Annotated in this window: 51 protein-coding genes and 1 pseudogene (2 of these 52 only partly in view); 18 read left to right on the top strand and 34 right to left on the bottom strand. The window is 42.7% G+C overall.

All coding sequences use genetic code 11. The annotated features are described in order from the left end of the window. The 10 genes from secDF to LKO28_RS01900 form a co-directional block, all read right to left on the bottom strand. A protein-coding gene (secDF, locus tag LKO28_RS01945; RefSeq protein WP_227692853.1) for a protein translocase subunit SecDF crosses the window boundary here: on the bottom strand, window positions 1–2,569 show its 5' portion. The gene continues 425 nt to the left of window position 1, outside the view; 2,569 of the gene's 2,994 nt are visible here — the first part of the coding sequence; it begins with the start codon at window positions 2,567–2,569; its stop codon lies beyond the left edge, outside the window. Between the two features lie 191 nt (window positions 2,570–2,760). After that, on the bottom strand, window positions 2,761–3,528 hold the full coding sequence (locus LKO28_RS01940) for an SDR family NAD(P)-dependent oxidoreductase (protein WP_227692852.1): 768 nt from the start codon (window positions 3,526–3,528) through the stop codon (window positions 2,761–2,763). Between the two features lie 7 nt (window positions 3,529–3,535). Continuing rightward, window positions 3,536–4,606, bottom strand: coding sequence for a mandelate racemase/muconate lactonizing enzyme family protein (locus LKO28_RS01935; RefSeq protein ID WP_227692851.1), 1,071 nt, complete (start codon window positions 4,604–4,606; stop codon window positions 3,536–3,538). A gap of 411 nt (window positions 4,607–5,017) precedes the next feature. Further along, the gene (locus LKO28_RS01930; protein ID WP_227692850.1) at window positions 5,018–8,116 is read right to left on the bottom strand and encodes an efflux RND transporter permease subunit; all 3,099 of its coding nucleotides are present in this window, start codon (window positions 8,114–8,116) and stop codon (window positions 5,018–5,020) included. A gap of 10 nt (window positions 8,117–8,126) precedes the next feature. Continuing rightward, entirely contained in the window at window positions 8,127–9,218 is a 1,092-nt protein-coding gene (locus LKO28_RS01925; RefSeq protein WP_227692849.1) for an efflux RND transporter periplasmic adaptor subunit, read from the bottom strand. A gap of 13 nt (window positions 9,219–9,231) precedes the next feature. Continuing rightward, window positions 9,232–10,503 (bottom strand): TolC family protein, encoded by a 1,272-nt coding sequence (locus tag LKO28_RS01920; protein WP_227692848.1) that lies wholly within the window; start codon window positions 10,501–10,503, stop codon window positions 9,232–9,234. A gap of 115 nt (window positions 10,504–10,618) precedes the next feature. After that, the gene (locus tag LKO28_RS01915; RefSeq protein ID WP_227692847.1) at window positions 10,619–11,977 is read right to left on the bottom strand and encodes a sensor histidine kinase; all 1,359 of its coding nucleotides are present in this window, start codon (window positions 11,975–11,977) and stop codon (window positions 10,619–10,621) included. After that, complete coding sequence (locus tag LKO28_RS01910) at window positions 11,974–12,657, bottom strand: response regulator transcription factor (protein ID WP_227692846.1); 684 nt, start codon at window positions 12,655–12,657, stop codon at window positions 11,974–11,976. Before LKO28_RS01910 ends, LKO28_RS01915 begins: the two co-directional genes overlap by 4 nt. A gap of 252 nt (window positions 12,658–12,909) precedes the next feature. Further along, window positions 12,910–13,107 (bottom strand): hypothetical protein, encoded by a 198-nt coding sequence (locus LKO28_RS01905; RefSeq protein ID WP_227692845.1) that lies wholly within the window; start codon window positions 13,105–13,107, stop codon window positions 12,910–12,912. A gap of 192 nt (window positions 13,108–13,299) precedes the next feature. Continuing rightward, the gene (locus LKO28_RS01900; protein ID WP_227692844.1) at window positions 13,300–13,725 is read right to left on the bottom strand and encodes a nuclear transport factor 2 family protein; all 426 of its coding nucleotides are present in this window, start codon (window positions 13,723–13,725) and stop codon (window positions 13,300–13,302) included. Between the two features lie 310 nt (window positions 13,726–14,035). On the opposite strand from LKO28_RS01900, the gene LKO28_RS01895 reads away from it, so the two are divergent. After that, on the top strand, window positions 14,036–14,458 hold the full coding sequence (locus LKO28_RS01895; RefSeq protein ID WP_227692843.1) for a secondary thiamine-phosphate synthase enzyme YjbQ: 423 nt from the start codon (window positions 14,036–14,038) through the stop codon (window positions 14,456–14,458). Between the two features lie 69 nt (window positions 14,459–14,527). Here the strand turns inward: LKO28_RS01895 and LKO28_RS01890 are convergent, their stop codons facing one another. Both LKO28_RS01890 and LKO28_RS01885 read right to left on the bottom strand, forming a co-directional pair. After that, entirely contained in the window at window positions 14,528–15,028 is a 501-nt protein-coding gene (locus LKO28_RS01890) for a DinB family protein (RefSeq protein ID WP_227692842.1), read from the bottom strand. Between the two features lie 140 nt (window positions 15,029–15,168). Next, window positions 15,169–16,038 (bottom strand): transglutaminase-like domain-containing protein, encoded by an 870-nt coding sequence (locus LKO28_RS01885; protein WP_227692841.1) that lies wholly within the window; start codon window positions 16,036–16,038, stop codon window positions 15,169–15,171. Between the two features lie 1,310 nt (window positions 16,039–17,348). Between LKO28_RS01885 and LKO28_RS15555 the strand changes: the two genes are divergently transcribed. Further along, window positions 17,349–17,576: a helix-turn-helix domain-containing protein gene (locus LKO28_RS15555; protein ID WP_227692840.1), complete on the top strand. Its 228-nt coding sequence runs from the start codon at window positions 17,349–17,351 to the stop codon at window positions 17,574–17,576. Between the two features lie 1,007 nt (window positions 17,577–18,583). On the opposite strand, the gene LKO28_RS01870 is transcribed toward LKO28_RS15555, so the two are convergent. Both LKO28_RS01870 and LKO28_RS01865 read right to left on the bottom strand, forming a co-directional pair. Further along, entirely contained in the window at window positions 18,584–19,066 is a 483-nt protein-coding gene (locus LKO28_RS01870) for a very short patch repair endonuclease (protein ID WP_227692838.1), read from the bottom strand. 80 nt (window positions 19,067–19,146) lie between these two features. Continuing rightward, window positions 19,147–19,497 carry a hypothetical protein gene (locus tag LKO28_RS01865; RefSeq protein WP_227692837.1) on the bottom strand — a complete coding sequence of 117 codons (351 nt, stop codon included), beginning with the start codon at window positions 19,495–19,497 and terminating at the stop codon, window positions 19,147–19,149. Between the two features lie 214 nt (window positions 19,498–19,711). Here LKO28_RS01865 and LKO28_RS01860 point away from each other — a divergent pair, with 214 nt between their 5' ends. Next, entirely contained in the window at window positions 19,712–20,800 is a 1,089-nt protein-coding gene (locus LKO28_RS01860) for a DNA cytosine methyltransferase (protein WP_227692836.1), read from the top strand. A 7-nt stretch (window positions 20,801–20,807) separates the two neighbouring features. Beyond that, window positions 20,808–21,773, top strand: a complete 966-nt coding sequence (locus LKO28_RS01855) for a HaeIII family restriction endonuclease (protein ID WP_227692835.1) — start codon at window positions 20,808–20,810, stop codon at window positions 21,771–21,773. A gap of 233 nt (window positions 21,774–22,006) precedes the next feature. Here the strand turns inward: LKO28_RS01855 and LKO28_RS01850 are convergent, their stop codons facing one another. The 7 genes and pseudogenes from LKO28_RS01850 to LKO28_RS01820 all read right to left on the bottom strand — a co-directional run bounded on the left by LKO28_RS01850 (window position 22,007) and on the right by LKO28_RS01820 (window position 26,974). Then, window positions 22,007–22,717 carry an MAE_28990/MAE_18760 family HEPN-like nuclease gene (locus LKO28_RS01850; RefSeq protein WP_227692834.1) on the bottom strand — a complete coding sequence of 237 codons (711 nt, stop codon included), beginning with the start codon at window positions 22,715–22,717 and terminating at the stop codon, window positions 22,007–22,009. Next, window positions 22,707–23,813: a DUF262 domain-containing protein gene (locus tag LKO28_RS01845; protein ID WP_227692833.1), complete on the bottom strand. Its 1,107-nt coding sequence runs from the start codon at window positions 23,811–23,813 to the stop codon at window positions 22,707–22,709. Before LKO28_RS01845 ends, LKO28_RS01850 begins: the two co-directional genes overlap by 11 nt. After that, complete coding sequence (locus LKO28_RS01840; RefSeq protein ID WP_227692832.1) at window positions 23,810–24,865, bottom strand: DNA cytosine methyltransferase; 1,056 nt, start codon at window positions 24,863–24,865, stop codon at window positions 23,810–23,812. The genes LKO28_RS01845 and LKO28_RS01840 overlap by 4 nt, the downstream gene beginning before the upstream one ends. 445 nt (window positions 24,866–25,310) lie before the next feature. After that, a pseudogene (locus LKO28_RS01835) lies at window positions 25,311–25,454 on the bottom strand (ATP-binding protein); the annotation flags it as partial. A gap of 21 nt (window positions 25,455–25,475) precedes the next feature. Then, a complete protein-coding gene (locus LKO28_RS01830) occupies window positions 25,476–26,069 on the bottom strand; it encodes an ORF6N domain-containing protein (protein WP_227692831.1) in 594 nt (197 codons plus the stop codon). Window positions 26,070–26,119: 50 nt separating this feature from the next. After that, window positions 26,120–26,605 (bottom strand): hypothetical protein, encoded by a 486-nt coding sequence (locus LKO28_RS01825; RefSeq protein WP_227692830.1) that lies wholly within the window; start codon window positions 26,603–26,605, stop codon window positions 26,120–26,122. A 219-nt stretch (window positions 26,606–26,824) separates the two neighbouring features. After that, the gene (locus LKO28_RS01820) at window positions 26,825–26,974 is read right to left on the bottom strand and encodes a hypothetical protein (RefSeq protein ID WP_227692829.1); all 150 of its coding nucleotides are present in this window, start codon (window positions 26,972–26,974) and stop codon (window positions 26,825–26,827) included. A 685-nt stretch (window positions 26,975–27,659) separates the two neighbouring features. Between LKO28_RS01820 and LKO28_RS01815 the strand changes: the two genes are divergently transcribed. From LKO28_RS01815 to LKO28_RS01805, 3 genes are read left to right on the top strand one after another with little or no spacing between them, the layout of a single operon-like run. Beyond that, the gene (locus LKO28_RS01815; protein ID WP_227692828.1) at window positions 27,660–28,418 is read left to right on the top strand and encodes a TlpA family protein disulfide reductase; all 759 of its coding nucleotides are present in this window, start codon (window positions 27,660–27,662) and stop codon (window positions 28,416–28,418) included. A 4-nt stretch (window positions 28,419–28,422) separates the two neighbouring features. After that, window positions 28,423–31,662, top strand: coding sequence for a SusC/RagA family TonB-linked outer membrane protein (locus LKO28_RS01810; RefSeq protein ID WP_227692827.1), 3,240 nt, complete (start codon window positions 28,423–28,425; stop codon window positions 31,660–31,662). Window positions 31,663–31,678: 16 nt separating this feature from the next. Next, entirely contained in the window at window positions 31,679–33,052 is a 1,374-nt protein-coding gene (locus tag LKO28_RS01805) for a RagB/SusD family nutrient uptake outer membrane protein (protein WP_317206594.1), read from the top strand. Between the two features lie 100 nt (window positions 33,053–33,152). On the opposite strand, the gene LKO28_RS01800 is transcribed toward LKO28_RS01805, so the two are convergent. Beyond that, window positions 33,153–33,557: a hypothetical protein gene (locus tag LKO28_RS01800; protein ID WP_227692826.1), complete on the bottom strand. Its 405-nt coding sequence runs from the start codon at window positions 33,555–33,557 to the stop codon at window positions 33,153–33,155. A 310-nt stretch (window positions 33,558–33,867) separates the two neighbouring features. Next, a complete protein-coding gene (locus tag LKO28_RS01795) occupies window positions 33,868–34,260 on the bottom strand; it encodes a hypothetical protein (RefSeq protein ID WP_227692825.1) in 393 nt (130 codons plus the stop codon). Between the two features lie 291 nt (window positions 34,261–34,551). On the opposite strand from LKO28_RS01795, the gene LKO28_RS01790 reads away from it, so the two are divergent. From LKO28_RS01790 to LKO28_RS01770, 5 genes are all read left to right on the top strand, one after another. Next, window positions 34,552–35,475, top strand: a complete 924-nt coding sequence (locus LKO28_RS01790) for a hypothetical protein (RefSeq protein ID WP_227692824.1) — start codon at window positions 34,552–34,554, stop codon at window positions 35,473–35,475. 104 nt (window positions 35,476–35,579) lie between these two features. Further along, window positions 35,580–35,882: a hypothetical protein gene (locus LKO28_RS01785; RefSeq protein ID WP_227692823.1), complete on the top strand. Its 303-nt coding sequence runs from the start codon at window positions 35,580–35,582 to the stop codon at window positions 35,880–35,882. Window positions 35,883–36,351: 469 nt separating this feature from the next. Then, on the top strand, window positions 36,352–36,975 hold the full coding sequence (locus tag LKO28_RS01780; RefSeq protein ID WP_227692822.1) for a fibronectin type III domain-containing protein: 624 nt from the start codon (window positions 36,352–36,354) through the stop codon (window positions 36,973–36,975). A gap of 1 nt (window position 36,976) precedes the next feature. Beyond that, window positions 36,977–37,387: a DUF5675 family protein gene (locus LKO28_RS01775; RefSeq protein WP_227692821.1), complete on the top strand. Its 411-nt coding sequence runs from the start codon at window positions 36,977–36,979 to the stop codon at window positions 37,385–37,387. 462 nt (window positions 37,388–37,849) lie between these two features. Further along, window positions 37,850–38,128: a hypothetical protein gene (locus LKO28_RS01770; protein ID WP_227692820.1), complete on the top strand. Its 279-nt coding sequence runs from the start codon at window positions 37,850–37,852 to the stop codon at window positions 38,126–38,128. Window positions 38,129–38,167: 39 nt separating this feature from the next. On the opposite strand, the gene LKO28_RS01765 is transcribed toward LKO28_RS01770, so the two are convergent. From LKO28_RS01765 to sbnA, 3 genes are read right to left on the bottom strand one after another with little or no spacing between them, the layout of a single operon-like run. Further along, a complete protein-coding gene (locus LKO28_RS01765; protein WP_227692819.1) occupies window positions 38,168–39,544 on the bottom strand; it encodes an alanine racemase in 1,377 nt (458 codons plus the stop codon). Between the two features lie 11 nt (window positions 39,545–39,555). Further along, window positions 39,556–41,301 (bottom strand): FAD/NAD(P)-binding protein, encoded by a 1,746-nt coding sequence (locus LKO28_RS01760; protein ID WP_227692818.1) that lies wholly within the window; start codon window positions 41,299–41,301, stop codon window positions 39,556–39,558. Continuing rightward, window positions 41,298–42,278 carry a 2,3-diaminopropionate biosynthesis protein SbnA gene (sbnA, locus tag LKO28_RS01755; protein WP_227692817.1) on the bottom strand — a complete coding sequence of 327 codons (981 nt, stop codon included), beginning with the start codon at window positions 42,276–42,278 and terminating at the stop codon, window positions 41,298–41,300. The genes LKO28_RS01760 and sbnA overlap by 4 nt, the downstream gene beginning before the upstream one ends. A 207-nt stretch (window positions 42,279–42,485) precedes the next feature. Between sbnA and LKO28_RS01750 the strand changes: the two genes are divergently transcribed. Together LKO28_RS01750 and LKO28_RS01745 are read left to right on the top strand one after the other, a co-directional pair. Continuing rightward, entirely contained in the window at window positions 42,486–42,716 is a 231-nt protein-coding gene (locus tag LKO28_RS01750) for a hypothetical protein (RefSeq protein ID WP_227692816.1), read from the top strand. 108 nt (window positions 42,717–42,824) lie between these two features. Next, on the top strand, window positions 42,825–43,616 hold the full coding sequence (locus LKO28_RS01745; protein WP_227692815.1) for a hypothetical protein: 792 nt from the start codon (window positions 42,825–42,827) through the stop codon (window positions 43,614–43,616). On the opposite strand, the gene LKO28_RS01740 is transcribed toward LKO28_RS01745, so the two are convergent. After that, window positions 43,613–44,449 (bottom strand): hypothetical protein, encoded by an 837-nt coding sequence (locus LKO28_RS01740; protein ID WP_227692814.1) that lies wholly within the window; start codon window positions 44,447–44,449, stop codon window positions 43,613–43,615. The two genes, LKO28_RS01745 and LKO28_RS01740, sit on opposite strands and share 4 nt — an antisense overlap. Before the next feature lie 186 nt (window positions 44,450–44,635). Continuing rightward, window positions 44,636–45,763: a metallophosphoesterase family protein gene (locus tag LKO28_RS01735; RefSeq protein ID WP_227692813.1), complete on the bottom strand. Its 1,128-nt coding sequence runs from the start codon at window positions 45,761–45,763 to the stop codon at window positions 44,636–44,638. A 204-nt stretch (window positions 45,764–45,967) separates the two neighbouring features. On the opposite strand from LKO28_RS01735, the gene LKO28_RS01730 reads away from it, so the two are divergent. After that, window positions 45,968–47,092 carry a lipid II:glycine glycyltransferase FemX gene (locus tag LKO28_RS01730; RefSeq protein WP_227692812.1) on the top strand — a complete coding sequence of 375 codons (1,125 nt, stop codon included), beginning with the start codon at window positions 45,968–45,970 and terminating at the stop codon, window positions 47,090–47,092. A 482-nt stretch (window positions 47,093–47,574) separates the two neighbouring features. Here the strand turns inward: LKO28_RS01730 and LKO28_RS01725 are convergent, their stop codons facing one another. After that, window positions 47,575–49,488: an ABC-F family ATP-binding cassette domain-containing protein gene (locus LKO28_RS01725; protein WP_227692811.1), complete on the bottom strand. Its 1,914-nt coding sequence runs from the start codon at window positions 49,486–49,488 to the stop codon at window positions 47,575–47,577. 50 nt (window positions 49,489–49,538) lie between these two features. Here LKO28_RS01725 and LKO28_RS01720 point away from each other — a divergent pair, with 50 nt between their 5' ends. Beyond that, window positions 49,539–50,564: a quinone-dependent dihydroorotate dehydrogenase gene (locus LKO28_RS01720; RefSeq protein WP_227693535.1), complete on the top strand. Its 1,026-nt coding sequence runs from the start codon at window positions 49,539–49,541 to the stop codon at window positions 50,562–50,564. 68 nt (window positions 50,565–50,632) lie between these two features. Here LKO28_RS01720 and LKO28_RS01715 read toward each other — a convergent pair whose 3' ends face one another. The 3 genes from LKO28_RS01715 to LKO28_RS01705 form a co-directional block, all read right to left on the bottom strand. After that, window positions 50,633–50,935, bottom strand: a complete 303-nt coding sequence (locus LKO28_RS01715) for an LPXTG cell wall anchor domain-containing protein (protein ID WP_227692810.1) — start codon at window positions 50,933–50,935, stop codon at window positions 50,633–50,635. A gap of 16 nt (window positions 50,936–50,951) precedes the next feature. Further along, window positions 50,952–52,502 (bottom strand): OmpP1/FadL family transporter, encoded by a 1,551-nt coding sequence (locus tag LKO28_RS01710; RefSeq protein ID WP_227692809.1) that lies wholly within the window; start codon window positions 52,500–52,502, stop codon window positions 50,952–50,954. A gap of 73 nt (window positions 52,503–52,575) precedes the next feature. Beyond that, window positions 52,576–53,673 carry a hypothetical protein gene (locus LKO28_RS01705; RefSeq protein WP_227692808.1) on the bottom strand — a complete coding sequence of 366 codons (1,098 nt, stop codon included), beginning with the start codon at window positions 53,671–53,673 and terminating at the stop codon, window positions 52,576–52,578. Window positions 53,674–53,853: 180 nt separating this feature from the next. On the opposite strand from LKO28_RS01705, the gene proS reads away from it, so the two are divergent. After that, on the top strand, window positions 53,854–55,326 hold the full coding sequence (gene proS / locus LKO28_RS01700) for a proline--tRNA ligase (protein WP_227692807.1): 1,473 nt from the start codon (window positions 53,854–53,856) through the stop codon (window positions 55,324–55,326). A gap of 32 nt (window positions 55,327–55,358) precedes the next feature. After that, complete coding sequence (locus LKO28_RS01695; RefSeq protein WP_227692806.1) at window positions 55,359–56,270, top strand: NAD(P)-dependent oxidoreductase; 912 nt, start codon at window positions 55,359–55,361, stop codon at window positions 56,268–56,270. Here the strand turns inward: LKO28_RS01695 and LKO28_RS01690 are convergent. Continuing rightward, window positions 56,257–57,060: an aspartate dehydrogenase domain-containing protein gene (locus tag LKO28_RS01690; protein WP_227692805.1), complete on the bottom strand. Its 804-nt coding sequence runs from the start codon at window positions 57,058–57,060 to the stop codon at window positions 56,257–56,259. The genes LKO28_RS01695 and LKO28_RS01690 overlap by 14 nt on opposite strands. A 57-nt stretch (window positions 57,061–57,117) precedes the next feature. Further along, window positions 57,118–57,671 carry the 3' portion of an LLM class flavin-dependent oxidoreductase gene (locus LKO28_RS01685; RefSeq protein WP_227692804.1) on the bottom strand. The gene runs 445 nt beyond the window's last position, so only the last 554 of its 999 coding nucleotides appear in the window; its start codon lies beyond the right edge, outside the window — the gene reads right to left on this strand; the stop codon is at window positions 57,118–57,120.

Raw genomic sequence — 57,671 nt, 5'->3', positions numbered from 1 at the left:
CCAATAGGATGATCGCATCGTGAATCGTGGAGATCGCTGCACCGACAGAGTATTGCCATTTTTGGAAACGTACCAAAATATAACCCGCGATAATTAATACCGAGAATATACTCGACCATATCGCGCGGTCTTTAATGTCCGTAGCGATACTTGGCCCAACCTTCTGTGAAGAAAGGATTTCGTAACTATTGCCCTGCACTTTAGAAAGACCCTCATTCAATTTACCCAATACTTCTGCATCCGCCTCATCGCTGGTTTCTGCTACGTGGTATGTTGTCGTCACGCGAACTTGGTTTTCACTACCGAAGGTTTTTACCTCTGTAGTTAAGCCAAATACCTCATCTAGGTTCGCCCGTACTTCTTCCAAATTAACGGCTTGTTCATAAGCAACCGTATAGGTTCGTCCGCCACTGAAATCCACACCCAAGGTGAAACCTTTCGTGAATATTGCAACTAGTGCAATCACCGAAGCAATCACCGAAATGCCGTAAAATACCTTACGTTTTTTGATAAATTGGAAATTCGCGTTTTTCAAGGTGTTTGCAGACCAGGGGAAGGATACGGATACCTTCCAGTCTTTCGATAACATGTATTCGAAGATCAAACGCGAGATAAAAATAGACGTAAACAACGAAGTAATAATACCGATCATCAACGTGGTAGCGAAGCCTAAGATTGGACCACTACCGAAGAAGAACAATACGAGACCTACCAAGAACGTCGTGATCTGGGAGTCTAAGATTGAAGGCATGGCATTTTTATAACCGTCCGCAATTGCTTGACGGATGGATTTACCTAGGCCTAATTCTTCCCGGATACGTTCATATATCAGTACGTTGGCATCCACCGCTGTTCCCATCGTTAACACGATACCTGCAATACCCGGTAAGGTGAGCACCGCATTTAGGGAAGCTAGAATACCCATCAAGAAGAATACGTTGAATAATACCGCGATGTTCGCCGCGATACCTGCACGGTTATAGTAAGCTACCATGAAAATCATCACCACGATCAGGGCAATAACGGACGAGTCCACACCCGCATCGATAGCAGCCTGTCCTAAAGACGGACCTACAATAGCTTCTTCCACGATTTTAGCTGTCGTTGGAAGACGACCTGCTTTTAATACGTTCGCTAAGTCTTTTGTATCTTCAATGGTGAAGTTACCGGAGATAGAAGAGTTTCCGTTCGGAATTTCCTCGTTTACACCAGGTGCAGAGTATACAACACCGTCCAATACGATCGCAATCGCCGAATTGTTATTCTGTGCTGCCTGCGCCGTAATTTTACGCCACTGACGGGCACCTTCGGTGTTCATGGACATCGATACTACCGGATGGTTGTGTTCATTGAAATCATCTCGTGCATCCGTAATGACATCACCCGTTAAAACGGCGCCATTTTCCGGACCAGATGTTTTGATGGCATATAAAGAAAGGAAGCTAGGGCTTCTTTGTTCTGGTTTAACTGCCCATAAGAACTTCAAATTTCCGGGGATATTCGCTTGTACTTCTGGACGATTTAAGTAATCGTTTACGCGAGCTGTATCTTTCAAGTTCGCAATACCCACCATCGCACCAGGGCTCAAATTTGGTTGTCCGTTTTGGTCGATATAGGTAGCCGGATTCAAGATTGAAAATAAAGGGTTGCTCGCTGCAAGTTCTGCAGAAACAGCTGCCGTATCGGTACTATCTTTCGTTGCTGCTCCTAAATTAGCGAGAAGATTTTCGTCGCTAGCTGAGCTATCTTGTGCAGTAGAATCATTAGTTACCGCTTGTGCTGGTGTTTCAGAACGTAAGGAACTCGCTAAGATGTTGTTGATGTTTTCCAACAACGGATACACCTGAAAGTTATCGTGTGTATCGTAGAACTCTAATTTGGCTGATCCTTGCAGGAGGTTACGTACACGTTGTTCGTCGTTAACCCCCGGAAGTTCGATTAATATACGGTTAGTACCTTGTTGAATTTGGATATTCGGCGAAGCCACACCAAACTTGTCAATACGCGTACGCAATACTTTGAACGAGTTCTCAATCGCGTTATCCGCCTCTTTGTTTAAGAAGCTGCGAACTTCGCTATCAGAGCTTGTTCCTTTAATAAGCGCTGCGTTATCGCTTGTAGCGAAGAAAGTAGCTAAAGGTGTTCCCGCTCCGGTCGCTTTATATTCGTCAACAAATAGTTCAACAACACCTCTGTTTACCGATTTACTCTTTTGAACCGCAGATTCGAGTGCTTTGTTAAAATTCTCATCCGTCGGATTATTGGCTAGATTGCTAATGAGCTCGTCCAAGGAGATCTCCATGGTTACGTTCATTCCGCCTTTAAGATCCAGACCTAAAGCCAGTTCATGTGCTTTAGCTTCCCTATAGGTGAACTTAGCCAGTCCTAAATTGTAAACTTCCTCACCCGCTATGGAATCCAGATAAGCCTTTTCTTTGGCCATATCGCCTTTGGCATATTCCGCTGCGTCTCGTTCTACTTTTCGTGTAACAAATGTGAATGATAGGGAATAGAGGCATGCTATTGACACCACTACTACCAAAAATTTAATCAGCCCTTTACTCTGCATTTCTGTCTTCGTGTATTTGTTTGTAGTTTATATAATCTTGTTTGCGATTTAGCTTAATAATACTTAACCAAGATTCGCAAAGGTATAAAAATTTTGTAGAAAGAAAATAAAATTGTACACTTATACAAACAAAATTTATAATTGCGTTGTTTCAGTAATTATGCGCCTTCGCGACCATTAAAATGTTTTTCTCAAAATCCGAAAGCCAATGCACCACCATCCACGCTAAAGTCTTGTCCGGTAATATAAGTTGCGGCAGGTGACGCCAAAAAACAAATCATAGCCGCTAGCTCTTCCGGTCGGCCGAATCGGTGGAGCGGCATCCTATTTAATATCTTTGATTTTCGATCTTCGTCCATAACCTGCTGGCTCATCAGTGACGGGAACCACCCCGGGGAAACCGAATTAACCAAGATATTATCCGCACTCCATTCGACCGCTAATCCGCGAGTAATGCCTAAAACGGCCGATTTCGAGGAGGAATAAGGGACGACCTCACTAAAACCTAAATAAGAAGCCATCGAAGAAATATTAATTATACGGCCTACATGTAGCGACGATTTCAAATAAGGGTAAGCAGCCTGCGAACATTTGAACACGGCATCCACATTTACGTCGTGAATTTCTCGCCATATTTGCTCCGTCATATCTTCAGCCCGGATACGTTGCGTTATGCCCGCATTATTGACTAAGATATCAATTCCGCCTGCTTCACCGATTTCCTTAAACTTTTGACGAACGTCTGCAGAAGACGAAACGTCCAACTTTTCGAAAAAAAGATTATCCGGAAGCGGGGCATCAGGAATTACCTTAGGTTCACCCGATCTACTTAATGCAAATACGGTAGCACCGCAATTTGCCAATGCGATTGCTTGATGCAGCCCTAGTCCGCTAGAAGCTCCTGTAACAATCGCCGTAAGCCCTTTCAGCGAATACATCTTCGCAATAAAATTTTCCATAGCTATCTTATAATTCCGTTAAACCACTGTCTTTGAAAGAAAATCCCCACCCTGGACGATCGTGAGGCAGTGCCATGCCGTTTTCAATTTGGAGGGGAAAGTCGATGAGTGGATCAATCCAGTCAAACGATTCAGCTCCTTTACCATTACTAATGGTACACAATAGGGGAACGTCGTAATCCTTATAATAATGCGGTAAAACCGGGATATGATTGCTTTTTGCGACCGCCGCACTATCGCGCCATGCCTCTACACCGCCCAAACGTAAAATATCCGGCTGCCATATATCAATTGCATTCAATTTGATCAGCTCGCGCAGGGGCGACGTACTGTATTCGCGTTCACCCATAGCAATTGATATACCTGACTGATTACGCAGCAATTGATAACCTTGGAAATCTTGATGATCTATAGGTTCTTCAAACCAATATATATTTAATTGCTGTGCTGCCCTTGCCAATGCTAGCGCCTCGGGAACCTTCATACCTTGATTGGCGTCCATCATGATTCCGATCTCATCGCCGACAGCTTCTCTTACCAGGCGTAGACGTTCGAAATCTTCCCGCCAATCAGGTTTTCCAACCTTGATCTTGACTGCTTGAAAACCACGACGCTTGTAGGAAGTTACCTCCTCAATAAGTTCATCAATATTATAAGAACTCCAGCCGCCACTGCCGTAAATAGGTATGGGACGAGCAACACCTCCCAGAACTTTCCAAATAGGTTGATTTAAGGATTTACTCCAGGCGTCCCACATCGCAATATTGAAAGCAGCCTGCGCCCACCGGTTAATGCCTTCTATTCCAAAATATTCGTTTTCGTGATTGATTCGCTCAAAACTCTGAACCGTATTATGTATAGCTTCACCTTGCAACATCTCGCCGACGTCTCTCAACGCGCCAATAATTGCTCGCGGACTATATTGGAAACTCAATAGATAAGATTCCCCTACAATCCCTGAGTCAGTTTCAATGCGCAGCACCAGAAATGAAATCTCGGTAAGTTGGTGAGTCGCATCGGAGATAGGCTTAGCTAACTGTGCTGCCGCTTTAAATATAGTGTACTTATTAATTCTCATTTTTTAACCATTCAGTTAATTAGCTTTATTTACTTGGCATTCCGCCCTAGCCACGAATGTATGTCAATTTCTGACAAGAAGTATCCTGTAGCATCCTGCTTAAAATACCGAAGAAAAAATCCTGAGGCGGGGAACCTCAGGATTTTGCTAACTAACCAATTATAAACCTAAATTATGAAAAGTATTAAACTATAATCAACCTCTGTGCCCCGCTTTTTGGATAGGTTGTTTTTAACAAGATTTTAACAGTTTTGCACCTTTTGTAGCCTTATTTCCCTATAAACCGACATTTTCTTGACAATTCTAGCTGCAAACTGTTCTTACCCGGCTGTCAATATTGCAGCTGTGCGACAATAGAGCAGGATAAGTGTGTTTTTGACAGGAATGGCCACCGTTATGGGTTGGTCTCTTTTATTCGGAAGGTTTGGTGGGTTTGTTCCGATACGCCAGATAAAACACCTGGGGTAATACTGTAAGCGATAAAATCATACAGACCAACAATCCACCTACAATCATAATGGCGAGTGGTTTCTGAATTTCTGAACCCATTCCCGAGGAAAGTGAGGCCGGGAGCAATCCCAATGAGCCCATCAGGGCAATCATTACAATGGGACGAATTCGATCAAATACCCCTTTTGAAACCGCTTCTTTGACGTCCATTTTTCGCAAATTGTCTTTCATTACTGCAATCAAGATGATACTGTTTATGGTATTCACGCCAAAAAGAATGATAAATCCGATTCCAGCGGAAATTCCGAAAACGGTTCCTGTCAGCCAAAGCGAAATAAAACCTCCGATAAAGGCAAACGGAATGGTGCTTGCTGCGATCATCGTATCCTTAACCGTCCCGAAATTGAAATACAGAAGGAATAAAATCAGTAACAGAACCGCCGGTACGATGACAGCCAGCTGCGCCGTTGCCCTCTCCTTACTTTCGAACTCACCCGCCCAAACCACTTTATTTTCTTTGGGAATATTAACTTTTTCCGCAACTTTGGCCTTTGCTTCCGCAATAGTACTACCCAAATCTCTGCCCTCAATACTAAATCCAACTGCAATATATCTACTACTTCCTTCCCGATAGATAAATGTGGGCCCCGTAATGTAGCCGATGGTCGCTATCTCACTTAGTGGAATTTTTGTTCCCGATCCGGTCGGGATTAAGATATCGCCGATTTTTTCTTCGTCATCTCGGTACTCCGGAGCGAAGCGAATACGCACATCAAACATTTGATCCTCTTCATAGAAGGTGGTAGCAGCTCTTCCGCCGATAGCCATTTCTACAACCGCTTGGGCATTTGCTATATCTACTCCGTAACGTGCCATTTTATGGTCGTGAAGCTGAATGCGAAGTTCTGGAAGTCCAATGTTTCGATATACATTCAAATCCTCGATCCCTGCTACATCTCCGATAGCGTCTGCAACCTGGTCGGCATACTCCTCAAGCTTGAACAGATCATTTCCGAAAATTTTCACAACCAAAGAACTCTTGACGCCTGCTACATACTCCTCCACATTGTCCTGAATAGGTTGGCTGAATCCGAAAACAATACCGGGATAGGACTGTAATTCATTTCTCATTTCTTCGATAAGCTCGTCTTTTGAAAGTTTGCTTTCCCATTCCTTGTCAGGGTAGAGCTGGATGTGAAACTCAATATTGAAAAAGCCTGTCGGGTCAGTTCCGTCATTGGGTCTGCCGACTTGATTTAAAACAAATTTCACTTCTTCAAAGCTTCTTATTTTGTCTTTCATTTCTTTTGCCAAACGGGTAGACTCCCGTAGGCTGACACTGTTTGGAAGGGTTGCTCTTACATATAAAGCCCCTTCGTTGAGTTTAGGAATAAACTCTGTACCATAACTTATAAAACGGACTCCGCAAATGGCGATCAGCGCCACGAAAGCTAAAATCGTCAGCTTTTTTCTGCGCTCCGTCCACAAAAACAATCTGTACATCGCGTTTTTGAAAAACCGCGATATGAAATTTTCCCTTTCAACGATGTTCTTACGAAGCAAAAACCTACACATTACAGGAACATAGGTAATACTCAGAATAAGCGAACCTAAAAGCGCATAGCCTAACGTAAATGCTAATGGCGAAAACATTTTGCCTTCTACTTTCTGAAAGGAAAAAATCGGAATAAGCGCAACGATCAAAATAATCTGTGCAAAAACAATATATCCCGCTACACTTCCCGCACTTTTTTTGATCAGCCCCGATTTAGACATTTTATTGAATGCCGGCATACCGACTTGGTGTGCCTTTTTCTCCATAGCGACAAAGACCGTTTCCACGATAACGAGCGTGCCCTCCAGCAGCAATCCGAAGTCAATCGCGCCCATTGAAATCAAATTAGCCGGTAAGCCCTGGATACGCAACATCATAATAGCGAAAAGAAACGAAAGCGGAATCACCGACGCCACAATCACCGTAGTTCGCCAATTATACAGAAAAATAAAAACGATAACCGAAACCAGGAAAATCCCCTCTACAATATTTTTAGCCACGGTATTTACGGTGGCCTCTACCAATTCGGTACGGTCAATAAAAGGTTCTATTTTTACATCTTTCGGTAGAATCGTATTGTTGAGCTCCTCGATTTTGCTTTTCAACCCCGGGATTACCTCGTCCGGATTTTCACCACGAAGCATCACCACCACACCCTGTACCAAATCATCTTCGTCCTGAAGACCAACCTGTCCCAATCTCGGTTTGGCTGAAATTTCGACCTGTGCTACGTGTTTTACCAAAATTGGCGTATTGCCACGGACTTCAATCAAAATGTTTTCGATATCAGCCACACTTTCCAGAAGCCCTACACCGCGAACCACATAAGCCTGCGAACCTCTTTCGATGACATCGCCACCTACGTTGATATTACTTTTAGCAACGGCTTCATACACATCCAGCGGGGACAGATCGTAATTGGCCAGATCAACCGGATTGATTTTGAGTTCATAAATTTTTTCTTCCCCTCCAAAGCTCACGATATCCGCTACGCCCGGAACAGCGACCAACTCTCGTTCGATTACCCAATCCTGGATCGCGGTTATTTCTTTGATCGGTCTGCTGCTACGAATTACGTAACGAAAAATCTCGCCTGTAGCGCCATAGGGTGGCTCAATGTTCGCTTCCGCGCCATCCGGCAGATCGATTCCCTGTAAGCGATTTGAAGCATACTGCTGGGCGTAAAAATCATCGACATCATCGTCAAAAATCACCGTAACCACCGACAATCCAAACAGAGAAATTGACCGTACATCTGTCTTTTTCGGGATCGTATTCATCTGTTTCATGATCGGAAGCGTCACAAATTTCTCCATCTCCTCCGCACTTCTTCCCGACCATTGTGTGATAATTCGGGCTCTGGTATTGGTTACATCAGGAAAGGCCTCAATAGGCGTATGCTTCAAACTGATAATACCCACTACCGCCAATAATCCCGTAAGGAAAAAAACGATAACCGGATTTTTCAGTGAAAAAGCAACTATATTTTGAATAAACTTTTGCATTTCGAATTAATTAGATGATTTGGTTATGGATCGCTTCAAAAATCAGTAGCGGATTTTTCGTAATGATATTTTCGCCTTCGTCCAATCCGCTTTCGATATAGGTTATTCCGCTCCCTTTTGTCGATAAGGTGACTTCACGCGCTTCAATATGGCAGTCATCTTTATAAACCAAGACGTAATTTTTCTCGTGGAAAAAAACCAAACTGGAAGTCGGAACAGCTATTTCCTGTTTATCCATTTTCTTAAGCGCAAAAACATCCGCCATCATGCCGACCTTTAATTTAAGATCCTTGTTATTCAACACGATTCGGGCTTTTAGTACTTTTGAGTTTTCGTCCAAAACCTGCGAGATCACCTCAATTTTTCCTTTGAAAATTTCGTCTGGATAGGAAGTTGTTTTGATTTCAACGTCCATCCCTTCATTTATGTGGGCAATATCCGCCGAATAGATATTTGCCATAGCCCACACGTTGTCCAGATTCGAAATCGAAAAAAGCGGTTCTCCCGCATTGGTTACGGTTGTTCCTGAACTGATATTCTTAGCGGTGATGATTCCCGTAGCAGGGGCTTTTATCTGAAATACGTTTTTGGTACTACTCGCACTATATAGGCTTAAATTATTTTCTACTTTTTGCTTCTCGGATTCCAGAATGCGAAGGTTATTCTCGGCATCAATTAAATCCCGGTTCGACGAGATTCGATCCGCGAACATTTGCTCGTTAGCACGTAAGTCCACTTTTGCAACCTCGATCTGTGCTTCGAGCGAACGTAATTCCGCCTGAAGTGCGCTCAAAGCGGTACTCTGCATCTCCGCTAAAAGCTGTCCTTCGGTGACAGCATCTCCCAAAGAAAAATACGTATTCGAAATAACGCCATCTACTAGGCTCACAAAATGCACCAGCTTATCGGGATTGGATGCGATATGCCCTGTTAAATGGATTCGCTCCGTGACCGCTTGCTTTTCGGTCTTCTTAATTTCGATAATGCTACTGGTTTTCTCATCCAAACAGAATTTTTCTTTCGGGACGGTCTTAAACTCTTCTTTATTTTTACAGCCGCCTAGAAGTAAAACGAACAAGACGGGTACAAGGTGTTTTTTCATCTTTTATGATTGATTAAAGGTCTTTTCCTAACGAATAATTGAGTTCTTCTGCTTTCTGACGGACGTCCTTTCGGGCTTCGAGGATGATTTTCTTGTTATTCCGGTAAGCATCCATAAAATCGAAATACGCTAACATACTCACATTTCGGTCCGTGAAATTCTTAGTGTAATTTTCCAAAAGCATGTCCAAGTCGCCTTCAAAACTCTCTTCGATCTCATGCAGAAAGTCGATAGCCTGTTGCAGCGATTGGTAAGCGACAAAAATCTCATTTTCGATCATCAGCGCAGTTTGCTCTTTCTGAACCTTGGCGTTTTCAATGCTGATCTGCGCTTTCTTTATACGCCCTTTATTCCGGTTAAATAACGGCAAATCAAAGGAAACGCTAACCCCGACGAAATCAAGCATGGTGCTTCCGTTACGGTCGTAATTCACGCCAAAATTTAAATCGGGTACACGCTGTGCTTTTTCGTAGGCCAATAGTTTATTGGAATAATCTTCTTCTAACAAAGCCAGTTTATAATCGGGACGATTCTCTTTGGCACGTTCGGCGATCTGTTCCAGGATAACCGATCGATAAAGTTTGGGCTCTTTAACAAACCTGTCATCCGTGATTTCTATACGAACCGAGGGATTAACACGGAGCAATAATTTGAGTTCTTTTTGGATTTCGTTGGATTGGCGAGAAAGATCCAAAATTTCTTTGCTGATTTCGAGTTCCTGTGCCTTTATACGAATATATTCCGCTTTTGAAATATGGCCATTATTCACTTGATTTTGATAAGCATTGGTCAGTACCGCGATGCTTTCCATCAGGTTTTGATGAACTTTTACAGACTGCTGAACATATTGCAAATCAGTGAGCTGGTTACGAAGCTCGAGTTTCAAACCCCGCAATAAATCTTCAAAATATTGCTCTGCTTTAGAAACATCAACCTGTTCTAATGCGATAAGTTTGCTGCGTTTTCCTGCCGTTTGGATTAATTGACTGAGTTCAAAAGCGATTTGCTGATTTCGTCCAAAATTGCCCACAAATGGGGGCGAGGGTTCTACCGTCGAATTCTTCCAAAGGTTTAGTTCACCTATCGAGAATTCCGGATTAGGCCACATTTTAGCCTGAATGACTTCTGCCTGCTGGCTTTCGATGTTGAGCTTTTCGGAAATTAATAGAAGATTATTCTGCAAAAATAAGGCCTCTGCCTCTTGCCGAGACAGGTGGAGTGTCTGTTGAGCATGTACCTGTAATCCGGCGTTTATGCAAACATATAATAAGATAAGTCGTTTCATTTTGCAACAATTAATGTCACAAAAGTGGCCTTATTGACCTTAAAAAAGGCTTAAAGGATATAAAATTTGGCTTAAGGTTAGAAATAAAGAATTCAGAGACCTCCGAATGCGCTAATCACCAATTGACTTCAAACACATTTTCAGATTTCCCTCTCGAATAATAATGAATCTTCGCGTCGTGGATGGCGAAAATCCTTTTAGCAAGCACTAACCCAAGGCCAAAACCTTGTTGTGTCTGCGCATTATTTCCCCTAAAAAAATGCGTGAAAATAAACTGCTGTTCATCGTCTTTGAGGACTTTCCCCGAATTTGAAACAATAAGGGTAAGCACATCGGAAGAACCATCAAAAGTTACATTCGCTTTCTGATTATCGGAATAGTGAACCGCATTTAGCAGCAAGTTCAGCAATGCTTGTTTGATCAGCGGTTCGTTTGCTTGCCTATTTAAGATATCCTCATTGAAGTGGTCGGGGGTGAAATATACCTCAAAATTAAACGCGGGATAAAGCGTATTGATTTCAGCAATGCAGTTAAACATAATTTCATCAATTCTGACGTTAGCCTTGGTAATTTGCTGTCCTGCCTCGATCTTAGAAGTTTGAAGCAAGACGTCAATGATATGTCCGAGTGATTTAGCTTTTTGCGTCTGTCCCGGAAGATCGGATTTTATCCGCTCCAGATCGTTTTGCTGTTCAATTTTCTCGAGTTCCGAAACCAATACCGCAATCGGGGTTTTCAGCTCGTGAGAAATATGCTGGATGCTATATTTTTGAAACCTAAAAGCATCCTGGGTACGTTTTAAAAGTTCATTAAATTTTTCCGACAGGTTTTTTAGCTCGGTAGTCGTGGTCTGAAGTTCAACGGATTCGTTTTCTTCCTCGCTCAAATCGTAATCTTCCATCTTTTTCGTCAGCTCCGAAATTGGTTTGGCAATAATATTGGCAAGATAGAATGAAATCAACAGAACAATCAATACGATGGCCAGAAAAATCCCGACCAGCACGTTTTGGAGAAAATCCCTTTTGGAATACCCAAAATAGTCATACGCTTTACTGATTCCGTAGTATCCCTTACCATTATTTTCGACATATACGCCAATCAGATCATAACCATCTTCTTTGGTTTCCATCCAAGCATTTGAAACCGATAAATTGTTTAAGATAAGGGCTGATTTCTCGATCTCCAGACTATCAATACTCGAGAAAATAAGCTTCTTATTGTTGTCATAAATAAGCATTTTTTCATCATAGAAGTCGTGAATATCCTGTTTGTCCAGCAGCAATGAAAGCTCCGCACTTATTTTTCCAAATTCTTCTATAAGCCCAATCGTATGTTTCGTTTTGGAAAATTGCTGCTGTTGAAACTCTTCTTCACGGTGTGCTGAAAACAAAATAAAAACAATCACGAGCGATAGGGCAGATACCGTTATGACCGTACTCGAAAAATAGATGAGTATTTTGTTTCTGATTTTCATTCTGTCTCCAAATAGTACCCGTAACCGATTTTTGTTTTGATGGAGTTTTTGCCAAACGGCTTGTCAATTTTATTACGCAGAAAATTCACATAAACCTCGATCGTATTGGTGTTCACATTAAGCGAAGTTCCCCAAATTTCCTTGATCAATTCATTTTTGGAAATGATTTCGCCTTTGTGCTTACAGAGTTTGACTAAAATTTGATATTCCCTTGGCGTAAGCTGTATTTCCTGATTTTGTCTCTTAACCTTTTTTTGAGCCGTATTAATAAGAATATCCGAAGCGATAATCGTATCGTTCGTATTATTTTCGGACTTGCTTTGGCTTCTTTTCAGCAGCGAATTGATTCGCATAATGAGCTCTTTCATAAAAAATGGTTTGGTCAGGTAGTCGTCAGCACCACTATCAAAACCTTTGATTTTGTCTTCCAGCTCATCAAAAGCGGTCAGCATCAGTACAGGGGTTTGCGTATTATATCCCCTAAATTCCTTACAGAGATCGTAGCCGTTTTTCTTTGGTAAATTAATATCCATCACTACACAATCGAAAGATTCTCTCTTTAAGAACCTTTCCGCCAAAAAGCCGTCAAAGGTACTTTCGACTACAAAATTTTCAGCTTCCAAGGCCTCACAAATATTTTTATTGAGTGTAGTTTCGTCTTCGATTACCAAAATTCTCATATAACAAAGATAAGTGAAATTATATATAGACCGTACCCAATGTGGCTAGATCCAACAGCGAGCGTAGCACGAGTCTTTATCTAGCAACAACAAAAAATCCTGAAGCGGGGAGCTTCAGGATTTTTAACTAACTAACCAATTATAAACCTAATTATGAAGTACAAATATAACGACAATGACGTGTATTTCGTTTCTTGTAAGTGTATATTTAACACATATTAACGAATGAATGATTTTCCGTAGCCAAAGCTACTACTGTAGCGAGATTTTATGAAGTGTTTTTACGATATGGCGTTTTTGATACCAGTCGTTGTACACCAGTTCGATCTCCTTCGGTTTAAAAGAACCAAAATCGACATCTCTGTAGTTTTCCAACTGTTCCGCAAACTTTTGAGGGGCCTCCCCAATCGATCTTGTATAGAGATTATTATAAAGTTCTGTTAAGTTCATGCAAAATCAGTATTCTGTTTGCTAATATACTATTCCAATTGAAGGAATTAGGTAATCGATTGGAATATTGTTCTCGGATATCTCCTGACGTTAAAAAGCCTGCATTTGCAGGCTTTACTAACTAAACTAAACTAAACACTGGGAGTATCTCACGACATGTCCCTATATTGAAACAAAAAATCTAAGCTTTTTTTAAGGATAGGTCGTTTCCACTTGGTTTACTTTCCAACCATCTTTCCCGAGGGTCAATGTGATATAATCCACACGGGTAAAGTTGTCAAATACCATGGTAGCTTTTGCAACGCATACCTTTCCATTTTGCGATAGGATCTCGTAGCTACTCTCGCAGTCATATTGGGCTCCTTTGTTTGTCTTTAGGAACTTGATGTATTCCTTTTTGCCGGCGCGGTCGTTGTTGTTCAAGTTTCGGTACTGGAAATCATCTGCAAAAAGGAATTTGTTTAGGTCGATACTACCCACGGTAACAGCATCCACATAGGAGCCGATTACCATGTCCGATTCCACGTCTTTCAAAGGATTGGCCTTTTCCGAAGCAAATGAGTTTAGTGATGTAACCATGATCAATGCTGCTGCGATAGTTTTCAATGTCGTTTTCATATCTGTAGTTTTTAATGTGATGTATATATTGTTTTTTCTATTTCTTATTTGATATCTCAAAGGTAGGGTGGTGTGCAGATTTACCGAATAACGATTAGACCAAGCTCCCGCATTTCTCGGTAACTGTGGTAAAATTATCGGTGAAAGCGGAAGAGGTTCCGGTAGTCCTATTGTCCAGTTACAGGATGCTGGGGCTAAAAACTTAAAGGACGGTTTAACGCGTTGGATTCATTAGTAAGCTGTCCCAGTAATATTGATTTCTTCAATAATGAAAAAAAGCGCTATTTTGGTGTTCTAAATCAATGGTTTTATGCAGATTTTCCAACGTTCATTACGTCTCGATCCTAAAAAGAGAGGGTTTCATTTGATTACCGCTGAGATTATCCGGTCGCTGCCAGAGATGAGCACCATAAAAACCGGCTTATGCCAAATCTTTATTCAGCATACATCCGCTTCCTTGACGATCAACGAAAATGCCGACCCTACGGTACGTGCCGATTTTGAGACTTACTTCAATAAATCTGTCCCCGAAGATGATCCAGATTATCTACATGACTACGAAGGTTCTGACGATATGCCAGCTCATCTAAAAAGTTCCTTGCTCGGCAGCTCCGTCACGATACCAATAACAGATGGCCGACTTAACCTTGGCACGTGGCAGGGCGTCTATCTGTGTGAACACCGAGACTATGGCGGGAGCAGATCGCTCGTTGTCACGGCTTGGGGTGTTTGAACATGCCGATCATCGCTAATGGAACACTAGTCCAATCCTTTGTGATCCATGCTAAGTTTATTATGCTTACTAGGCAGTACCATCTTCATACGTCGGGCCATAAAGCCCTGGAACTTTATTTCCGGTAGCACGTAGGTAAACGATCATTTCTCCACGATGATGGTAAACATGATTGAAAAGAAACCCTCGGTCAACTATTCCTCGCGGCATAGGGCCGAGTACAACACGATCGCCGGCGGTCATGGTCCATTCTTGTGAAAGCTGTTCCTCAGTGAGGGTCGATAATGCTTCCCGTGCTTTTTGCACATTATCTTCGAATAGGGCTAGGGTAGCCTGTATGTCGTTTGGACTTCCACGTTCCAAATGATCGCTCGCAATATCGTAAACGTCTTGCGTGAGTGCACCGACATACCAATAATATATAGTAGCAATGTGTTGCGCTAGTTCACCCATCGTCCAGGAGATATCCGATGGACGGTAACCCAGATCTTTTTGGGGTATCGATTGGAGTAGTTTACGGGTGTTTTCTGATTCGTGCTCAAACTCTTGAAGCCAGTATTGTAGTATCATATTAATTGGATTTTTTTTTATTAAACACCGGGTCGCTTGGAATGTTTGATGGGAGTTGCTTATTAATTTTTGTCGTAAATAGAGCATGAGACCTTTCCGATCGCTTTGCTAGGTGCTAAATCAAAATCGCCAATGGGTTTTTAGTGGTTATCCTGGTTCTTGGCAATACTAGTAGTTACCCGAGAAACGACCCTTATGGGATCGCCCCGATATGCGTAAGAAAAGTAACGATAGCCGTTCAATGCGGCTAGGTTTCGATTATGGGATAATTTTACATAGTCATTATCCAATTGCTGGAAAGAAGACCTGGTCGCGTCAACTGTCCGCCAACCAAACTCTGGAAGAAAGACTTCTGCCCAATTATGCTGCGGCATCGAAATATTTTCAGTTTTATATCCCTCTACAACACGAGCGGGGATCTTGTTTGCCCGACATAGTGCAACGAAGGTATCCGCAAATTCAGTACAATCACCCTTCATATTTTTCAGAGCCACGAGCGCGCCTACATCGTCTGGATTATACCCCGTATATTTTAAGTTTTTGTGTACAAAAGCGTAAATGTTCTTGACGGTCTTCAGGTCAGATTTTCGACTCTTCAACTTTAGCGCCTGTTGGACGATGAGGTCCTGGTCGCATTCAATGTATTTTTCTGGCGATAGAAATGCGTCTAAGCTGTCATGCATCGTTATACTTTTAGGTGCGGAAAAATCATTTTCCCACAGATCTATCGTTGCTAAAATGTGAATAGAAATACTTTCAGAGATAGAATCGATCTCAAATGCTGCAAACCGATCTCCGTCTTTTTCGAAGATTTGTGCCGGAACCATTGAGTAAACTATGGTGTCCACATTTTGCACACCCTCAATGTCTTGCGGAAGAATGCACGTTAGTTTAGCTTTCTTCGTTTTTCCCGTGCTGCTAATTGTGTACTCGGAGATGTATTGTACCTTCTTTTGGCTGAAAGCATGTGTCATCAGCAAACAGAGTGTGGTAAGAAGAAGGTTTCTCATAATGCCATTTTTTATTCTCATAGTTGCAATAATTGATTAACAAGCGGCACATCAGCTTCTGCCAAGTCGTAATCTTGTAATTCATTTTTATCTACCTAGACGGCTCGTTCGCGTTTGAAGGTTATGTGAAGTTGATAATCATTGCCACTCGGTTTATAATTTGTACGAAAATACAAATTTTACGTCTATATTTTTATAAGGATTAGAAAAATAAATCGTTTTTTTCCCAAAACACCGATAGCATTTGGTTCCAAATTAACACTTACCAAAGTTGTAAGAATCCACTATCGGTTACATCTGAACAGCGAGCGTAGCATAAAAAAAATCCTGAGGCGGGGAACCTCAGGATTTTAACTAACTAACTAACCAATTATAAACCTAATTTATGAAGTACCTATATAACGGCGGAAGTTGTGCTTTTTGTATAGCTTCATGTATGTTTAACACTTATTAACGAATAGATGGCCTTTATCTTTTCTATTCTTATTTGATGTTTCCTGCAGAAATTTTGGCCCATTATTATTTTTTTAAATCTTGGCCCACGCCATAGACACTCTAAACGCAACGACGCCTATTTTCCAGTTACAGGTTGTTGCCCCGAGATTAAAAAACTGAAGAGGAGGGTGTACAGAGCTGTAAGCTACTGAGTAGAAAAAAACAAAAAATCCTGAGGCGGGGAACCTCAGGATTTTAACTAACTAACCAATTATAAACCTAAATTATGAATTACAAATATAACGACTAAAGCACCCATTTCGTTTCTTGTAAGTGTATATTTAACAGATCTTAGCAAGTCCGGCCAGCTTTCTTTATCTGGTCTTTTTTTCTGCCAATGCCAGAACCAACTTGTTCAACCTCTATAGTCGGTATATCTATATTATTTATAAAAGATTGCTAAAAGTCTATAAGCAGTTGATTTGCTATTGGTTGTTGGTTTTTTTTGAAAATAAGATTATCTTGCAAATAAAGTCGCTATTAACGATTTATTTTTTAGATGCTAAAACATAGTCGATAAACGAAGATATTAGAATGTCCATCTGGTTATCTCCGAAAGGTACCTAGGCAGTTTTCCAAAAGATTTCCGGTAACGCATCCTAACATTAAAGTGTTTTATCAACATGGTTTCGAATAGATAATTTTTTGTACCATATCATAAACTGTTAATTATATGTTCTCGGTAGTTACTTCATTACTTCTTATAGTTATGGGCTTAAGGGCTAAATACTCAACTCACGATGGGTGGTCGCGTGCGCGCAAGTACTGGAAGCAGATTGTTATAGCTGGAATAGTATGTCTTTGTATTGATATTTGTGTTTACTTTGGCAAGACAATTGGAGCGTAATTTCAAAAGGTTCAGTGGAATGTCACCAAAAAAATATTCAAATATTATTCGTTTTCAGAATGCGTTGAGTTTAATCAAAAAATCAGATCAAAAGCGAAGCTTATTAGCTATTGTTTTTGAATGTGGTTATTATAATCATTCGCATCTTGCCAACGAAATTAAACGGAATACGGGTCTTCCTTCGTCATTGCTTTAATTTTGTCGCATTTTTACAAAGTGTAACACGTCGTCATGTTGCCTTTTTCAATATCCTTTTTCGCGGTAAAATAATTGAAATCGTCACTTAGTCCATAATGAAAGTCTATCATGATAATACTTTGGTACAAGCAAAACATCATGAAAACGGCGGGTATTGATAAGGTGATTCGTGTCTTATATCTACTTTTGGTAAATGGTACAAGTCCGATAAGGCAACCAGCGAGTATCGATTTCAAAAATATAAGGGTATCGTTTAATGTAATTCTATTTAAATTTTCGCTAATACGATCCCATCTTTGCCCTACGTCTAACAATTCTAACACCATAATTAGCGCTGTCCATATTATCGCAATTACGGTTAATACTAGCGCAGGCTTTAGTTTGCTATGTGTCATGTTATTCTTGTTATCGCTCAAAATTTTTACGGCGTTTCGTTGAGAACGTGCTAATCATTATTTTTTACTAATATACATAAATCAAACTTTAACGGCTATCCAGTTTTAACCGGTCGTTTTCCTCGTCATTAAAGTGTTGGAACTCGTTGAGGACATACAATTTAAAACTTAATGGAAATCCACGCTGCGAATTCTAGGGTAATATCCATGTAAGCAAATGTTCCTCCGTATCTACCAGATGTTGAAATTATGCCTATGGCATTTGTGTTTTCAATCCATCGTTTGGGAATCATCACAAAGCTGTTCGATCCGGCTTGTTTTTAAACCCCTCGAATTCGAAGGGTTTAAAATCTGTATTGTAAATTGTTCTCCAAAACCCCCAACAACTCAATGGTATTACGATTTCTCATTCAGTTTGAATGATAGAATCCGTATGTAAAGAATCTTTACGACTTGCGACAACAGTAAGAGAACTGAAATCTTCATCATTGTTTTGATACAACTGTTGGCACAAAGTTAAGACGGAACCCCACAAGAAATACTGATGGTTTTAAGTGATTTATTAACTGTGAGACTCGGTCGTACTTTGAAACGACCCTATGTTTTAAACCTACCTATACACACGCCGCGTCTCTAGGAACAGTTCAATTTGGTTGATCACCTTCGGTAGGTTTTTCAGGATATCCTGCGACCAGAAGCGAAAAACCGTGTACTCCATATTCCGTAGCGCGCGATTCGCTAGTTCATCCTTCTGCATGTTACGTTCTATTTTCGGTATCCAAAACAGCCGGTTGGATTTTATCTGATCACGTCGTTTCTTCCACTCAAAGCCGTGCCAGAACTCGCCGTCCACAAAGATAGCAAGCCTATATTTTTTAATTACGATATCGGGAGAACCCGGAAGGCTTTTGTCATGAAGGCGAAAGCGGATATTCTTTGCCCATAGTGCACGTCGCAGGATCATTTCAGGCTTGGAGTTTTTACCTCTGATGCGCGACATAATATGGCTACGCTGCTTACTGGTATAGAAGCCAGCCGATTCCTCAAATCGCGGAACCTTTATCTTATGTTCCTCCTCATCGTAGCTTTTCATTATACAAAACTATATAACATGCACGTATTGCTGAAGAACAATATCAGAGCATGTTTTGTTTTTGCTTTTACCTGTCTAGGCTAAATTTCGGTACTCACCGCTAGATCCATATCTTTAACGTATTTGTCACCCATATAGCCATTCCAACTTTCGCGGTCACGCATGATAACGACGAACACGCAGATGGCCGCTTGTTCTTTTGTTAACGGTTCATATCCTTCCGCAATACTATCTTCGTCTGAAAATATACCATGCACATCGTTCCAAGCGAGCCATTCGACAAGCGCTTCGCGAGGCATATCTTTTATCTTTTCCAACAAGGCTTCTTGCGATAAATCCATCAGTTGATATCGCCAATCCTGCTCGCGTAGTTGATTGGGGATGATAGGATAGGGGCGGTGGGCGTGATGCTTTTTACTTAGCGTATTCATTCAGTTTTACTTTTTGCTACCGCAATGTACTAAAAATATTAGTTTTATATAAAATATTTGTATGTTTGTTGCAATGCTCACCGAGGGAATAAATACGCAGATATTTTTCTGACGAATGTTGACATGTTCCAATATGTGGATAAATCAGAAAGTGAAAAGCAGCACTCTCTCGTGTACTTTATTTATTTTTGTTTAACTCTTAATATTATAACTTATGAAAGTTGTTTCCTTTTTTGCTGGTGCAGGCGGTCTGGATCTCGGTTTTGAACAAGCGGGGTTTGATGTTGTTTGGGCGAACGAATATGACCGAGATATTTGGAGCACATATGTAAATAATCATCCTGATACTGTATTGGATAGACGAAGTATTGTTGATATTCCATCTGCCGACGTTCCAGATTGTGATGGAATTATTGGTGGTCCTCCTTGTCAAAGTTGGTCAGAAGCAGGGGCAAAGAAAGGAATTGCAGATAAACGTGGACAGCTATTTTATGAATTTATCCGAATACTCGCAGATAAAAAGCCGAAGTTTTTTTTGGCAGAGAATGTCTCTGGAATGTTGCTGACGACCCATAAAGAAGCATTAAGAAACATTAAGCAGATGTTTCAAGATGTAGGGTACACACTTTCTTTTAAGATGTTAAATGTCGCTGATTATGGAGTGCCCCAAGATAGAAAAAGAGTTTTTTTTATTGGTTTTAGGAATGATTTGAATATCGAATTCCAATTTCCTACACCCAGTCATGTTGATAAAAAGGTGACACTTAAAGATGCAATAGAAGACCTGCAGGATTCTGTTATTCCAGCAAAGCCTGGTAATCTTAGTAACCTTGAGGAATGCATGGTGCCAAATCATGAATACATGACCGGTGGGTTTTCTTCTATTTATATGTCGAGGAATAGAGTTAGATCATGGGATGAAGTGTCATTTACGATACAGGCAGGTGGTCGGCATGCTCCCCTACATCCTCAAGCTCCCAAAATGGCGTTTGTAAAACAAGACGTTCGAATATTTGTAAAGGGAAAAGAAGAGTTATATCGTAGGCTCAGCGTCCGAGAATGTGCGAGGATCCAGACGTTTCCTGATACGTTCGTTTTTGACTACAAATATGTTGCGGCCGGTTATAAGATGATTGGAAATGCTGTGCCAGTTCATATGGCTAAAATTCTTGCAGAGAGTATCGAATGGCAAATAAAGAATATATCTATCAATCGTCCGCGCGTAACAAAAAGGGTTATAGGTTTAAATGGCGATGCGGTAAAGAATAAGTTGAATGTAATTTTAGAAGACATAACTGCTTAATTCGAGAATGGCAAATAAACAAACTATAAACGGTAAAGCTTTCGAATATGCTTTACTAACGGAGTTTTCGGAGAAGCTTAGTCTAGTGACTGAGACGACTGTTATTGAGAATGATCCTTATCGAGCGGCTAAGCGCTATTTCGAAGGGTTTCCCGAAAAGGATCAAGGCTCCTTTAGGTTGTATGCAAGTTTTGCTGTTAATTTTTTAATTGATTTAGAACCTCGATTAGCAAATGGTATTGATCGATCCGATATCTTGACACTAGAACTTGTTTCTGATAGGCAAGGGCAAGCCGGAGATGTCAGGGATGTATTAGCTATTAGGTTAAATCAACATTGGGAGATTGGAATATCTGCCAAGAATAATCATAGAGCAGTTAAACATTCAAGATTGTCACATAAGCTTGATTTCGGAGAGAAATGGTTAAGGATACCCTGTTCTGAACAATATTTTTCTAATATCCGTCCTATTTTTCAAGAACTTGCAGTACTCCGGAAGCAGAGCGGTGCTACCAAAACATGGAAGAGCTTAGGTAATTATCATGATTCCGTGTATGTTCCTGTTTTAGATGCGTTCAAAGAAGAGCTTATCCGGTTAGATAGGGTGAATCCGGGAATTGTCGCCAGAAATTTGGTGCAGTATTTAGTTGGACAGCAAGATTTCTATAAAGTTATTAAATCTAAAGGGCGGGTGGAAATACAAGCGTATCACCTTTACGGGACACTGAATTTGCCATTTGGCACTATAAAGCCTAAGGCGAAAGTTGACCGACTAAAATTGCCTACGAGATTGATCGAAATAGTTTATCAAGAGAATTCTAAAAACACACTGCTTGTTACGCTCAATGATGGTTGGCAGATTTCATTTAGGATTCACAACGCCAGTTCAAGAATAGAGCCTTCTTTGAAGTTTGATATAAACCTAATTTCTTCTCCACATACACTATTCACAAATAAGTTGTTTGTGAGTTAATCTCTTGCTATATTGAATTCCTTATCGATAGCTTTTTTGTGCGTATTATGAAATTAATTCTCTTGAATCAAATGTAACATCCTCCGAAGCTTCATTCTCAAGCCGGGAACTTATTCTTTTTCTCCGTGGATTCGGTTATTAGGCTTTAAGTCCAGCAAAAGAATTCCTAGCTTGATAACTAACATCCTTGCTAAGGAACTGCTAGATACTTTTTAGTTTCGACAGGGATAATTTTAATTTGAAATCTTATAATGTTTGTTTATGAGATATTCTTCTACGGCTGAAATATAGACACTGAGAAATTCGTAGATGTAATTTCTAGTTTCTAGAAGTTGAGAAAAAGTCGCTGAACTACCAACCTCAATAAAGGACTTCTCGCCGTGAGCGAGCCAATTTCTTTTTCGTTTAATGTCCATTAGTGTCTGACCATGTGTATTTAGATCGTAAACTCTACGCAGATTTCCTGTATTTATTTTCATCGAATCAGCTGTTGCAAAGATCGTCTGTGCATCAAGTGAACCTCCGTAGTTAATTTCATTTGAAGCTAATTCAATGGTATCATTGAAAATTTGGTTGGCGATCTTCATTATTGTTTGTATTATTGTGTCTTTTCGCTTTTTGTCATCATGTTTGTAGAGGTTGTTCAACCAATACTTCTGAACATCTTCAATAATGTCGAAATATCTTAATCTGTTGTCCTTTATTTGATCAAAAATGCTGATGATTGAGTTGTACACAGTGGACTCAATTAGATTGTAGAGTAACAAATAAGATGTAGACCGTAGCGTATCTATTTTGGCTGCATTTATCACAAGTGTTTTGTCTGCACCAGATTCGATATCATAGGCTAAAATTTTTGGACTTTCAAGTTCAATTGCTTGTAAGATCTCGTAAAAGGAATCTATTTCAAGCATTCTTTTGTCAAACTCTTCTTTAATCATCATAGGTCAAATCATCCGAGTTTATCTCACCTAGAAGACAATTTTTTACAAATTCTATTCTTCCGGCAACTCTAGTTTTACTATTAGAACCATCTGAGGTAGTCAGTTTTTTAAACTCTTTTGAATTCAGCCAATTAGCGTTATTTACTTTCAAGAGTGGATTAAGCCTAAGTGCTAAGTTAGCTCCAACGGAAATCGCTTCAAACCTAACGCGAGGAATCATTTTCGATTTTTCAGATTTACGAAGGCCATTGGGAAAGTTTTTGTCAATGAAGTCAAGTGTTTTTGTCAGCTCTGCTTTCATTGTTGCTTTCATTTTTTTACTAAATACTTTATTGGTTTCGATAATATACTCATCAAGAAACCCCCTTACCGAGTGGTCAAAATTCTGATAATTGTCTGAAAGCGCGTAAAATCTGGTAATCAGTTCCTCTTTTTCTCCTCGTAATTTATCCGTCTCTTTACCCGATACAAATAGCCTGTTGAATTCATCAGAGTTTGATTGTTCAAGTATAAACGTATAGAAGTCATTCCCCACAAATTTCCCTTTTCGAATTTCAGCAAAGCTTAATTTTTCGCCGCCTTCGTTGACCCGCCTAAATATATCTGCTCTGATACCCTCATCCGTATTCTCATTTATTATATAAAGCTTGAGTTGTGTATTGAGAAACTTTCTTTTACGAGCTGTATGCAAGTCGTCGAACTTAAAGCCATTTAATGCTGTAAGTTCTTCTAAATCAGATAATAATAATTCATTGTCTACAAACGCTTTGATAGATGAAAGTCGTTGAACTCCATCCAGAAGTTCCAAGTTTCCATCTTCATCTAATTCAAATGCAAATAGAGGTTGGATCGGAACGCCCATAAAAATAGATTCAATAAATATTGATTGCATCTTTGTCCGCCAAACAAACTCACGTTGATATTTAGGGACAATTAGGCTAGAGATAGCATCGTCTTCTAAGTCAGGTGTTTGCCCTTTCAAAACGAATTTCTTTAACAGTTCTCCAATGGAGAAATCTGCTATTCTGTATTTATAATCCAGTTGAACATCCCTAATTTGGTTTTCAGCGAGCTCTAATTCTTGTTCTGTTTTCATCCTTTTAAACTTTTTAAATGTTCTTTAATGCTTCTAGCTATTATTTCTCCAAGTTTTACCGGAACAGCATTGCCGATTTGTCTCGCCACTTTTACTATGGGAATGTCTTCGTCATCGGGAGCAAATTTATACGTCCCAGGGAAAGACTGCAATATAGCTGCTTCACGTAGGGATATTCCTCTGTCTTGCTCGGGATGACCGAAACGTCCATTTCCATAGCCAATACATTGTGTAGTCATCGTAGGAGAGGGCTCCTCCCATTTCATCCTTCCATACACACTCGAATATGATTTTCCGCTATCCTTTTTATGGCATGCTAACTTTAAATTTTCAGGCCAGTCTGTCCAACTTCCGCCGTAGGGAGTATTTTGGATTCTAGCCTTGTTTGATGTCGATAGTTTTCTTGCGAAGTGAAGTTTATCATTGGGGTGATATTCACCATCCTCAATGGGAGGTAAGTATCCTATTGCATCTTTAACAGTGACGAAGTTTTCGTTATCATGGGTTTTTGGTATCAACGTGATAGGACCATGTTTCGACGCCAATAGTACCAAACGTTTTCTGTTTTGTGGTATACCGTATTCTTGACAGCTTACAATTTCGTAATGTACTGAATATCCCTCAGTTTCTAACGAATATAAAAAATCTTGAAATACGGGAGCTTTTTTGAAGTTAACTAATTGGGGAACATTTTCCATGGAGATAATGTCTGGCTTTGTCTCCTGAATTAGCCGCTCGAAATCATAGAGCAATTTCCATTTATCATTATCTTTTTTTTCAGGATCTTTGAATGTATATGAAGAGAAGGGTTGGCAAGGGGCGCAACCTATTAAAACTTTCTTTTTAGCTTTCCCAAATAGTTTGATGATTTCTTCACCAGTAATATCAGATATGCTTTTTGAAATGAATTTTGAGTTATTGTTAGTTTCAAATGCAAACTTACAGCTTTCGTCGATATCAATTCCTGCAACAACGTTAAAGTTTTCTTGGATAAATCCGTGGGTTAACCCTCCGATTCCACAAAATAGATCAATTACCGCTACATCCTTCATTTTATGCTATTAATAATCACAAGATACAAAAATACGAATATATAATTGTGTATAGTAGTCGATTGGGTCAAACATTTTCTCGAAGTCGTAATTACGTACTTGACAAATTGCGTCAAAATGTTCAACGCATTTTTGTCTTGCGACGGGGTCTCTTTCATAGATGTTGATATTTACAGTCTTTATGTCACGCTCGTAGAGTTTCTTATCATTCATCTCTTCGCCAAAATAATTATCAATAGGTATATAAATATCATTTAGACATCTGTTCAAAATATCTATTCTGGCTTTGACTTTTGAACCACAGATGTTTTCGTCCTAATATATTAAGAGAAAATGAAAGGAGAGCTTTTTTAGGTGCATATTCCGGTGATGTTGACCCCATTCCGGGCATACTGACCCCCCTGATTTTGGTTCAAGGGTTGTCATTACCAATGACCTGACAATATTACCCTTTTTTTCTTAAACTTTCTCCTTTAAGTTCAATCCTGTGAGACACATGGACAATTCTATCTAGTACTGCATCGGCAATAGTATCCTCACCGATTATATCATACCAACTTGCCACGGGTAATTGACTTGCTATGATGGTTATCTATGTCCGTTATTTTATTTAATCTCTCACATTTCCCCCGACCTTAAAGCCAATCTCAACCTTTGATCTCCGTTTTGCCACGGCGCTATCCTGTTTTTCCTGCAAGCGATCGATATACTCGAAGAGTAGTTCGATATTTTGGTCGTGACCTTTCTGTTTTTTAGCGATTTGCTCTACAGTGTATCTGATTTCAGCTATCTCTAATTTTACCTCTGTATTATCGGCGAGTAGCTGTCTCATGCGGGTGAATATTCGCATAATCTGTATATTGATTTGAAGGGCAAGTTTGCTGTTCAGTACAGATGATAACATGGCCACCCCTTGTTCGGTAAAACAAAAAGGAGCATATCTTAAACCCAACTTATCTGAATTGGAGGTCACAAATTGTGATCTCCAATCTTCGAACTCTTCGTCGGACATCTCAAAAATAAAATCTTCGGGAAACCTATCGATATTTCTTCGAACTGCTTGTTTGAGAGCGCGAGTTTCGACACCGTATAGATTTGCCAAATCGCGATCCAGCATGACTTTTTGCTTTCTGATCATATATATCTTACTCGCAAGTATTTCGTCGTCTGGTGGCGTAGTATGTACTATGTTTTTCTTACTCATAATTGCCCGTGTTTATAATTAGTTTTTGTTGATTTTAGAAATAGTTACTTTTAGATATCTTCTTTACCATCCGGATTTATCTCTCCATAAATTTCTTTGAAAGTTTCTAGCACATCCATCTCCAAAGCCTCAATAAAACAGATCAGCTCAACCGCTATTAGGTCTTTGGTTTTTTCATTAGTTAGTCTGCTAATCTTATTCTCCGACATCCCGATTTTTTCTTCGACTTCGTTTTGTCTGAGTGTATGTTTTTTTAAGAATCTTATTTCGCTTGGTAAGTGTTTAAATTCTTTCAATAAACTGTTTTTTGGTCTATTTGGAAAAATATTTTCTATTGCATTTTTAAATTCATCATCATCCAAGTTCGCTAGTTTAATCGCAATGTAGACTATCTTATAAAACTCTTCTGGCGATGGTTTAGCCGTTTCTTTATTGTTTAAGTCATTCATTCTTGGTTTTTTGATGTTGGCCAAGCTTCTAACTTTTTCTTTTACAATTCCCAGTTCTTTCAAATAATCTCCTAGTAATGTTGGCATATCATATTTTTAGTATGACTTTTGTGTGTTTTTCTTTGTAAAGTCATATAGTATTTTTATATTTGTTGTATAAATAGTAGCGACACTAAGTAGGGGTAATTCCCTATCAACGATGTCACTCGTTCGAAATCCGCCAGATTTACCCACGAGTTGACCTTGAAGTCGCCCTTATTGCTGGATTTTCATACATTTGTATATATCCAGTAGGGCGTCTTCCTGTCAGACTTTTGTGGGGAACTCTCTGAACTTCGTGTAAGTTTGTGAGGAGGCTTCTGGCGGAGCCACGAACAAAAGCATGGAAGATGTCTTATTGGTTTTAAACCAAGTAGCCTTTCCTTCAATAGCTTCTCGAGTGCACATCGTTATCATAAACTTTAAATATTATGAAAACGAACAGAACCACCAAGCAAAAGCCACAAGACCCGATCCAGGATCGCAGGCTCCGGTTTTCCCATTTATCACTTTATAAGAACGTAATCTGCGCTCCAGAATAACTGTTACTATATACAGATCGCGAGGAGCGAGGGAGGTAAATACTAGCTTAACGAAAGAACGGCTTCCCTGTACACAGGAAGACTGGTCTTTCCATAGAAATACCCACCTCAGACTTCGCGTCTGTTACCGACCTTTGATAATCAAAACACACGTTGGCCAGGTCAATTGATCGGTTGTTAATAAAGAGTCGCACCTAAAATTAATGACTTTTCACTTACCGCGCAAATTTAATTCCCGTAAAAGAGGATTAAAGTGTTTGATATTGTTTTTGAGGTCGGTTATTCCCAGAAATGCGGCGATGCATAGCGTATCCTAAACTAACGTATAAACCGTATAATCTGCATTTTTTCATCTAAGACGATGGTTTGTGCTGCTTGCCTTGAGGATTTATTCGCTGCCTCGTCAAGCATCACTTTTAACACCGAATAAATGTAGAAATTTATAGGGAGGGACTGCTATGTACCGAGCTAATGATCGACTAACTAATCAAAAGTATATGCTTTCAAGATATTATACCAATTACGTAACCATGATGAAGATCCCTTTAAAAGGGAAAGGCATGAAGAACAAAGTAGTCCTTCCTTACGGGTTACTTTGTTTCATGTTGTTTGTTTTAACCCATGCCCTCGCGCAGTCTCCCCACGATCGGGGAGCTGCCGGCGGGCATCCAAACATGCGTAGTTCTCGAGATCTCCTTGATCTAGAGAAGGCCATAAAGATTATACCTAAACAGCGGCTGCAAGAATCGAGAACGATAAAGTACCCGGATTATGATGCTGGCCGGTATCCCATATTGGAGTATACGATCGATACAGCACATTTAGGCTATATGGAAGTAGGTGAGCCTATACCCGACGAAATCCTAGATATGCCTTTGTGGGTGGTGAATGATGCGGATGGGAGAGACACCACAACCCTACGGGAACTAAACAAAACGGAATATTTGGTGCTGGATGTATGGGCAAATTATTGTGCACCCTGTATAGTATCAATGAATAAGTGGGAGAGCCGAAAAGAAGAAATAAAGGATAGGATCACTGTAGTAGGCATACACCTGGATTATGATTATAAAGCGCTTGAGAGCGCAAAACAACGGAAATGGTCCAGTACGCAGATCATTGGCAAAGCGGGATATATCTTGAGTCGTTATCTATGCGGAACACTCGTTATGGGACCCAGTATTTGGATAAAAGACGGCCGCCTGTTCGGGATTTCCGAGGCGGGCAACTATGAAGAGGATTTTGTAGGACAGCTGTTGCGGGGCGAAATCCAGGAAATCCCCGAATACGCCAGATTTAAGCTACCAATAAACAGATAATACGATGTATAGAAAGAGTATTAAAGTATGTCGCGATGGCCTATTAGGGGTTGTTTTATTCATAAACGTTGGCGTAGGGAACCTCTACGCACAAGGGAACATTTGGTTATCGGGCAAGGTCTATTCAGAGATAGACGGAAAAGGTATCCCCAGCGCGAGTGTGACGCTGAAGAATACCGATATTGCAACCATGACGGATAGCGTTGGAGCTTTCCGCATTCCGGTGAATTCTCAGCGGGGTACATTGATTGTAAGACATGTTGCTTTCAAGTTTAGTGAAAAGGCGTTCACCGGTGCGGATCGATCTTTACGCATCCGTCTGGAACCGATAGCTAACCAGATTCAGGAGGTAGAAATTGTAAACACGGGATACTATCAGCTACCGAAAGAAAGAGCCACGGGTTCGTTTGATTATATCGACGAGGGGCAACTACAACGATTTCCATTTACGAACCTTATTGATCGGTTGGAAGGCGTCACGAACGGACTGTTGCTAGATCGATCCAATTCTAGCGGAGAAACAACAAATGATCCGAGCATTCGGCTTCGCGGATTATCGACTATAGAATCTAATAGTGAGCCCCTTATTATATTAGACGGGTTTATCTACGACGGGCATCTTTCCACGATTAGCCCGTCAGATATTGCCAGTGTGACGGTACTGAAAGACGCCGCCGCAGCGTCCATATGGGGAGCGAAAGCCGGAAATGGCGTTCTGGTCATCAACACGAAGCAAGCTAGGCGGAACCAAAAAGCAATAGTATCTTTCTCCTCCGTTACACAAATCCAGAAGAAACCGGATCTTTATTATTCGCAGCATTATTTGCCGTCATCAACCGTGCTAGACATAGAAGAAAGTATGTTCCAGCGTAATAATTACCGGGAAAGGGATCAAACACCGATCCCGCTTTATACGGAATGGCTAATTCGACACCGGGACGGCGAGATAAGCACAGAAGAGCTCGAAAGGGTTAGAAATCGGCTCGAGGAAACAGATACACGAGAAGAAGCCTTAAGACATCTTTATCGCAGTGGCGTTAACCAACATTATGACGTAGCACTTCAGGCGGGCGGCGATAGATATACATTTCGATCTGCGATGTCTTACGACAAGAATCGCGCTTTTATCATAGGGAACAAAGATCATCGCTGGAATGCAAATCTTGCCAGCACGATTTACCTCAGCGATAAATTTAGGGTTTCGCCGTCCATCTTTTATACGGAGCAGGGAGATCAGCATAATGGAGTCGTCTTTTCCGATCTCTCTGCCGGGGGTGTCTCGGTAGTACCTTACTACAGGCTTATGGACGAAGCGGGGAACGCTTCAGCCGTTGTCAGTCGAAATTTGCGGTATGCATTTCAGGAATCAGCGCCTGAAAATGGTCTGCTGGACTGGTTGTATAGGCCCTTAGATGAAAGGGATCTCGTGGAGAATTCGGGCAAGCAACAAGAATCTCGATTACAGTTGGCGCTGAATTACGATTGGCGAAAGTGGTTAACCTTGACGGCCAATTACCAATATGTTTCTAGAGGGAGCACGGGACATAGTATATACGCTCGAGATAGCTATTATGTAAGGGATTTAGTGAACCGCTTTACGCAGCCTAATGGCGAGCAGATTATCCCACACGGCGGTATTAAAAGACATGCCGCAGGGAGCAATGGTAGCAACCATACGGGACGGATGCAGCTTGCCGGGCAGCACGAATGGAGCGATCGTCACCGGATCAATTATGTCTCTGGAATGGAAATCTTGCATCAGCGCCAGCGGACATCACCCTTTATGATGGTATACGATTACGATAGCGACTTATTAACCGGCCGCACCAACTTCAACTATTTGCAACGGTACAGCATGCGGCCTAGCGGAACCGGACTGCTCACGAGTTCGGGCGGAAGCGAAGGAGAGCGAACCAATAGGTTTATTTCCTATTATTCCAATATATCGTACGGGTTGCGCGACATCTACCTGTTGTCCGGTAGTATCCGGTGGGACGCATCAAACATTTATGGTGTTAAAACGAACCAACGCGGAGTACCGCTCTGGTCGTTGGGAGCAGCCTGGCAACTAGCGAAGGAACCATTCTTTTCGACGGATCGATTTCGTGTTCTAAAACTCCGGGTCACATATGGAAGTAGTGGTAATACGAATCCGGCCGTAACAACTTATCCGATTATCTCTTTCGCTGTAGATGGTTTAACCAATGAACAGGTCGCGAGTTTGCTAAGTGTGGGTAATCCCAGTTTAAGTTGGGAGCGCGTAAACACCTTTAATGCGGGAATGGATTTCGCCAGTAAAAACAATATCATCCGGGGAAGTTTTGACTATTACTTCAAGCGGGGCGATAACCTAATTGGAGCAGACTATATGGATCCGACGACGGGCATCGTAGACGATGTTTATCCACTCATTGTCAACCGGATTAATTATGCCAATCTTTCTACCAGAGGTTGGGAATTGCAGTTACACACGAATATGGTGAGAAGTTCCTTCCAATGGACCACTTCCTTGTTAATGTCGGGGATAAAAAATGAAGTTACCAACTATAGTACATCGGATATCACTGCGGCACATACTTTTATATCGAGAAGGCCGCCGGTAATCGGACAATCCTTAGATGTGGTATATGCATTCCCTTGGAATGGCTTAGATAATGACGGAAAGCCAATAATTTACCAGAACGGAGTGTTATCGAAAGACTATATCGATTATTACAACAGTTATCCGATCGATCAGCTCAAGGCGGTGGGATCACGTATCCCGACGTTGACGGCCAATCTCATGAATACTTTTAAGTGGAAAGGCTTTCATGCGAGCATAAGTTTTGCCTGGAAATCGGGCTATTACTTCCAGCGGTCTACGATGTCTCCTTTAGGAGAAACTAATGGTAATTACCATCAGGATTATTTTCGGCGCTGGGAAAAAGCAGGCGATGAGGCTTTGACAGATGTGTTGCCTCGTGCGGAGCAAGCTACCCCAGAGATAAACGCGATAGGTAGTATGCATGCGCTTTCGGAGCACCTTTGGGAAAAGGGTGATCATATCCGTATCCGAGATGTTTCTTTAGGATACGATCTGGGCAGAACGCAGCTCGCGTATCTGAACAATGTGGCAGTTAGGATTGCTGCGACTAACTTAGGGACGGTATGGATGAGAAACAACTACGGAATAGATCCGGACTTTGCAAGGTCTACTTATCCGTCGCCACGATTATATTCCTTTTCCCTATCCGCAAATTTCTAGCACTAATTTTTTGAAAATGATGAAGAATAGTCTTTTACTTAGTTTATGTTTTTTGCTTTGCGGCTGCGGTGAGTCTTTTCTCGATGTCAAATCGAATAGGAGTGATCGTATGCCGAACAGTATAGACGACTATCAGGCTTTGATGGATAATGTATATGGTGTCATTCATATGAATACCTCGCATCTACTAGGCATAGTCGCTGGCGATGAGATCGCCGTAGATGAAGCAATTTTGCCAAATTTCAAACCTTTCCACCAACGAAATACTTACTTGTGGGTCAAAGAGAATTTTTTTGAAGGAGAACAGTCCAAAGATTGGAATAATGGTTATCGTAGGATATTGTACTGTAATCAGGTTCTCGACGGGCTGAAGGAGTTCGAACCTTCTCCCGAAGATCGGGATAGCTATGACCAAGTGCAGGGAAGTGCGTACTTTTTTCGGGCACTCAGCTATTACCAGCTCGCGCAATTATTTTGTGATGTGTATAGCGACGCGGCTTCCAGTCAACTTGGGTTACCGCTCCGCACGGAAGCGGATATTACGCTGAACGTAAAACGGGCTGATCTGCAGGATACTTATGATTTTATTTTTCAGGATCTTAAAATGGCGAGAGAGCGATTGCCGGAGCAGCCAGCTATGCCCACGCGGCCTTCAAAAAACGCTGTAGATGCTTTTCTAGCACGGATATATCTGCAATTGGGCGACTATGAAAATGCCCGGGAGCATGCGCTTCGAACATTGTCAAAATTTCAGGGCGATTTATTGGATTATAACTTGTTGGTTAATGATCCAAACAGTTTTGACCTATTTGTAGATTATGGCTTCTCCCATCCGGAAGTAATATTGTTCACCTATATGCCCGCTCCTGAAATAGCAACCTTAGGGATTTTAACGGCCTCAGCGGAATTGCTAGAGCTATACGATGATAACGACCTCAGGAGGGATCTATTTTTTAGGACATTCAACGATGCTCCAGTATTCGTCGGTACATATTCGGGGATGGGTTTCCCTTTTACGGGGTTTGCGCTAGACGAGATTATTTTGATCCTGGCGGAATGCGAGGCTAGAATAGGGAATCATGAAGAAGCCTTAGCATATCTCAATGCGTTGAAAAGAAAACGGTATTTGCCCAATATAGAAGATTTTTATGCCGATACGCGCGATGCTATCATGAAAGAGGTTCTGCTTGAACGGAGACGACAACTGGTGTTCCGCGGCGTACGGTGGGAGGATATCAGAAGGCTAAATAAAGAACGCACATATCCCGTGACGATAAAGAAGAAGAATGGTGCAGAATGGATCACAATTGAACCGAACGATACACGCTATGTCTTCCCGTTGCCAGAAAATGCGGTGGAATTAGGCGGTTTGGAACAAAATCCGCGATAGGTTAATGCTCTGGTTGAAAGGAATCATCAAGCATATCTTTACCGGTGATGATATGCTTGATGATTATAACGCGATAATTATGCGTTTTACGCTAAGGATCTTATAGCTCGCTTGGATTTCTAGCGTGACCGACCTGCGACGCATTCAGATTCTCCATGGCGTTTTCCAAATTCTGTCCTATTACAGACTCTGGGTCTTCTGCCGCATCAAACTCTAGTTTGAACGCACAGTACCGGCCTGCATTATTGGCTTGGGTACACTGATTTGGATTTGGCAGTGCTGGGGGAGTGGAAGTCGTTCCTGTGATTTGGAAATTGGACGGATCGTCCGGGCCAGACGCGTTGATTTTAGCAACACTATACCACTGGTCTTGAAGAACGATCATTTTTGTGGTCTTAACCGCCTCTTTATCGCTTTCCGTAGCGCCTACAAGTATAAATACTCCGAGAACGAATACAATTAATAATATACCGGCACGTAGCCAATAACTTTTCATTACAGTCATGATGATTGTTTTTATGATGTTATTAAAATTTATGAATTGAGTCCACTAGAAGGCATGCCCTTGCCAGCAATGTCGACACGGGGTGTCTGGGCATTTAGAATAATCCCCCCGGAGCGGGGGAGAATACAGCATATTTACGCCATCTCCATCTAGCGGGGTTGGCAAATAAATAGGGAATATTCATGGGCTATGTATTAGATGAAAGTAGCGCCATCGCCGCTCAGCAATGGCAACTACTTCCGTGTAAAAGGATTTTTTGAATTCCCGCGGGCTTACTGTTCGGCATAAGTCCGAAGGAAAAGGCTAAAGTTTAAATGTGGCTTTGGTAGCGTATCCAAATGGACAGCTCAGGTGCGGCTACACTTGGGCTCGAACCAGGAGTATACGTCAACTGATTCTGCCCATTGATAATCAGATCTTTTAGATCGTTGCTGTCCCCTTTTGCACTTGTTTCCTTGTAAAAGGGCACCACGATACGCTGTTCCCAACGATCGGCGATCGCATTGGCCAAGCGCGCCGTGAAATCTGCCGGCATAAGATCCAGTTGCTGATCTTGAGAAGTAGTGAGATCGAAATGTTCGCGCATCCACGCTTTGAAGTCCGCGCGAACCCGGGTCAATTCATCGGCTAGTTCGGTTGCCGGAAGCCCTACGACAGACGCTTGCACCTGGGCAACGCCTGCATTGTCAAAATTTGGTTTCATGTCATTTGATTAATATATGAACCCCAAAGAAAGACCATATGGAAGCCGAATTCAAGGGGTAAAAGGCTGAAATGGGGCTAACATTGGTGTTTTTGGAGGTTAGATCCTAAATAAATGGTTTGACCTTTTGGTGTTTGTAGGTTAGGTAAATCTTTTTTTGATACCTTTTTGTAACGGTGTTTTATGTTTTTTAATTTAGTTTTTTATTCTTTAAAATTAAATTATTACCTTAGAAAACGATGTCTAATAAACGGTTAAAGACATCCATTGTAAACCACATATAAAAGAGTTATGAAAATGCCTATTTTCGGGATATATGCATTTTTAGCAGCGATCGTATTTAATCTAAAATTTTTCCAGGGAGACTTATGGAATCGATTGTCTAATGTCAATTTTTTCTTACTGAGTTGCGTCGTAGCCGGTATCTTTTGGGGTTATGCGGCTTGGATTGCACGGCAATATTATAAAATGAGAAGTGAATACGGAGAGCGTTTGCATTTATCCTATTTTGGGTATGCCGTTACGCCGGTGCTTTTGTTCCATATGGGCGCAGTTTGGTGTCTTGCTTCCGTAACTTCGGATACGGTAGGTATCATGAAAGATTACATGACCGATTATTTTCCGACCTTGCTTTTCTTGGTGGTAGGATATGCCACTTTACTTCTTTTTCGCCCAGAATATGCGTTGGGTAGTAGTCTTTTAAAAATTGGAAATACGGACGAAAGGGTATTAGAAGCCCCAGTTCCAGTAAACTTAGATGCTCATATCGACCTGTACTCGCTATTTTCATACCTGTTGGTAAGCGGAGGGATGGGACCGAAATTTTCGGGTACAGCTATACGCTTTTTTGATATCGTATTTATAGAATCGTATTCCAAAGAACAGTATGTAATTTTATCGGACGGAGAGCGGATGTTCGGTGGAGATATTTTTGACCAGCTGAAACAGCGCGGCCTGGATCCTTGGATGCTCAAGATCTCGAAGAACTACTATATCAATACGATGCTTATCTTTTATCCGATCAAACCGCGGTCCAGAAAATTGAAACTGCAGCCAGAGGTATACGAGAACATGTTGACAAAAGTATCCCAAGACAAGATCGATAAATTGCGCGAAATCGGTCCGGGAATGAAAAATACTATTGTAGAGGATTTTTTGGCTAATAAAAACCGCATGGTACATAAAGGTTGGGATGACTTTATTCCATTGCGTTAATTGTATGCATCCCTATTTGTAAAACCTATTCAACAGGAGTGGGCGGTTTGGGTATTCTCCTTTGCCGCCTGATGTTCGGCTGTTGCTTGAAATGAATTCCAATTATGCTAAGTGGACTGAAAATGATCATCGAACTATTAACCACCATTAAAAATCAGCTGGGCAAACTTATTGATCTGTTTACCGAACTTGTCGATATCAAACGACAACAACGCGTGCCGTTGCAAGAACGCCATATCTGGACGAAGGGGGAACTCTTGGACAAGATGAATATGTCCGAACCAACGTACAACCGTAATCTGAAAAAGGAGTTATTAATCCCTATGCGGTTGGGTGGATCGGATATGTATTTCGAGGAAGATATTCTCAAAGCCATCGAAGAGAGTAGAAGAAAAGGAAAGATATAGCGCTTTTACGGATTTCAATAAGGCTATGTACATCTACAAGTTAATGCCTACACGGAACATCGGGTTATTGTAGGATGTCTAGTCTATATTGTTCCTTGCGTTTTAGCTATTGTCCGGTGAAGAAGTCATTTCTTTACCGGACTTAGCGCTACTGTCCCATGCGTTTACAAGGCATGCACGCGACATAGCTATCTAGTAAGGTGAGTAGTCGTTATAGTACCCTGCATGAACGTATTTGTTCTCGGACTTAACCGTTTTTTTAGAAGACTGGAACGCATTGTACATGGACAATGCGGTTAATTACATTGCGGTTGGCGTGATGTCCATGTACATAATCGCCTGTTTTTCAAACTATTTTTTATCAAATTTTATCAATTTCTATCAAATCCTATCAAAACTTCATTTGTGTGTTGCTTGCTTTTTACGTTTGTACTGTTCGATCTCGCGAGGAGAACATAAAAGAAAAAAAATGGCTACTAAATTTAAAGCGCTTGTCGGCTTTACACGAATGAAAGACGACGAGCTCATGGTGACCGCTGCAACAATTATCGGTGCCATGACAGACAATGTACATTTTGAACAACCAACGCCTACTTTGGCCGTGGTACAGGGACTGTTAGACGATTTCTCGGCTAGGCTGTCCGCCTCCCGCCGCCGCGGGTCGCCAGAGGAAACCGCTCTCAAAAATGAAAGCCGGCTACCCCTAGAGGCTGCTTTACGCCAGTTGGCATATTATGTAAACAGCATCTCTGACGGGCATCTATCAACGCTGCTGAGCTCGGGATTCCCGACAAATAGCGCCGGTGGATCGGTACAGGTGCCACTGAAAGTGGAAGGCGTAAAACTCGGCGATGGAAGGCAATCGGGACAGGTAAGACTCGATTTTGCGAGGCAGCGAAATGTGCTGGTATATGAGTACCAGTTCCGCATAATCGGTGGGGATGAGTGGAGTGAACGCTTTACAACCAGTTCCTCGCGCGCTAATATTATTGCGCCGCTCGCGGTAGCTGAGCGACACGAGGTTCGGGTGCGTGCGGTAAATACCCAGGGGACAGGTGATTGGAGTGATAACGCAAGTATTTTAGTACGGTGATATGGCAATGAAAAGCACCCTAGTTCTTCGACGGACTTACGGAGAACAGGGAACCAATGGCACGATTTATTTTAATGGCGAAAAGATTTGCCATTCGATTGAACTGCCTTGGCGTAATAATCTACAACGTTTAAGCTGTATTCCGCAAGGATGCTACAGGCTCGAAAAGCGAAAGTATACCAAACACGGTGAGCAGATCGGTATTCCTGCCGTACTCGGTCGCGAAGCTATCTTAATTCATACGGCCAACAATGCGATAAAAGAGCTGATGGGATGTATAGCACCGGTCACCACGCTCACGGGTGAAGGAAAGGGGAGCGATAGCGCGAAAGCGTTGGCGAAATTGAAAGGCTTGGTTTACAGTTTATGGGATCAAGGAGATGAGGTGTTTCTTTTAATCAGGGAGGGCTAATGAAAAGGCTTATCCAGAAAATTAGCCAAGCAGTACAGGTCGTACTGCTGGCACCCATCAAGCTGCCCGCCAAGGCGATGACCATACTGAGATACCTCGCCGTGGGTCTAGGGATTATGGAGCAGGTGATGCAGGATGAGGAGTCAGTGCCGAAAGCGACTGGAAAGGAGGGAGGCGATGAGAATGTTGAATAATGTGCAGCTCGGTACGCTGGGTGGTACCATCTGCTCGGTCTGGAACAGCTTCGACTGGAGCAACCTGCTACACACCGCGCTATTCGCGATCGTAGGTGCTGCAGTTAGCTACCTGACCAGCCGGTTGCTGGAGGGCAGACGGCGGAACAGGCGGCGCCGGAGAGATATACGATAGGTTTCTTTACTTTGCTTGATTTGGGCTCCCGGGGCGAACGCTTCGGGAGTTTTTTTGAAAAACCTTTTTGTTTTCGGGGCGTTCCTATGATGGATGGATTCACATCCTTATCCCGTAAATGCAAAGGCGTTAGATTTATACATGGATCATTATGAAGATTGGAATTATTGCGCATCTAAAACATCCCATCCGCAAGCCCTTCATGGGCGGGCTGGAAGCCTTTACCCATGGTATAAGCCGGCTACTCATCGAGCGGGGGCAGGCTGGTTTAAGAAGTTTGAAGATAGGGGACTGATCTTACGAAAAGACAATAGTATCTCCATACTTCGGGAACCGACCTCGGCGGAAATTGAACGATGTTTGCGGGACTAGTAGCCTTTGAGCTTTCGTTTAGCGCCTCTGTCTTTTCAACTATAGGAAAACGTTTTTTGCAAGTTCAAACAGGTGTGCCTCAGATTCGTAAAAATGCATCATATAGCCGGCTGTATTGGGAAATAGTATTAAATCACCGATTTCGGGATAGGATTTGAGCCGTACTTTTCGCTTAAGAATTAACTCTTGTTCTAAGCAATAGCTTCCGACGAGATAGGCATAACAAGGATCTTTAGCTTCCTGGTCTTCTCGTTTGGGTAGATGGATAGGATCTAATAAAAAATCAGCGCTGGAACTTCTAAGTTGGGTACGGTTCATTTCTAAACCCACCAGCAACCGGCCTTCACTATCTTCTTTGCGGAAGGCAACTTTTGCTACTGTACAGCCGACTTGATCCAGTAGTGACCGCCCGGGCTCCATCCGGAATTCGAGGTTCCGCGCGGTAAACAGTTGATGGATCGGGACATTAAAAATGGAAGAAGGGGTGGTTAGAATCGCTTCTAACAAGTGCTCTTTATGAAGCTTGTTGAAATACGGATATACGGTAGGTTCTCCATGCAGTTGTCCGTCGATCTTAACCATACCAAGTGCGTCGTTCTGATAGGTGAGCGCTGAGCGTTTGCCGAGCACGGCTTCACGTAGTGCCTGGTGGAAGTCGAGCCATTCCTGTTCAGATTGCAGGTAGTTCATCAAGATACCGCCGCCTATGTCGAGTGACTTGGTATGAATGCCTTCGTTTGCCAGTTCGTCAATGACACGCACGGATTGCTCGATAGCGGCTACCCGTTCAGAGACCGAATAACCGTTAAGATGAAAATGTAACCCTGTGTACACCAAGTTGGGATATTTATCCGCTAAGCCGCTTACGCAGGCTACGGCGCGATCGATCGGAAAGCCGAAGCGGGTAGGCAAGCGTTGGTTTTCAACGAAAAAACCGCCGACGCGAATGTTTATCTCCATGGTTCTTTTCTTCTCTTGCGCGACATCTTGTGCCAGCTGCAGCTCATCTTCGTTATCCAATACGACGGTGATATCGTGCTGCAGCGCGAGTTCGAGAAGGCTTCTGTTTTTGACCGCGGCGGTAAGTACGAGTTGCCGGTTAGCTATACCTGATTCCACACATTGTTGGAGTTCACGGTAACTCGCGGTATCTACCCCTTGGCCTGCATGTGCTGCGGCCTGGGCTAACTCCAGGCATTTATTGGCTTTGCGGGCAAAGAATATTTTATGGGTAATGTTGTATTTTGTAAGCACCCCAACATAAGCGTCTATATTCTCCTCTAGGGGCGCCAGGTGATGGATGTTTATGGGCGATCCATGTTGTTCAATCGCGCGAAACAATGTTATAGGTTGTTCGATGATATCTTGTATCCAACGGTGTAGGATGGGGGTTAATGGTAAAAATGTGTTATCCATAAATGTACTTTCTATATTTGGCGAAGTGTCTCTTGTACCCAATAACATGCGGTATCGTTTTTTGTTCGTGATAAGGTGTCATTATCGAAAAATATGCCTTCGGTATTGGATCCGTAGCAATAAAACGGCAATCCGGATATTGTTGTGCATTTTCCATGTATATCGACGGACATGTTGCCCGGTCGATATCCTTCGTTTTCATGTGCTCGTATAGACGCTTGCAGAAGTAGGTTGTCATAGAGTACAGCATTCCTTTTTTGGAGCGCTGGCCGGCCGATGCGCGCATCAATCAGGTAATCCAGCTGCATGGTTTTACCGTTCGAATCACGGACGGAGAACGTATGTTGATCAGCTTGCCAGCGAATCGTCGGATTAGCTAACGCTGTGAATCGGATAACTCCGGCTTTAGCTAAGGCATATATTTTCTCCATGTTCGATATAGGTGGGCCGTAACTTACGCGATTAAACGCGCCGAAGTAATATTGATCCAACTGCTGCTGAGATGCGCCCGTGAAGCCTACGGTTTGGTATAGCGAAGAGATAGGGGTACATATATTGCTCCAAACGGCAGCTGCGGCCATTAACGGACTTCTTTCTTCGCCTTTTCGAGCTTCATCTATGTTTGTGCGGATATACTGGATGATCTCTTCTTCATTGTTCAACGCTGGTTGTAATAAATCATCTAGCGTAAAACGCCCGGAGACGGGTATGTCTTGTATTTTCTCTCGTATGCGATCTGGGCTAGCTAAGTCGAAGGCGACCCCGTAATAGGCAAGTTGCACCTCTTCTTCGATCAGAGGGAGTACTTCTTTAACGAAATCTATTTTTACTGATCTACTCATCCATTTCTCAAACTGGCTCGCAGTCAGGATATGCAGCGGTCGCTTCATTTGGTATTGTGGTCCACGGCAAAGAATGGGAAGGGAGGTTCGGGAGAAGGGATAAATGGTGGGTTCTTTGCCAGATCGATGGTAGGTACCCTGTTCAAACGAACCCCCACGACCTTCGGTAAGGGCTAGGGCAATGTCGATAAAGGTTAAACCCATGCCGATAACTCCAACGGACGACTGCGCGAGTAGCTCGCTAAATTGCGAGACGGGGTAGGGGCTGCGTATATACTTTACGTCCGGTATATTGGGCTGATCGATCAAGACACCGTTATGGTAACAATGACCGGTCGTTAGCAGGACACTGTTGACCGTCCACTGTCCGGAATGGGTCTGTATGGTCGCTTGTGCATCCAGATCGCTTACTGCAATAACCGATTGCGGGATAAGCTTGACGTGGATATTGTACGGAAGGTTACGAAGTGTTTCCATAGCGACCCACTGTAAGTAGTGTCCCACCAAGGCGCGTGAGGCAAAGTCGGTTGGCTTGACCGTGGTATCGACAGTCTTTACGGTGTTCAACCAGTCTACGAAAGTTTTTTGGCTTTCCATATTCCGATATGCGGGGTGAAAGGCCTGAACATGCCCGATGCAATAGTTGATCAGCAGGTAATCGGGCTGATGAATGTGATAATTCGGTCCGCAAGCAAAGTATTCGTCCTGATTAAACCACAGCAATTCATAGTGCCTTGTCGTAGGGTTGAGGTGCATTTGATTCGCAAAGTGATTGACGGCATACATGCCTTTAGGACCGCCTCCCACGATGGCAACCGTATGCGCTTCGGCCGGCGGCGAGTAGGTTTTATTCACCGTTTGGCTATAGGAATACAGGTCGTTTTGTGGCGTGATGTGCTCTTTTTTCCAGATCATGCCATTACTTTTTCAGATATCTGCTGTATCCATAAATCATTATAGATGGTATCAAGATACCGTTCACCGCTGTCCGGGAAAAGCAACGCGACCGAGGCGTTTGCAGGAATATAGTCCTTTAATTTATGCAGCGCGGCGATTAGGGCGCCGGAAGATCCACCGATCAACATGCCTTCGTGCTCTTGAATGATCTGGCATCCTTGTATTGCTTCATAATCGGAAACAAGCGTGTAGCGGTCAATCTGGTACCTTCGCAAAAAGGCGGATGGATGGCTTGCGCCCATTCCTGGGATATGTCTTGCCTTGGGTTGGTTTTCGAAGAGAATGCTACCTTCGGCATCAACCGCGATGAGCTTGGTTGGCGAACTCGACATCTCAATGGCATCGGCGATGCCGCGGAGTGTGCCACATGTACTCGTCGCAACCAACATATAGTCGGGAGCGGCGCCAAGCTGCTCTAAAATTTCCTGGAATATACGTTGGTGTGCGATGCACACGTTGGGATTGCCATACTGGTTCGTCCAGTAGCTATTAGGCACGGTATCCAAAAGTTCTTGTACTTTTTTTAGCCGGTTGCCGAGGTAGCCTTGGTTTTTGTCCCTTTCGGTTACTTCAACCAAGTTTGCTCCATAACTACGCAATAGTTTTTTAGCGTGTTGATTGATGTAGGGGTCGACAACGATATATGATGGTAACTGCAGCAGTTTGCAGAGCCGAGCCAATGCAATACCCATGTTTCCAGAGGAAGACTCTATAATAGTGCTTTCCGAATTGATTTCGCCGTTATGGATCGCTTCGAGCAGAATACGGGTGGCGGACCTATCTTTGACGCTGCCACTCGGATTTCCCATTTCCATCTTTGCGTAGACGTGCATGTTTAGCCGGGCAAACAGGGATTGCAATTTAAGCAATGGCGTGTTTCCGATGCCCCTTTCTAAGAGATCTGTTATATTTTCCTTACTCGTAAATACGCTCATAGCCTATATTCCTTAAGTTTAATAATGTTGGCAACTAGGCTACACCAAAAAAAATGCCGTAAAGCGCGACGAGAATGTTTACAGGTAGTATATTAAATAATCATACGATTTATACGGGGTGGCTTACGTGTTTATACATGTCGGTACGGTTGAACTAAAGCCTATACGAGCTGTTCTATTCAAACATAATTTAACACAACTTTTGAAATGACGATAGCATTTTTAATCAATCAGACGCACAAGGAAGAACAGAACTGTACAACATCCATCCTCGCTTTTGAAGCATTGAGTCGTGGCCATACCGTGTGGTATATTGGCATAGGGGATTTTTTTATGTCGAGCGATAAGACCGTTTGGGCATACACACGCCGAATCACTCCGGAAACAGCTGTAAAAAATATAGATGCGATGACCTACCCGCAAAGTGCATCACGTTAACTTCGCTGTTCCGATAGTAAACTACTTGGAGAAAGCGCCATTTCGGCCATGAGCCAAAACAAAAATGCTCATTTGAGCTTTATAAGTAAGGATCAATAGCATTGAACAATGAAAACTACACTCCCCATTGTGAACGGCGTCGCACTGCTGATTACCGTTTTCGTAAATTACTTCGCCAATACGGGCATATTTGATGGGAATACCATGAGTACCATCTCTGCAAAATACGATAACTTTTTTACACCTGCTGGTTACGCATTTTCTATCTGGGGAGTTATTTACCTCGGTTTACTAGGTTTCGTAATTTATACGGGACGTAGTTCCTTTAAGAATGCGCAAGCACACCCGATTCTGCTTAAAATAGGCTCGTTATTTGTGTTGAGTTGCGCCGCCAATTCATTTTGGGTGGTTGCATGGCTAAACGACTATACGGGCTTTTCTGTGCTGATTATGGTCGCCTTGTTGATTGTCTTACTGCGGATTATTGTTGTTACTAGAATGGAGCTGGATCCACACCCCTGGAAGCATTACCTGTTTATCTTCTGGCCTTTCGCAATTTATGCGGGTTGGGTATCCGTAGCGCTTATTGCGAATATGGCCGCATGGTTGACGAAGATAGGTTGGGATGGATGGGGTATCTCACCGCTGAACTGGACGGTTATTATGATCGCTGTAGCGGCTTTGATAAATATTTTCGTGATTGTAACCCGCAACTTACGCGAGTATGCGTTGGTTGGCATATGGGCACTGATAGCTATTTCCGTAGCTAATAACGCGGACGATGGCGCTGTTACGATAGTTCATGCTTGTTATATAGCGGCAGCGGTTCTGCTCGTTTTTATTATATGGAACGCTCTGAGGAACCGCGGATTATACGTAAAGCGGCGGCCACGGGATTAGTTAAACCCGTGGATCCGTAAATTGCTGATAAAGGCAGATGCGTTGTTTCGGTAATTATCTGTAGTGATAAAGAAATGTTTAGGTGCATTTGGATCTAATACAATTGCATCCAGTACTTTATGGTCGTCAATATAGATTTGCATACGGTCGCCGTCTATTGCCATAGAAACATGCATAATGGCATTTGCGTAATTATCCAAAGGAAATTCAATTCTACTTTCGTTGTTCGTATTGTGGCTAGATGTTGTAACAACCTGATAATTGTACTTTAAGCTCGTATAAACATTCGTTTCGTTTGAAACGCCGTAGATATATTGGCGAGTACTGTTGTTCTTCGAAAAACCAAAGTCTATGTCTCTCAAATCCCCGGCTTTGTCGGCTCGGGTGAGTAAATCAAACTCCAACGTGAATTTTTTAGGTAATTGTAACAGGGTGTCTAGTTGGTAGGAGGCATGATCGGCTAACTGTAACCATTTACCGGGCGCGCCACCGATTTCAACAACCCTGCCGGTACTGTTTGTCTGCCAGTATTTAGCCATGCGGCCCGGTGTATCGTAGTTTAAACTGTCTTCAAATAAAAGACGATTCCCCGAAACAAAAGGTTCAGATTTCGTCAGGATTTCGAAAGTCCCGGACGTTTTTGGTCCAGCTGTGGCTGCGCCAGAGACACCGACACCAGACGATGAGGTGTTCTCTTTGTCCTGTCCGTTTAAGATGCCGTCAACGGATTTCTCGACGCGATCCTCGACTTTGCGCTGTATCTTTTTTAACAATTGAGCGTGGCTGTTGAATGCCAGACCAAGAATAGTAATTAATAGGAAGCCTTTTTTCATAAGTTTTTTATTTAATACCGAATGTGCGTATACGCGGACATAATCTGTTTGTCGAATTGAAAGTACCAAGATCGGTAAAAAAAAGGAAATACTGATGCTTGTGATTCAGTTTTTGTTCCATTTTTAATTCGAAAAAACTGGTTTAAGATCAGGGTAAACGCAACCTGTCCCCGGAAATTTGTGATGCTATGCTTCTGACAAAACTTGTCGTTGCAACGGTATTTCAAAACGGTCATACAGTTTGGCTTCCGTATCATCAGGCTTGCTGAGCGTATAATAAGCTCCGGATAAAACGAGACCTCGTTCACTTCTGATAACACCCATTTTGAGGAATCCATAACGATCGTCGCAATAAGCAGCTAACTCGATCGTGCTATCGTCGAGTCGTAATGGCTCGACCGTTGGATCGTCATAGGTGGCCAACGTGTGAAGTAGTGCATACCCCCCGGCACCGGCTACGATATAAGGAACCATAGTACCATCGGGATAGGTTTTATGAAAACGCTGATAGTTGTGGACATGTCCGCTGAATACAGCGTCGGGTAAGACGTCCGCTTCAGCGAAAGCGTTTTCTAGAAAGTTGACCATTGATACGCTGGATGCATGATTGGTGTCTACCGAGTAGGGCGCATGGTGTACGCATACGATAATAGCTTGTTCGCCGCGATGTTTTGCTGCCTCCTGCAGTTCTTCGATAAACCATTCCCGCTGTTCTTCGGTGATGTGTCCGTGTTTGGTCACATTGGCGTATAAGCCTATAAAACGTGCGAGTGGTGTCTCTAAAGTCCAATAAACGTTCGGCTGGATCATGCTCTTCCGGCTATTCGTACCGTAGCTGATCGGCCGGCTATGGGTGTCACAGAAAACGTTCATAAACGCATCTAGACTTTGGTATGGACTAGCCAAGGGATTAACATCACCATCATGATTGCCGGCGATCGCAAAGATCGGAGCCGGGTATTTTTGATAGGGTTTAAGGAATTGCGCGGGATATTCGCTCGCCTCGCCATGGTTATATACGACATCACCTAAGTGAAAAAGAAAAGCCGGTGGAGCATCAGGGTGCCCCTCGATCTGTTGAGCTAAAGTGGCGGCTACAGTAGCCTGAAATTCGGAGTGACGGACACTACCGGTGTCACCCACCATGTGGAAATACATACGATCCTGTAACGCAGCGGCACCGTCCCCGATAACGTCTGCGATATTTAGGCGGTACGGATAGGCACCGGTTGGGGCTGGTAAGGGCTTAAAGTTGTGCGAGTCATCATTGATATGGGTCAACACAACGGGAACATTGTATTTATTCTCTTCCATAATACCAAAAATACTAAACTAATATTAACAGAATGTTAATTCCGTTTCATTTAACATAATAAAACAGTGGGATGACATAGCCGTAGCATATAAGGTGTCCTAACATAATGATCAGAAAATCTCGCGATATAGCCTATTAATGATAAATCTCGGTTGTTTAATCCAAACACTTTGGCTAAGTTCGCGGTTTTTGGATTTTCAAATATGATTGCAGAATTAGAGGATAAGGAAATTAAACAGGTTTATAAGACATCCATTATCCAACAAACGGCCTATTGGTCGAAAGTGAAAAATTTACAGGGATTACATACGAAAGCTTTCAATTTCAGAACGAAGCAATCCGATCTATATACACATACGGAAAGCGATACGTATTTTATTGGCGATTTACTGATCGTCATACAGCCTGTGGATCAAGAACACAGTATTGCTTACGTTCCTTATGGTCCCGAAGTAGAACCCTCCGAGGAAAACCAAGGCTATTTTTTGGAACAGTTATCGGAAAGTTTACGGACTTTCTTGCCGAAGAAGTGTATTATGATCCGTTATGATCTTCCTTGGCAATCCCTGTGGGCGAAAGATGAGAGCTGCTATGATCTACATGGTAATTGGCTAGGTGTGCCGGAAAAAAACATACAGGAAATCCGCTTAAACTATAGTACCGAACATTGGCGTTTACGGAAAGCTAATACGGATATTCTGCCGTCCAATACGATGTTTATGGATCTACGTAAGGATAAAGATAGACTATTGGGGGGGATGAAGCCTAAGACCCGCTATAATATCAACCTGTCGAAGAAAAGAGGCGTACATGTGCGCTCGCTGGGTATTGAGAGTTTGGAAATATGGTATGATTTATATCGCCAGACGGCGCAACGAAATAATTTCTTTTTGCATGATATCCAATACTTTCGGGTAGTGCTCGAAGCGCGAGCTGCCGATACGGATTCACCAGCAGATGTTTATCTCCTTCTAGCTGAAGTAGAAGATAAGCCATTGGCAGCTATGTTTTTGGTAATTTCAGCCAATAGAGGAACCTATTTATACGGAGCCTCCGCTACCGAAAACCGGAATTATATGGCGACTTATGCGCTCCAATGGCGCGCGATGGAAATGGCCAAAGAACGCGGCTGTACGGAATACGATTTTTTTGGAACTGCACCGAACCCTGATCCATCACACCCGATGTACGGGCTATACCGGTTTAAACGAGGCTTTGGAGGCGAAATGTACCATCGTATGGGATGCTGGGACTACCCACTAGATACCGAAAAATATAGCTATTATACCTCCATGGAGTTTAAAAACCAAAGCTACCATCTGAGTTAGTAGCTATACAGTACATCTAAGTTAACAGCTATGCAGTAATTGAAGGGTCCCTCCTTAACATTCAATCTCGCATCCGAATGTTTTAAGCTTACAGTACATCTACCGTAACGGATATGCAGTAAATGAACGGTTCCATCTTTAACATTCAATATCGCATCCGAATGTTTTACAACTTTACCGTACATCTAAGTTAACAACTATGCAGTAATTGAACGGTTCCATCTTTAACATTCAATATCGCATCCGAATGTTTTACAACTTTACCGTACATCTAAGTTAACAACTATGCAGTAATTGAACTGCCCCGTCCTTAACACTCAATGTCACATCCGGATGTTTGACAACTGTAGGAACCCATTTTTCGTACTATCCCTAATGTAAAACATTCGAAGCGAGGAGCTTTATGGATTCGTGTTTATTTTCGTATCCATGAGCTCGCTACGCTCGGTTTTGGTTCTTTTTCGCGGAGAAAAAGAACAAACCTACCCCTCTAACCCCATAATCTCCTCAGCCAGTTCTTCCCAGCTGTTTTGAAGCTGCTGGAGGGATGCTTTTGCAGAGTTGTATGTACGGGTGGCTTCTTGAAGCTTCTGTGCATCCGCATATATTTCTTCTTTTGCCAAATTAGTTTCCTGTTCCTTCAATGATTTCTCGCTGGCTTCTATTTGTTGTTCGAGGCTTGCGAGTTCTTTGTTCTTACGTTGAATGAGTTTAGTCTTGTCTTCCGAAAGAGACGCTTTTTCCTTTTTAGGCTGCTCCTTTACGACCTTTTTTGGGGTACTGGTATCTTTCTTCACGACACGTTTGGCATTCCATTCTTCATATTCCTGGTAGGTGCCTGGGTATTCTTTGATTTCTTTGTCTTCGATAAACCAAATTTTATTAGCGACGTTATCTAAGAAATAGCGGTCGTGAGAAACAACGATAAACGTTCCTTCAAACTGCTGTAAAGCTTGAATAAGAATGTTCACAGAAGCCATGTCCAGGTGGTTGGTCGGCTCATCGAGTACAAGAAAGTTGGCGTCGGCAGTTAATGCTTTTGCCAATGCGACCCGTGATTTTTCACCACCGGACAGTACCTTAATCTTCTTAAATACGTCATCACCCGTAAACAAAAAACATCCCAAGATTGAGCGTAATTCGGTTTCGGTATGTTTCGGTGCAAAGTTTACCAACTCCTGGATAATTGTGTTTTCTAAGTGTAAAGCTTCTAGCTGATGCTGGGCAAAAAAGGTTTGAGAGACATTGTGTCCTTTTATACTTTTCCCTTCATATTCTTTATCGGCATCTGCTACGATACGAAGCAATGTTGACTTACCTTTACCGTTTGCTCCGATCAGCGCAATTTTATCGCCTTTTTCGATAATTGCACTCGTATCCTGTAAAATCTCCAGGTTAGGATAGGATTTGGAAATGTTTTCCAAGGTGACCACATGGCGCCCGGAAGGTTTCGAGAATTTAAAGCTGAAATTTACTTCGGGATTATCATCGTCTATATCGTCGACTTTTTCCATGCGGTCTAGTGCTTTGATACGGGATTGTACCATTTTGGCTTTACTCGCTTTTGCGCGGAAACGCTCAATAAGCCGTTCTTCTTGCTTGATCTTCGCTTGCTGGTTCTTAAACTGATTGCCTTGGATCTCCTCCCGTAGCGATTTTTCTTCCAGATAGAAAGAATAGTTACCGGCATAGACGTTAAGTTTGCCTTTCCGAGACTCTACGGTTTTATTGATAATCCGATCGAGGAAATAACGGTCGTGTGAAACGATAACGATCGAACCCTCAAAGGACTGTAAGTAGTTTTCTAACCATTTAATTGAAGGTAAGTCCAAGTGGTTGGTCGGCTCATCCAGTAGGAGGATGTCCGGCGTTTGGAGCAGGATACGCGCCAGCATGACCCGCATGCGCCAGCCTCCCGAGAAGGTGGCTAATGGTCGTTGTTGCTCATCTTCTGAAAACCCTAAGCCGGCCAAGATTTCGTGTGCTCGAAACTCAATACTATAGCCGTCCAGCGCTTCAAACTCCATTTGCTTGTCGCTCAGCTTGTTTAATATATCATCTGAATAGTCCGTTTCCATTTTGTGGAGTAAGGCTTCAATCTCCGCGTGGAGCTGATTTTGCCGCTCAAAAGCCTCCATGGCAACGTGCAAGATACTTTTATCGGAATGATAAGAGAGCAGGTCCTGGTTTAAGTAACCTATTTTGAGGTCTTTCGCCATGGATATCGTTCCGGAGGTAGGGGTATAGTCACCCACGATTAATTTCAGCAAAGTAGATTTGCCGGCGCCGTTTGCACCGATCAATCCAGCCTTATCTCCGGGTTTTATATGCCAATTGGCGTCATCGTATAAAGCACGCGAACCAATCTCGAATGTTAAATTATTAATTGATATCATTTGCTGCAAAAGTAATGAATATTTCTGCTTCTTTGGCTACCTTTGTACACATGTATAAAATCGTTAAACCTATATTTTTTTCGATGGATCCCGAGACGGCACACCACCGGGTAACGGGAGGCTTGCGCTCATTTTCTAAGATCTGGGGTGCGAAATCGCTCTTGAAGTCGCTCTATACGGTGAATGATTCCCGTTTAGAACGGGAAGTATTCGGGCTAAAGTTTAAAAATCCGGTAGGATTGGCAGCGGGTTTCGATAAGAACGCGGAATATATAGCCGAGATGGCCGGTATGGGCTTCGGATTTATTGAAATCGGTACGGTTACGCCACGCCCACAACCGGGAAATGATAAGCCGCGGATGTTTCGGCTGGTAGAAGACGAGGCTTTGATCAACCGGATGGGTTTTAACAATCAGGGAGCTGACGTAGCTGCTGGCCGTCTGAAACAATTGAAAGATAGAGAGCAGCTGATTATCGGCGGGAATATCGGTAAAAATAAGATGACGCCCAATGAGGAGGCCGTAAACGATTATATATACTGTTTTAATGCGCTTTTTGATTACGTCGATTATTTCGTGGTGAATGTAAGTTCGCCAAACACCCCTGGTTTACGGGATCTACAGGAAAAAGAGCCGCTCAAGAAAATTTTAAATACCCTTCAGGAATTAAATAATACGAAAGCTATACAGCGACCGATTTTACTTAAAATCGCACCGGACTTAACCGATTCACAATTGGACGATATTGTCGAGATCGTTACCGAAACACAGATTGCCGGGGTGATCGCGACGAATACGACCATTTCTAGAGCGAACTTAAACAGTGACCCCACTTTGGTTGAGGAAGCGGGTGGGGTGAGTGGCAAACCGCTGACTAGACGCTCTACGGAGGTGATTAGGTATCTGGCAACTCGTTCAAACCGTTCCTTTCCAATTATAGGTGTAGGGGGCATTCATAGTGCAGAAGATGCGATCGAAAAACTCGAAGCGGGCGCGAGTTTAGTGCAGGTTTATACCGGTTTTATTTATGAAGGCCCAGCGTTGATTAGTAAGATCTGTAAAGGATTGTTAAAATAAAAGGAGCGCCGGTACATGTTACCGGCGCTCTTGCTTATCTTATTATCGTTTGTGGCTAACCTCTTTTCCTAATCCCGATCTAAAAATTTCCGGTCTTCCTCGGATAAATTCGAATAAGGGGACGGATTTTCCGTTTCATGATGCTCTGCCGTGTGTGTATTGTTAATACTGTATTCCGTCGGATGGCTTCTTTTCCGACGGAACAAAATTCCGCCGGTAATGAGCCCCAATAGAAAGAATACGCCCAATATCAACAGTTTTGAGGTACGTATTTCACCAAACAACCAAAAGCTCGCTTCTTCTTTGTTATTAAAAAGAATGATGAGCACCAGGGCGGTAATAATTCCGAATAAGACGGTTTTGGGTTTCATAGTTAATCTAAACGAATTAAAACTTAGCACCCAGGGTTAAAACCACATTTGTGCGCTGGTGTTTGATATCTGCTACCGGACTAGGACTATTCCAAAATGCTTCATCGATGTTGTACGGACTCACTTTGTACTCGTTGATCAGGTGGACAAGCGCTACATCCATATAAAGCGTATTGCTAAGCTTTGTACCTAGGCCTAAACTACCGCTGTATTGTTTATTGTCCGCATTTTTGTATGGATTTCCAAAATAGTTGATACCAGCTCGGCCACTGATAGTATTGGTAAGAAGGTATTCTCCTCCGATACGTAGGTTAACGGCTCCTTGATAGGCATCCTTAAAGTCTTGATCCCAAAGTGCGTCGTCAGTGGAATTTGCATAGCCGGCGCTCCGCACTTTGATACTGCTATAATTCACGTATTCCGCATCTGCTGATAATAATCCACGACTAAAGAACTTGGAAAGGCCAAGTCCAAATTTCCAAGGAGTTACCAAGCGGTAAGTAAAGTCATCCGTAAATTGGGTTTCACCGAAATCAAACGCTTCAGTGGCGTCTTCATTGTCGTAATAATCTACTCCGATATAACTTTCAGTATACTGATCGATCGTATACCAGGTAGGAGAGGTGATGGTTGCACCGATGTTCCAATCGACAGTGGGCTTATAAATAGCACCGATTTTGAAATCGATCCCTGTTCCTTCTGATCGTTGGTAATAATCGTCGAGCATTTCGTAGTTCGCACTTAAAAAGTCGTAATCTTCATGTGTGGGATCTACAAAGCTGGAATTGGGATTATCGGCTGCGACAGCAGCTGCATTTTTGGTCCAGCCATATTCGGAGAACTGCGCCGAATTTTCGTGTAAAAACGAGCTGAATCCAACATTACCCCCAATGTAAAAAACATTATTATAATTACCCCCAAAGGCGATTGAAGTTTTGGAACTAAGCCCTGTGGTGAGAATATCACTGATCTGGTCTTTATTGCCTGATTCCTGTGTGATCGGAAAATAACCATTACTGGCATCGGCGAATTGCTCAATAAGCCGGATGCCATAAAGGCTGGTCGCGAGGGCTTGATCGCCAAAACTAGCGATATCATCGGTATAAGCACTAACGATCGTGTTATTGGGGTTTAGGCCTTCGTAGCGTACATTATTCGAAAACTGATTCGTGTTTTCGTAACTTATCCCCACGTTGAAGTTTTGCCACCCATGGTAGCCTTCATTCTTAGGGAAATGGAATACGACTCCTGCATGATCGATCCCGAACTTGCCTTTGTTTTTACTAATGCTGTTTCCAAAATAGGAGCCTTTATTTGCCGCATTATTATAGTTGAGTGTGACGGAAATATCGGACTGGCCAAAGAATCCCAAACCAGCTGGGTTTCCGGTAATCGAACTGATGTCGCCACCCAATGCCGTTTTCGCATTTCCTAAACCCTTGAAGCGTGCCGTCCCGCCGTTGGTCTCCTGCGAAAAAATCAATCCGTTGCCCACCGACTGACCATGAGCAGAAAAACCTAATCCTGAAAGTAGTAATGATGTAAAAAGTAGGTGTTGTATACGCATAATGTGTTTTAAATAGTAGAGACGCAAAAACTTGCGTCTCTACATCATGTTCATATGATATCGATTGAAAAAATTATCTTGTTCTACCGCCTCTAGCACTACCGCCGCCGGAGCTTCTAGTTGCACCGCCACCACTTGACATTGAACCGCCAGAAGAACCTCTGGAAGGGCTATATGTTGGGCCTGTCGACCGTGTTGTAGGTCTGGAAGGTTGTGTGGTTGGACGCGTAGCTCTTTGTGTGGTCGGACGAGTAGTTGGACGCGTTGTTGCTCTTGTCCGAGATGTATTTGTCGTCGGACGGGTAGTCGTCCGCGTTCTATTTTGTATCGCTTCTCTACTGGTAGTTGTACCCCGTGTAGTACGCGTGCCTACAGCGGCCGGATTAGCCGAACTCCGTGTACGGGTGGTGCTTCCTACGTTGGTGCGGGTACCACCGGTTGTCGCGCGGGTAGTCCGTCCGGTTACAATACGGCCATTGCTATCGCGAGCAACGCGGGAACTTGAAACGCGTGATGTATTTCCGGTGCGGGTATTATAGCCGCTGCGAGCGGCGATACGCGTCGGCGCATTGGCCGGTCGTACACTATAGCGGTTTCCGCCGTAGTAGTGATTACCATATCCGTAATGTGGGTGTCCCCAAGCATTGTAGCCCCAATGGCCAGCGTATGGATAGCCTCCCCAACCTAGACGGCCATAGCCGTAATAAGGGTATCCGCCGAAGCCCCATCCTAAGCCATAATAAGGGCGACCCCATCCGAAACCTAGAGACCAGCCCGATCCCCAGCCCCAGTTAGACCATCCGAGGCCGAAACCTCCATATCCATATCCGTACCAAGGATCAAACCAAGGGTCAAAATAAGGCATGCCTGGTGAGCTATAATAAAAGCGATTAATACGATTCGCATACTCCAGATTAGTGTCGTATTCGAATCCTTCTACATATTCTTCATCGGAGTACTCGTCTGCGTAGTATTCTTGTTGTGCATATTGGCCATCTTGCACCTCGCCATCTGTATAATAATAATCTGGACTCAAGTAATCCTCCGGAGCTTGCGCTTGGTTATTATATACATCATCTCGGTGGGCGATCTGCCTACTCGTCGAACACGAACTCAGTGCCAATATGGCTGTCAGCGTCAAACTACCGAATAATAATCTATTTGTCTTCATGATATCCTCTACTGTTAAACTTCGTTAATACAGTCTTTATTTATTATCTTAGACCGGTTTTTTAACCGGGGGTTTAATCTCTAGTCAAAAATATAAATAAAACCTCAGGGCTCCCGAAGTTTTATATATAATACGTACAAAATACAAGAATTGTTACAGAAATAAAAATCGAAATAAATAATGGGAAAAGGTATAACAAGTCGTAGCGAAGATTATTCGCAATGGTACAACGACTTAGTCGTCAAGGCTGATCTGGCAGAGCATTCTGCCGTCCGGGGTTGTATGGTGATCAAACCTTATGGGTATGCCATATGGGAGCGTATGCAGGCGATTTTGGATAAGAAATTTAAAGATACCGGGCATTCTAATGCTTATTTCCCGCTTTTTATACCTAAATCTTTTTTCTCGAAAGAGGCATCGCACGTGGAGGGTTTTGCCACCGAGTGTGCGGTAGTGACCCACTACCGCTTAAAGAATGATGGAGAAGGCAATATAGTGGTAGACGAGACAGCGAAGTTGGAGGAAGAGCTTATCGTACGCCCTACCTCGGAAACGATCATCTGGAATACCTATAAAGGTTGGATAGAGTCTTATCGCGATTTACCAATTTTAGTGAACCAGTGGGCTAACGTGGTTCGTTGGGAAATGCGTACGCGTTTATTCTTGCGCACGGCGGAGTTTTTATGGCAAGAAGGCCATACGGCACATGCTACCCGTGACGAAGCCATCGAAGAAGCAGAACGTATGTTAGAGGTGTACGCCGACTTTGCTGAACAAACCCTTGCCGTTCCGGTGGTGCGGGGTGTTAAAACGGAAAATGAGCGTTTCGCAGGTGCTTTAGAAACGTATTGTATAGAAGCGTTAATGCAGGATGGCAAAGCCTTACAGGCCGGTACTTCGCACTTTCTGGGGCAAAACTTTGCGAAAGCTTTTGATGTGAAATTTACCTCGAAAGAAGGTAAGCTAGAACACGTTTGGGCGACTTCTTGGGGGGTATCTACCCGTTTAATGGGAGCGTTGATTATGGCGCACTCAGACGACCAAGGACTTGTACTCCCTCCAAAATTGGCACCTATTCAGGTGGTTATCGTACCGATCTATAAAACTGAGGAAGAAAAAGCCACGATAGATGGCTTTGTTAATTCGCTGTCCGCATCGCTACAGGATATGGATATTTCGGTAAAATATGATGACCGCGATACCCAACGTCCGGGATTTAAATTTGCCGAGTGGGAAATGAAAGGCGTACCGCTACGGGTAGCCGTGGGTGCGCGCGATATGCAAAATGGAACAGTAGAATTGGCACGCCGCGATACGCAAACCAAAGAAACGGTATCGCAGGAGGGGCTGGCTGTAACGATTGAAAATCTATTGGGAATTATTCAGGAGAATATTTACCATAAAGCACTTTCGTTCCGTAATGAGCATATTACCGAGGTAAATTCTTATGAGGAGTTTAAAGAGATTTTAGAAACGAAAGGTGGTTTTGTTTCCTGTCATTGGGACGGAACGGTAGAAACAGAAAAACGCGTGAAGGACGAGACGAAAGCAACCATCCGTTGTGTTCCTTTGGATGCAAAGGAGGAAGCCGGTACCTGTATCTTTACGGGTAAGCCGTCCAACAAGCGGGTATTATTCGCGAAAGCGTATTAGGTTAGTAAACAACTTTACTTTATTTATTTGATATGTTTAAAAAAATAGTTGCTGTTGAGCCATTGAATTTAATTCCCTCGGCAGAGGAGGCTTTGTTTAAGTATGCGGATGAAGTTATTTTTTATCCGGATAGTCCGCAGTCAGCCGAAGAAATGGCTGAGCGGATTGGTGATGCGGATGCTGTTTTGATCAGCTATATCTCGCGCTTGGGTGAAGACGCGTTGTCGAAATGTCCTAATGTGAAATATATTGGCATGTGCTGCTCACTCTACACGCCCGAGAGTGCAAACGTCGATATTCGTTATGCCAATTCAAGAGGTATCACGGTATTAGGTGTACGTGACTATGGGGATGAAGGAGTGGTAGAGTATGTGGTGAGCGAACTGGTACGTTGCCTGCACGGCTTCGGAACGGAGAATGATGGTACGCCACGTGAGCCATGGGACGGGGTACCCCGCGAAATTACCAATACAAAAGTGGGCATTATTGGCTTGGGTAAATCAGGGGGCATGATTGCGGATGCGCTTCGGTTCTTCGGTGCGGAAATTTCGTATTTCGCCCGTTCTGAAAAAGAAGATGCTAAGCAAAAAGGCTATCGGTTTCTGCCGGTTCGTGAACTGGTAAAAGAAAATGAAGTCATTATCACCTGTTTGAATCGCGGTGTCGTTTTGCTACACGAAGAGGATTTCGCAGCGATGGGCGACCGTAAGATCTTAATCAATACCGGCCTTTCTCCAGCATGGGATGAAGAACCTTTCGCTAAATGGATTGAAGGGGATAACCGGTGCTACTGTGATACGCTGATTGCTTTAGGCAATGAGAAATTTGTAGACCATCCGCATGTAAACTGCATGGGGGTTTCGGTAGGCCGCACCCGCCAGGCGTTTGTACGCCTGAGCGAGAAGGTATTGGCCAATATTGAAAGCTATATTAAAACACAATAGGCGAAACGATATTTCGCAGTGTATTGACAATGCTCCAGCCTGCAATCTGGGCTGTAGCACTATAGACGTCAACTACCGCATGGACTTGGTCATTTTTGATCTCTATGCGGTGGTTGTCGCCTATAAACTCAGGGGTAGAAGTAATCGATACCCGCATGTTTTCCGGCCCAACAGAAGCAATAGAAGCTGCCACCGATACGTTAACGCTGGTAGGGAAAAGTGCGATAGCTTCAACCGCATTTCCTTCGAATACCTTTTTCTTCTCGTATTGTAGGGATTCCTCATAAACAGACGACTTTCGTAGTGAATTTGGGCTTTTTTCAGTTTGAAATGTTGCTTCGCAGGGACCCATCAAAGATACGGTGCGTAATACATCCAGTCCGCCGATAGCGCCGGAGGCAATATGGACTCTGGTTCCGTATTGTTTGGCGGTCTTAGTGACATCCTCATAGAATGCTTTGTCCGCAAAGGCCCCCATCGAGAGCGTCACGATCGATGAACCGTTTTTTAACGCATCTAAGGCAAAACTTTTAAGGGCATTGGGTGATGCAGTTTCAATAATATAGTCAGGCTTTAATGCTAGTAAGTCCGAAATGGACGCCTGCGGGACGCAAGTGGATTCCGAACGTCCGCCCGTATTAACTTTCTCGGCGATATATTCCGCCTTTTCCTTACTCCGGGAATAGGTCGCAACCAATTCAAACTCGGAGAGTAAATTGTTGTTATACGCATCCGTAATAAGGGTGGCCAATCTGCCACAACCGATAATAGCTAAGGTCTTTTTTTCCATATGGTCCAACTTACTGTTTTTTTGATCGAAAGCAAAATTGTTTTTGTTTGGAAGGCGCTATGCTTCCTTGTTCAACGCTTCTTTAATGATACGGAAGGATTCCAGTCTTTTATCGTTATCGAAGATGTAGTTGGTCGTCATCAACTCATCAACCTGGTAACGGCTCACAAAATCGGGGATGTCCTGCGCGAGAGTTTCCTTGTCGCCGGTAAAGGTACAGGCCGTCATGTTATACACCGCTTTTTCGATCTCTGGAATGCCATGATAGATAGGCTGCTCGGTAGGAGGCGATAGCGGACGGCGATGATTCGTAATGATACCGGCAAACATGTTAAATAAGCTGCTCGCCAGAAAATCGGCCTCGGCAGTAGTTTCTGCAGCGATAATATTGACGCAGGCGATAAAGTAAGGTTGCTCCAAATAACGCGAGGGTTTGAAGTTCGCACGATAAATCGCCGCAGCTTGCGCAAGCATAGCCGGTGCGAAGTGTGCAGCAAAGGCATAAGGCAATCCAAGCTCAGCCGCTAAGTAAGCAGAGTCTGTACTGGAACCAAGGATATAAATGGGAATATCTAAGCCCTCGCCCGGAAAAGCCCGTACTTTTTCGGACG

Origin of the sequence: Sphingobacterium sp. FBM7-1, assembly GCF_020687765.1 — a bacterium.
Classification (GTDB): domain Bacteria; phylum Bacteroidota; class Bacteroidia; order Sphingobacteriales; family Sphingobacteriaceae; genus Sphingobacterium.
This window is presented reverse-complemented; position numbering and strand designations above follow the sequence as displayed.

Excerpts from the sequence above, each read along its gene's own strand:
- LKO28_RS01800 (WP_227692826.1), bottom strand. The coding sequence starts at position 33,557 with ATGACTGTAATGAAAAGTTATTGGCTACGTGCCGGTATATTATTAATT.
- LKO28_RS01805 (WP_317206594.1), top strand. The coding sequence starts at position 31,679 with ATGATGAAGAATAGTCTTTTACTTAGTTTATGTTTTTTGCTTTGCGGC.
- LKO28_RS01930 (WP_227692850.1), bottom strand. The coding sequence starts at position 8,116 with ATGCAAAAGTTTATTCAAAATATAGTTGCTTTTTCACTGAAAAATCCG.
- LKO28_RS01810 (WP_227692827.1), top strand. The coding sequence starts at position 28,423 with ATGTATAGAAAGAGTATTAAAGTATGTCGCGATGGCCTATTAGGGGTT.
- LKO28_RS01820 (WP_227692829.1), bottom strand. The coding sequence starts at position 26,974 with ATGATAACGATGTGCACTCGAGAAGCTATTGAAGGAAAGGCTACTTGG.
- LKO28_RS01730 (WP_227692812.1), top strand. The coding sequence starts at position 45,968 with ATGATTGCAGAATTAGAGGATAAGGAAATTAAACAGGTTTATAAGACA.
- LKO28_RS01895 (WP_227692843.1), top strand. The coding sequence starts at position 14,036 with ATGCAGATTTTCCAACGTTCATTACGTCTCGATCCTAAAAAGAGAGGG.
- LKO28_RS01750 (WP_227692816.1), top strand. The coding sequence starts at position 42,486 with ATGACGATAGCATTTTTAATCAATCAGACGCACAAGGAAGAACAGAAC.
- LKO28_RS01885 (WP_227692841.1), bottom strand. The coding sequence starts at position 16,038 with ATGAGAAACCTTCTTCTTACCACACTCTGTTTGCTGATGACACATGCT.
- LKO28_RS01705 (WP_227692808.1), bottom strand. The coding sequence starts at position 53,673 with ATGAAGACAAATAGATTATTATTCGGTAGTTTGACGCTGACAGCCATA.
- LKO28_RS01790 (WP_227692824.1), top strand. The coding sequence starts at position 34,552 with ATGAAAATGCCTATTTTCGGGATATATGCATTTTTAGCAGCGATCGTA.
- LKO28_RS01780 (WP_227692822.1), top strand. The coding sequence starts at position 36,352 with ATGGCTACTAAATTTAAAGCGCTTGTCGGCTTTACACGAATGAAAGAC.
- LKO28_RS01910 (WP_227692846.1), bottom strand. The coding sequence starts at position 12,657 with ATGAGAATTTTGGTAATCGAAGACGAAACTACACTCAATAAAAATATT.
- LKO28_RS01735 (WP_227692813.1), bottom strand. The coding sequence starts at position 45,763 with ATGGAAGAGAATAAATACAATGTTCCCGTTGTGTTGACCCATATCAAT.
- LKO28_RS01830 (WP_227692831.1), bottom strand. The coding sequence starts at position 26,069 with ATGAGTAAGAAAAACATAGTACATACTACGCCACCAGACGACGAAATA.
- LKO28_RS01760 (WP_227692818.1), bottom strand. The coding sequence starts at position 41,301 with ATGATCTGGAAAAAAGAGCACATCACGCCACAAAACGACCTGTATTCC.
- proS (WP_227692807.1), top strand. The coding sequence starts at position 53,854 with ATGGGAAAAGGTATAACAAGTCGTAGCGAAGATTATTCGCAATGGTAC.
- LKO28_RS01905 (WP_227692845.1), bottom strand. The coding sequence starts at position 13,107 with ATGAACTTAACAGAACTTTATAATAATCTCTATACAAGATCGATTGGG.
- LKO28_RS01860 (WP_227692836.1), top strand. The coding sequence starts at position 19,712 with ATGAAAGTTGTTTCCTTTTTTGCTGGTGCAGGCGGTCTGGATCTCGGT.
- LKO28_RS01745 (WP_227692815.1), top strand. The coding sequence starts at position 42,825 with ATGAAAACTACACTCCCCATTGTGAACGGCGTCGCACTGCTGATTACC.
- LKO28_RS01940 (WP_227692852.1), bottom strand. The coding sequence starts at position 3,528 with ATGGAAAATTTTATTGCGAAGATGTATTCGCTGAAAGGGCTTACGGCG.
- LKO28_RS01865 (WP_227692837.1), bottom strand. The coding sequence starts at position 19,497 with ATGAATACGCTAAGTAAAAAGCATCACGCCCACCGCCCCTATCCTATC.
- LKO28_RS01785 (WP_227692823.1), top strand. The coding sequence starts at position 35,580 with ATGCTAAGTGGACTGAAAATGATCATCGAACTATTAACCACCATTAAA.
- LKO28_RS01870 (WP_227692838.1), bottom strand. The coding sequence starts at position 19,066 with ATGAAAAGCTACGATGAGGAGGAACATAAGATAAAGGTTCCGCGATTT.
- LKO28_RS01815 (WP_227692828.1), top strand. The coding sequence starts at position 27,660 with ATGAAGAACAAAGTAGTCCTTCCTTACGGGTTACTTTGTTTCATGTTG.
- LKO28_RS01720 (WP_227693535.1), top strand. The coding sequence starts at position 49,539 with ATGTATAAAATCGTTAAACCTATATTTTTTTCGATGGATCCCGAGACG.
- LKO28_RS01925 (WP_227692849.1), bottom strand. The coding sequence starts at position 9,218 with ATGAAAAAACACCTTGTACCCGTCTTGTTCGTTTTACTTCTAGGCGGC.
- LKO28_RS01765 (WP_227692819.1), bottom strand. The coding sequence starts at position 39,544 with ATGGATAACACATTTTTACCATTAACCCCCATCCTACACCGTTGGATA.
- sbnA (WP_227692817.1), bottom strand. The coding sequence starts at position 42,278 with ATGAGCGTATTTACGAGTAAGGAAAATATAACAGATCTCTTAGAAAGG.
- LKO28_RS01775 (WP_227692821.1), top strand. The coding sequence starts at position 36,977 with ATGGCAATGAAAAGCACCCTAGTTCTTCGACGGACTTACGGAGAACAG.
- LKO28_RS01825 (WP_227692830.1), bottom strand. The coding sequence starts at position 26,605 with ATGCCAACATTACTAGGAGATTATTTGAAAGAACTGGGAATTGTAAAA.
- LKO28_RS01710 (WP_227692809.1), bottom strand. The coding sequence starts at position 52,502 with ATGCGTATACAACACCTACTTTTTACATCATTACTACTTTCAGGATTA.
- LKO28_RS01900 (WP_227692844.1), bottom strand. The coding sequence starts at position 13,725 with ATGAAAACGACATTGAAAACTATCGCAGCAGCATTGATCATGGTTACA.
- LKO28_RS01935 (WP_227692851.1), bottom strand. The coding sequence starts at position 4,606 with ATGAGAATTAATAAGTACACTATATTTAAAGCGGCAGCACAGTTAGCT.
- LKO28_RS01725 (WP_227692811.1), bottom strand. The coding sequence starts at position 49,488 with ATGATATCAATTAATAATTTAACATTCGAGATTGGTTCGCGTGCTTTA.
- LKO28_RS01845 (WP_227692833.1), bottom strand. The coding sequence starts at position 23,813 with ATGAAAACAGAACAAGAATTAGAGCTCGCTGAAAACCAAATTAGGGAT.
- LKO28_RS01890 (WP_227692842.1), bottom strand. The coding sequence starts at position 15,028 with ATGATACTACAATACTGGCTTCAAGAGTTTGAGCACGAATCAGAAAAC.
- LKO28_RS01695 (WP_227692806.1), top strand. The coding sequence starts at position 55,359 with ATGTTTAAAAAAATAGTTGCTGTTGAGCCATTGAATTTAATTCCCTCG.
- LKO28_RS01850 (WP_227692834.1), bottom strand. The coding sequence starts at position 22,717 with ATGATGATTAAAGAAGAGTTTGACAAAAGAATGCTTGAAATAGATTCC.
- LKO28_RS01915 (WP_227692847.1), bottom strand. The coding sequence starts at position 11,977 with ATGAAAATCAGAAACAAAATACTCATCTATTTTTCGAGTACGGTCATA.
- LKO28_RS01855 (WP_227692835.1), top strand. The coding sequence starts at position 20,808 with ATGGCAAATAAACAAACTATAAACGGTAAAGCTTTCGAATATGCTTTA.
- LKO28_RS01920 (WP_227692848.1), bottom strand. The coding sequence starts at position 10,503 with ATGAAACGACTTATCTTATTATATGTTTGCATAAACGCCGGATTACAG.
- LKO28_RS01715 (WP_227692810.1), bottom strand. The coding sequence starts at position 50,935 with ATGAAACCCAAAACCGTCTTATTCGGAATTATTACCGCCCTGGTGCTC.
- LKO28_RS01795 (WP_227692825.1), bottom strand. The coding sequence starts at position 34,260 with ATGAAACCAAATTTTGACAATGCAGGCGTTGCCCAGGTGCAAGCGTCT.
- LKO28_RS01740 (WP_227692814.1), bottom strand. The coding sequence starts at position 44,449 with ATGAAAAAAGGCTTCCTATTAATTACTATTCTTGGTCTGGCATTCAAC.
- LKO28_RS01840 (WP_227692832.1), bottom strand. The coding sequence starts at position 24,865 with ATGAAGGATGTAGCGGTAATTGATCTATTTTGTGGAATCGGAGGGTTA.
- LKO28_RS01690 (WP_227692805.1), bottom strand. The coding sequence starts at position 57,060 with ATGGAAAAAAAGACCTTAGCTATTATCGGTTGTGGCAGATTGGCCACC.
- LKO28_RS01770 (WP_227692820.1), top strand. The coding sequence starts at position 37,850 with ATGGATTCACATCCTTATCCCGTAAATGCAAAGGCGTTAGATTTATAC.